This window comes from Streptomyces sp. NPDC052496 (assembly GCF_040679095.1).
Taxonomy (GTDB): domain Bacteria; phylum Actinomycetota; class Actinomycetes; order Streptomycetales; family Streptomycetaceae; genus Streptomyces.
The window spans coordinates 57672-114124 of record NZ_JBFAUH010000020.1; the positions used below are offsets into that span (position 1 = coordinate 57672).

A 56453-nucleotide genomic window follows, 5' to 3' on the forward strand; every position below is an offset into this window, starting at 1 on the left:
GGCGCCGGACCGGTGAGCTGGCGAAGGTGGTGGGGGAGGACGTCAGTGCCGTGCACCCGTTCATCGCCCACGCTCCCGGCGAGCTGGTCTCCGCGTTCGTGGTGCCGCTGGTGTCGCTGGGCTACCTGTTCACCGTCGACTGGCGGCTCACCCTGATCACGCTGATACCGGTCGTCCTGGCGGTGGCGCTGGTCCCGTTGATGATGACCCCGGCCAAACTGCGCGAGCAGGAGGAGTTCGACGCGGCGATGGGCCGCATCTCCAGCTCCGTGGTCGAGTTCGTGCAGGGCATCGCGGTGGTCAAGGCGTTCGGCGGGGCCGGACGCGCCCACCGGAAGTTCCTCACGGCCGCGGACGAGTTCGTCGGCACCTTCAACCGGTGGGTGCACGGCATCTCCCGGATCGCGGCCGGGATGCAGTTGGTGCTGTCACCGCCGTTCGTGCTGCTGGTCGTGCTGACCGGCGGGACGGTCCGGCTCGCCGGCGGTGGCCTGGCCCCGGCCGACCTGCTGCCTTTCCTGCTCCTCGGACTGGGCCTGACCGCCCCGGTGGCGGCCCTGGGGCACGGCTTCGACGACCTCCAGGCCGCCCGGCGCGCGGTCGGCCGCATCCGTGACGTACTGGAGGTTCCGCCGCTGCCGGAACCCGCGCGTCCGCTCGTGCCGCAGGGACACCGGGTGGAGCTGCGCGACGTCCGGTTCGGTTACGAGGCCGGCCGCGAGGTGCTGCGCGGGGTCGACCTGGTGCTCGAACCGGGGACGGTCACCGCGCTCGTCGGACCGTCCGGAAGCGGGAAGTCCACGCTGGTCCAGCTGCTGCCGCGGTTCTTCGACCCGACGCACGGCTCGGTCACCCTGGGCGGTGCCGACCTGCGTGAGGTCGACAGCGGGGAGCTGTACCGGCGGGTCTCCTTCGTCTTCCAGGACGTACGGCTGCTGCGCGCGTCGGTGGCCGACAACATCGCGCTGGCGGTACCGCACGCCGGCCGCGACGACGTGGTGCGCGCCGCCCGCACGGCCGGCATCCACGACCGCGTCCTCCAGCTGCCCCGCGGCTACGACTCGGTGATCGGTGTGGACGCCAACCTGTCGGGCGGTGAGGAACAGCGGATCTCGCTCGCCCGCGCCCTGCTCGCCGACACCCCCGTCCTGGTGCTCGACGAGGCGACCGCCTTCGCCGACCCGCAGACCGAACAGGCCGTACGCCGGGCGCTGGCGGCCCTCAAGGGGGACCGGACCGTTCTGGTCATCGCCCACCGGCCGGAGACGATCTCGGGCGCCGACACCGTCGTCATGCTGGACGACGGGGTGGTCGTCGAACGCGGCGAGCCCGCCGAACTGCTGGCACGGGGCGGGAGGTTCGCCGACTTCTGGCACTCGCACCGGCCGGCGGGCGGCGCCGGGGCCGGACCGGAGCGGAAGGAGCGGCCGTGACGACGCAGGGCCTGGTCGACCCGACCGAGATGTATCTGCGGACCATCTTCGAACTGGAGGAGGAGGGCGTGGTGCCCCTGCGGGCCCGCATCGCCGAACGGGTGCGGCAGAGCAGGCCGACCGTCTCCCAGACCGTGGCCCGGATGCAGCGCGACGGGCTGGTGCGGCTGGCCAGCGACCGGCGGCTGGTGATGACCGGGCCGGGCCGCCGCCGCGCCGTACGGGTCATGCGCAAACACCGCCTGGCCGAGTGCCTCCTGGCGGACGTGATCGGCCTGCGGTGGGAGGACGTCCATGTCGAGGCGTCCCGATGGCAGCACGTGATGTCCGACGCGGTGGAGAGCCGTCTGACGGAGGTCCTCGGCCACCCCGCCATGTGCCCGCACGGCAGCCCGATCCCCACCGGGGAGGAGAGCGGCACCGAGCCTGCCGCCCTCCGCACCCTGACGGACGCGGCCACCACCGAGGAACGCCCGGTGGTGGTCGTCCGGATCGGCGAACTGCCGCAGAACGACCCCCTGACCCTGGCGCACCTGAAGCGCGCCGGGATACGGCCCGACCGGCAGGTCGCTGTCGTGGCCACCGAGAACGGAGTACGAGTGACCGGCGAGAGCGGAGCGGCAGTGACCGGCGAGGACGGCAGGCGGGGGAGGGGCGAGGGCGGCACGCCGGGGACCGGCACCGGGCGGGCGACGCTGCCCCGCGAACTCAGCGACCACATCTTCGTGGACATCCCCGACGGCGCACCGCAAGGAGAAGAGCTCCGATGATCCGCACGCTGCTGCGCGTCCTCGGCCACGAGTACGCCCGTCCGACGCGGCGCACCGTGGCCCTGATGACGGCGACCGCGGTCGCCGAGGGCCTGTCCTACGCCCTGCTGGTTCCCGTACTGCGGGCCCTGTTCGGTGGTACGCCCGCGGACGCCTGGCCCTGGGTGCTCGCGTTCGGGGGCGCGGTCGCGGGCTACGCCGTACTGCGGTACTTCAGTGACCTCTCCGGCTTCCACGTCGGGACCGCGCTGCTGCGCGGCACCTACCACCGGCTCGGCAACCATCTGGCCCGGCTGCCCCTCGGCTGGTACGGCGCCGGCCGCGTCGGGGAGGTGTCCGTGCTGGCCGGCCGCGGAGTCCTGCAGGCGATGAGCGTGATCGCGCACCTGCTGGCACCTCTCATCTCCGCCTGCGTGACCCCGCTGACGATCGTCGTCGTGCTGTTCACCCTCGACTGGCGCATGGGGCTGGCCGCGGCGGCTGCCGCACCGGTCGTGGCCGCGATCCAGATCCGGACGGGGCGTTCGACGGCCGCCGGCGACGCGGAGCGCACCGCCCGCGACCAGGAGGCCACCGCGCGGGTCGTCGAATACCTGCGCGCCCAGCCGGTGCTGCGCGCCGGCGGCCGGACCACCGAACGCTTCCGGCTGCTCGACGACTCGCTGCGGGACGTCCAGCGCGCCGCCCGCAGGTCCACACTGTCGGCGCTGCCCGGCGCACTGGGCCTGACGCTCACGGTGCAAGCGCTGTTCACCGTCCTGCTGGCCCTGGGCGCCTACCTGGCGCTCGGCGGGGAGCTCGGCGTGGCGGAGGTGCTGACGATCCTGGTGCTGGCCGCCCGCAGCGCGGACCCGCTGCTGTCGCTGACGGACCTCGGGGGCAAGCTCGGCGGCGCCCGCTCCGTACTGGCGAGCCTCGATGCGGTCCTGCGCACCGAGCCGCTGCCGGAGCCCGCCGCACCGGTCCGGCCGACGGGCCACGGCCTGGAGTTCGCGTCCGCCACCTTCCGGCACGGCGACCGCACGGTGCTCGACGACGTGTCGCTGTCCGTGCCGCAGGGACAGCGGCTCGCCGTGGTCGGACCGTCGGGCGCGGGCAAGAGCACCCTGCTGCACCTGCTCGCCCGCTTCTACGACGTGGACGCGGGCGCCGTACGCCTGGGAGGCGTGGACGTCCGCGCCATCAGCACGGAGGTGCTGACGGAGCAGATCGCCGTCGTCTTCCAGCACGTCCACCTCTTCGACGGCACGATCGAGGAGAACGTACGGCTCGGCCGGCCCGGCGCCACCGCGGCCGAGGTGCGGGCGGCGGCCGCCGCGGCGCGGCTGGACGAAGTGATCGAGCGGCTGCCCGGCGGCTGGGCGGCGCACGTCGGCGAGGGCGGCGCGCTGCTGTCGGGCGGTGAACGCCAGCGGGTCTCGATCGCGCGGGCGCTGCTGAAGAACGCGCCCGTCGTGCTGCTGGACGAGGTGACCTCCGCACTGGACCCGGTGAACGAGGCGGCCGTCCACGAAGGCATCGAACGCCTGATGGCAGGCCGGACGGTGGTGCTGGTCGCGCACCGGATGCGTACCGTCCAGCGCGCCGACCGCGTCGTCTTCCTGGACGGCGGCCGCATCGTGGAGGAAGGCAGCCACGACGAGCTGCTGCGACGGGGTGGCCGCTACGCCCACTTCTGGAACATCTCCCGCACACCGGCGGCGAGTGCGTGAACCTGCTTCCGCCGCCCGCCCACGGGGGAGGCGGGCGGCGGAAGCCGGTTCCGGGGCCACCGCGCCTCAGCGCTCCGGCACCGCTCCGGCCAGGAAGTCCGCCAGGTCCTCCTGACAGGGGGACGACCCGGGCCCGTACCCGCACCACGGCTCCTCGGCGTACGGGCCGCCGGTGACGGCGTACCCACGGGAGCGTGAGCCGCCGCACACCTCGCGGAACTCGCAGCGGCCGCACCGTCCCTCCAGGCGGCCGGCGTCGCGGAGGCCGGTGAAGCGTTCCGACTCGCTCCTGGTACTGCCGGCGGACCGGACGGGCGCCGGTCACCGGGGGAGGGAGGTGAGGCGGGAAAGGGGAGCGGTGCTGCCGGCCGTCCGCCGGGTGGCGTCGTGCAGGGTCAGGTGCCTCCGATTCGGTCAGTTCCAGCATGCGGTGGAGGCGATGCCCGCCGCCGGGGGCGTACGGCCCTGGCGGCAGGTCGTTGGTCCCGCATGGCCGAAAACATTCGGGGTCCTGTGGCCCAGCGCCGCGGGACGCTTCGCCCACCGTCACCCGTACGAGGGCGATTTAACGTTCGGATTCATGGAGAACGAACAGCTCAGCGGCCCGGCGGCGGCTGATGAAGAACGCGGCTGGCCCCTGGCCGGCCGGCGGCTGCTCAACCGCCACGAGGTGAGCGAGGACGGGCGTGCCGTGTTCGGCACGGGGGATCCGCGGTGGGAGGGCTTCTACCGCGACCGCTGGTCCCACGACAAGGTCGTACGCTCCACCCACGGCGTCAACTGCACCGGGTCCTGCTCCTGGATGGTCTACGTCAAGGACGGGATCATCACCTGGGAGCACCAGGCCACCGATTACCCGTCGATCGGCTCCGACTGCCCCGAGTACGAGCCGCGGGGCTGCCCGCGCGGCGCGTCGTTCTCCTGGTACACGTACTCGCCCAGCCGGGTCCGCTACCCGTACGTCCGCGGCACGCTGCTGAAGATGTGGCGGGAGGCGCGCCGCCGGCTCGGCGACCCGGTGGCCGCCTGGGCCGAGATCACCGGTGATCCGGCCAGGGCCCGCGCCTACAAGAAGGCCCGGGGCAAGGGCGGACTGGTGCGCGCCGACTGGGACGAGGTGGCCGAGCTGGTCGCCGCCGCCCAGGTGCACACCGTCAAGACGTACGGCCCGGACCGGGTGGCCGGGTTCTCGCCCATCCCGGCCATGTCGATGGCGTCGTTCGCCGCGGGGGCGCGCTTCCTGTCGCTGATCGGCGGCACCCTGCTGTCCTTCTACGACTGGTACGCGGACCTGCCCGTCGCCTCGCCGCAGGTCTTCGGCGACCAGACGGACGTACCGGAGGCCGCCGACTGGTGGAACGCCGGGTACCTGATCATGTGGGGCTCCAACATCCCGGTCACCCGGACCCCGGACGCCCACTTCCTGACCGAGACCCGCTACAACGGCACCAAGGTCGTCGCCGTCAGCCCCGACTACGCCGACAACGTCAAGCACGCCGACGAGTGGCTGGCGCCGCACCCGGGGACCGACGGCGCCCTGGCGATGGCGATGGGCCACGTCATCCTCCGGGAATTCCTGGTCGACCGCGGCACGCCCTCCTTCGAGGACTACCTGCGCCGCTTCACCGACGCGCCGTTCCTGGTGACGCTGCGCGAGCGGGACGGCGACCTGGTGCCGGACCGCTTCCTGACCGCGGCCGATCTCGGCGACACCGACGAGAACGCGCGGTTCAAGACCGTCCTCATGGACCGCGGCAGCGGCGGCCCGGTGGTCCCCGACGGATCACTCGGCTTCCGGTGGGGCGAGGCCGGCAAGGGTCGCTGGAACCTGGAACTGGGCGACACCGAGCCCGAGTTGAGCCTGCTGGGGCGGGCGGAGAGCACGGCCACCGTGGCGCTGCCGCGCTTCGACGAAGGCCCCACCGAGGGCGGCGGGGTGATGGTGCGCGGCATCCCGGTCCGCACGGTCGGCGGCCGGCAGGTCACCACCGTCTTCGACCTGATGCTGGCCCAGTACGGCGTGCACCGCCCCGGACTGCCCGGTACGTGGCCCGCCTCGTACGAGGACGCCTCCCAGCCGTACACCCCGGCCTGGCAGGAGACCATCACCTCGGTCCCCGCCGCGCAGGCCGCCCGGATCGCGCGGGAGTTCGCGCGCAACGCCGAGCGGACCGGGGGCCGATCCATGATCGCCATGGGCGCCGGGACCAACCACTGGTTCCACTCCGACACCATCTACCGCGCGTTCCTGGCCCTGACCACCATGACGGGCTGCCAGGGCGTCAACGGCGGCGGCTGGGCGCACTACGTCGGCCAGGAGAAGGTCCGGCCCGTCACCGGCCTCCAGCACCTCGCGTTCGCCTTCGACTGGCAGCGGCCCACCCGCCACATGGCCGGCACCTCGTACTGGTACCTGGCCACCGACCAGTGGCGCTACGAGGCCTTCGGCCCGGACGAACTGGCCTCCCCGCTGGGCGAAGGACGGTTCGCCGGCCGCGCCACCGCCGACTGCCTGGCCCAGGCCGTCCGCCTGGGCTGGACCCCGGGCCACCCCGGCTTCGACCGCAATCCGCTGGACCTGGCCGACGAGGCGGCCGCGGCGGGCCGCCCGGTGGCCGAGCACATCGTGCAGGAGCTGACGTCCGGCGCGCTGCGCTTCGCCGCCGAGGACCCGGACGACCCGGCCAACTTCCCGCGCGTCCTGACCGTGTGGCGGGCCAACCTGCTGGGCTCGTCCGGCAAGGGCAACGAGTACTTCCTGCGCCACCTGCTGGGCGCGGACGCGGCCGTGCGCTCCGCGGAGACACCGCCGGACAAGCGGCCCCGGGACGTCGTCTGGCACGAGGAGGCCCCCGAGGGCAAGCTCGACCTGCTGGTCTCCCTGGACTTCCGGATGACCTCCACCGGTCTGTTCTCCGACGTCGTGCTGCCGGCCGCCACCTGGTACGAGAAGGACGACCTCTCCAGCACCGACATGCACCCCTTCGTGCACGCCTTCACCCCGGCCATCGCGCCGCCCTGGCAGGCACGCACCGATTACGACACCTTCCTGACCATCGCCGACCGCTTCAGCGAACTGGCCGAGGACCATCTCGGCACCCGTACCGACGTCCTGGCCGTCCCACTCCAGCACGACACCCCCGACGAACTGGCCCAGCCCGGCGGCGTCGTCGCCGACTGGAAGGCCGGCGAGTGCACGCCGGTCCCCGGACGCACCATGCCCAAGCTGGTGACCGTCGAGCGGGACTACGCGGCGGTGGCGGACAAGATGCGCGCCGTCGGCCCCCTCCTGGACCGGCTCGGTACCACCACGAAGGGCGTCACCGTCCGCCCGGACCAGGAACTGGAGCGGCTGCGGCGTACGAACGGGGTCCGGCGCGGCGGCGCCGCGGACGGCCGGCCGTCGCTGGCCACCGCGACGGACATGTGCGAGGCGATCCTCGCCCTGTCCGGCACCACCAACGGGCGGCTGGCCACCGAGGGCTTCAAGGCGCTGGAGGAACGTACCGGCACCGAGCTGGCGCACCTGTCCGCCGAGCGGGAGGCGGAACGGATCACCTTCGCCGACACCCGCGTCCAGCCCCGCTCGGTGATCACCTCGTACGAGTGGTCCGGCAGCGAGACCGGCGGGCGCCGCTACTCCCCGTTCGTCATCAACGTCGAGCACCGCAAGCCCTGGCACACCCTCACCGGCCGCCAGCACTTCTTCGTCGACCACGACTGGATGACCGAACTCGGCGAGCAGCTGCCGGTCTTCCGGCCGCCGCTGAACACCGCCCGGCACTACGGCGACGAGCACCTGGGCGAGGACGGCCGCGCCGAGGTGACCGTCCGCTACCTCACCCCGCACTCCAAGTGGTCCATCCACTCCGAATACCAGGACAACGCGCACATGCTCGCGCTGTCCCGGGGCGGCCCGGTCATCTGGATGAGCACCGCCGACGCCGCGAAGATCGGCGTCAAGGACAACGAGTGGATCGAGGCGTACAACCGCAACGGCGTCGTCGCGGCGCGCGCGGTGGTCACCCACCGGATGCCCGAGGGCACGGTGTACATGTACCACGCCAAGGACCGCACGGTGAACGTGCCGAAGACCGAGGTCAGCGGCGCACGCGGCGGGATGCACAACTCCCTGACCCGGCTGCTGCTCAAGCCGACGCACCTGGCGGGCGGCTACGCCCAGTTCACCTATGCCTTCAATTACTACGGCCCCACCGGCAACCAGCGCGACGAGGTCACCGTCATCCGCCGCCGCGGCCAGGACGTGGAGTACTGACATGCGTGTCATGGCCCAAGTGGCGATGGTGATGAACCTCGACAAGTGCATCGGCTGCCACACCTGCTCGGTCACCTGCAAGCAGACGTGGACCCACCGCACCGGCGTGGAGTACGCCTGGTTCAACAACGTCGAGACCAAGCCCGGCGTCGGCTACCCGCGCCGCTACGAGGACCAGCGGCAGTGGAAGGGCGGCTGGGAACTGGACCGGCGCGGCCGCCTCGTCCTGCGCTCCGGCGGCCGCCTCAAGCGCCTGGCCTCCCTGTTCTCCAACCCCGACCTGCCGGCCATCGAGGACTACTACGAGCCGGTCACCTACGACTACGACACCCTCGTCAGCGCCCCGGCCGGCCAGGACGTACCGGTCGCCCGCCCCCGCTCGGTGCTCACCGGCAAGCCGACCGCCATCACCTGGGGCGCCAACTGGGAGGACGGCCTGGGCGGCGCGGCCGAGACGGCGGCCGGCGACCCCAACCTCAGCGGGGACCTGGCCGAGAAGGTGAAGTTCGAGTTCGAGCAGACCTTCCTGTTCCACCTGCCGCGGCTGTGCGAGCACTGCCTCAACCCGGCCTGCGTGTCCGCCTGTCCGTCCGGCGCGATGTACAAGCGGGCCGAGGACGGCATCGTGCTGGTCGACCAGGACCGCTGCCGCGGCTGGCGGATGTGCGTCACCGCCTGCCCGTACAAGAAGGTCTACGTCAACCACGCCACCGGCAAGGCCGAGAAGTGCACCTTCTGCTTCCCGCGCATCGAGGCCGGACAGCCCACCGTCTGCTCCGAGACCTGCGTCGGCCGGCTGCGCTACCTCGGCCTGGTCCTCTACGACGCCGACCGGGTCGGTGAGGTCGCCGCCGTACCGGACGAGCGGGACCTGCTCGACGCCCAGCGGAACGTCTTCCTCGACCCCGCCGACCCCGAAGTCCGCGCGGCTGCCCGGGATTCCGGGATCCCCGAGGACTGGCTCGACGCCGCCCGCCGCTCGCCCGTGTACGCCCTGATCAACGAGCACAAGGTGGCCCTGCCGCTGCACCCGGAGTACCGAACCCTGCCCATGGTCTGGTACGTGCCGCCGCTGTCCCCGGTCCTGGACGCCGTCGGTGAGGCGGGCGGCGACGCGGCGGACCCCGACCACGTCTTCGCCGCCGTCACCCGCCTGCGCATCCCGCTGGACTACCTGGCCAACCTCTTCGCCGCCGGAGACGCCGACGTCGTCGCCGGCGTGCTGATGAAACTGACCGCGCTGCGCAGCCACATGCGGCAGCGCACCCTGGGCGAGCCGGGCGACGTGAGCGCCCTCAAGGCCGTCGGCCTCACCCCCGCGCAGGCCCAGGACCTGCACCGGCTGCTGGCCGTCGCCAAGTACGCCGACCGGTACGTCGTCCCCGCCGCCCACCGGGAGGACGCCGCCGCGCTCAGCGCGACCGAGGGCCGCTGCCCCGTGGAAAGCGCCGAGGCCCCGTCCGGCACCGGACGCAAGGTCATGCTCGGCATCCCCACCCTGCGGCGACGGACCGTCGCCCCGGACCACCTCGCGGGAGACACCGTATGAGCACCCTGCGTACGCGCATCCGTCCGGCGGCCGGACGCCCCGGCCCCGAAGAGACCGCCGAGCGCGGGCTCCTGCTGCGGTTGCTGTCCCTGGTGTTGCAGTATCCGGACGCCGAACTGACGCGGGAGCGGGCCGCGCTGGCCGCCACGGCCGAAGCGCTGCCGCCCTCGCCCGCCGCCCGGGAACTGGTCGCCTTCACCGCCTGGTTCGCCGGCCAGCCGCCCGAGGCGCTGGAGAGCCACTACGTCGAGGTCTTCGACCTGCGCCGCAAGAGCAGCCTCTACCTCACGTACTACCTGCACGGCGACACCCGCCGGCGCGGCATGGCCCTGCTCACCCTCGCCCGGACCTACCGGGCCGCCGGCTGGAGCGCCGGCAGCGGCGAACTCCCCGACCACCTGCCCGTCGTCCTGGAATTCGCCGCACTGGCCGGACCACGCACCGGAGAAGCACCGCTGCGCCGGCACCGGCGCGGCCTGGCACTCATCCACCACGCCCTGTCGGACGTGCAATCCCCGTACGCCGGACTGCTCGCGGCGCTGCTGTCCCTGCTGCCGCCCGCCGGCACCGCCGAGCTGGAGGCGGTCGCCAAGCTGGCCGCCGATGGGCCGCCCGCCGAGGACGTTGGCCTCGACCCGTACAGCGGCAGCGGCTTCGCCCCGCCCGGCACGTTCGTACCGACCCCGCAGGCCCGGCCGACCCTGATGCCCCCGCTGACGGGCCCCATGGAAGCGGAGACCCGCCGATGACCGCCTCCAGCACCCCCCTCACCGCGACGGACGGCACCGACCTGCTGCTGTGGGTCGCCCTCCCCTACATCTGCCTGGCCGTCTTCGTCGTCGGGCACGTCTGGCGCTACCGCAAGCACCAGTTCGGCTGGACCAGCCGCACCAGCCAGCTGCTGGAGCACCGCTGGCTGCGCTGGGGCAGCCCGCTGTTCCACCTCGGCGCGTTCGCCGTGATCGCCGGACACGTCGTGGGACTGGCCGTCCCCGGCTCCTGGACCGCGGCGGTGGGCATCAGTGAGCACACGTACCACACCGTGGCGGTGGCCCTCGGCTCCGTGGCCGGTGCGGCCATGGTGGGGGGACTGGGCATGCTCAGCGCCCGCCGCCTGCTCGCCCCGCGCATCCGTACCCGCACCAGCTCCAGCGACAAACTGCTCTTCCCGCTGCTGGCCGCCACCGTACTGCTGGGCATCGCCGCCACCGTCGTGCACAACATCGCCGGCGGCGGGTACGACTACCGCGCCACCGTCTCGGTCTGGTTCCGCGGCCTGTTCCTGCTGCGACCGCGGCCCGACGCCGTCTCCGGCGCACCGCTGCTGTTCCAGCTGCACGCCCTGACCGCGTGCCTGCTCTTCGCGGCCTGGCCCTTCACCCGCCTCGTCCACGTGTGGAGCGCCCCCGTCGGCTACCTGCGCCGCCCGTACCTGGTCTACCGGCGCACGACGGACCCGACGGCGTACCGCCGGAACGTGGCCGCCCGCACCAGGCGGTTCTCAGAACAATGTGAACGAGAGGTACACCATGAGCGCGCTTGAGGACACCGTCGGCGCCACACCACCGAAGGCCACAGCCCCTGCCGCCGCGACAGGCCGGCCGTGGATGATGCTCACACTGGCCACGCTGGGCTTCGCCGTCAACTTCTGGGCGTGGGCGCTGCTCAGCCCGCTGGGCCCGCGCTTCAAGGACTCCCTGGCGCTCAGCTCCTTCGAGCAGTCCCTGCTGGTGGCGGTGCCGGTGGTGGTGGGATCGCTGGGGCGCATCCCGGTGGGCGCGCTGACCGACCGGTTCGGCGGCCGCGTGATGTTCCCCCTGGTGTCCGCCGCGACCATCGTGCCCGTGCTCTACCTGGGGCAGGCCGGGCACTCCTCGCTGATCGCCCTGCTGGCCGGCGGGTTCTTCCTGGGCATCGGGGGCACGGCCTTCGCGGTCGGCGTGCCGTTCGTCAACGGCTGGTTCCCGCCGCAGCGGCGCGGACTGGCGATCGGCCTCTTCGGCGCCGGCATGGGCGGCACCGCCGTCAGCGCGCTGACCACCGTCAAGCTGGTCGACGCGCACGGCATGGCCACCCCCTTCCTGATCACCGCCGGAGCGCTCGCCCTCTACGCCGTGCTGGCCGCCGTACTGCTGCGGGACGCGCCCGGCCGCACCGTACCGGCCGAACCCCTCACCCGCCGCCTGGCCGACACCGCCCGACTGCCCGTCACCTGGCAGGCCTCCGCCCTGTACGCCGTGACCTTCGGCGGCTATGTCGCCTTCTCGGTCTACCTGCCGACCTACCTGAAGACCGGCTACGGCCTCGGCCAGGCCGACGCCGCCAACCGGATGGCCGGCTTCGTCCTGCTCGCGGTGGCCATGCGCCCGGTCGGCGGCTGGCTGTCGGACCGGATGGACCCGGCCCGCGTCCTGGCCGGAACGCTGGCGGTCGTCGTCGTGGGCGCCGCCGTGCAGTCGGCGACCCCGTCACTGGCCCCGCTGGGCACCGTGGCCTTCCTGGCCATGGCCGCCGCGCTCGGCGCGGGCAGCGGCGCCACCTTCGCGCTGGTGGCCCTGCTGGCCCCGGCGAACAAGGTCGGTTCGGTCGCCGGCGTGGTCGGTGCCGCGGGCGGGCTGGGCGGCTTCGTCCCCCCGCTGGTCATGGGCGCGCTCCACAGCGCCTCGGGCACCTACGCCCTGGGCCTGCTCCTGCTGGCCGTGGTCTCGGCCGCCGCCCTGGCCTTCACCGCCACCCGCGTCCGCCGGGCCACCGCCTCCGAGGGCACCTCGCCGTGACGGCGCGAGCGGCTCGGCGCATCCCAAGGTCCGCCCATGGCGCCCCTGAGACGCCCTCAGAAGGGCAGCGCAGCCCGATGCACGCGACCTGACGCTCCCGCGTACGGACGTGGGGGACGACATCGCCGTCGGACAGTACGTGGCCGCCCGGTTGGGGCGCGAAGTGGTCGACCGGCTCGTCGAACCCCTCCTCGGCGGCGTGTACGCCGGGCACGCCGACCGCGTCTCCCTGCGCGCCGCCCTGCCGCCCACCGTGCTCCACTACGGCAAGGACGGCGCCCTGACCGGCCCCGACAAGGAGCACGCCGAGACCTCGATGCTCGCCCTGCACCTGCTCCGGTCCGCGCTCGTGCACGTCAACACCCTGCTGGTGCAGCAGGCCCTGGCCGAACCGGCCTGGGCATCGAGGCTGAGCGACGAGGACCGGCGCGGCCTGACCGCGCTGTTCCGGTCCAACGTCGACCCCTACGGCACCTTCCGCCTGGACATGGACCAGCGACTCGGCCCGGGGCTCACGGTGCCCCGTGCCCGTGGCGCGACAGACACCGCCGGTCGATCACGTGCGAAGACGCGATGACGCACTTCTGGCAACCCGCCGTCCGGCAGGCAGGGTGGTGTGTCCGGGCAACGGCTGGTCGGCCCGTCACGTCAGACGGCGGTGAAGCCGCCGTCTGCGGGTACCACGGCTCCGGTGATGAAGCTGGAGCGTGGTGAGACGAGGAAGCAGAGAATCTCGGCGATCTCTTCGGGCTGTGCGATGCGGCCCAGGGGCTGGGCGTCGGCGAACGTTGCGAGGTAGGCGCGGCTGTCGGGGCGGATCGTGTCGAGGAAGTCGGTCTCGATGACGCCTGCGGCGACAAGGTTGGCGCGGATGCCCCATGGTCCGCCTTCGACGGCGAGCACCTTGGTCAGTTGGGCCAGGGCGCCTTTGGACGCGCTGTAGGCGGCGCCTTCGGGCAGGGCGACCGTGCCGGCGTAGGACCCGGTGCTGACGATGCTCCCGCCGCCCCGGCTCCGCATGGCCCGGAAGGCTTCTCGGGCGCAGAGGAAGGATCCGCGGGCGTTGACGGCCATCACGGTGTCCCAGTCCTCGGCGGTGGTTTCGGTGACGGGTTTGTTCAGGGTGCGTCCGGCGTTGTTCACCAGGATGTCCAGTCCTCCGAAGGCGTCCAGCGCCGAGCGGACCGCGTGGACGGCGGTCTCCTCCCGCGCAATGTCGCCCCGCATCGCGAGTACGCCGGGGAATTCGTCCCCCAGGGCCGTGACGTCGTGACGCAGGTCGACGGCGACGACGCGGGCGCCACGGGCATGGAGCAGTGCCACGGTCTCCTTGCCCACGCCGCGCGCGGCCCCGGTGACCAGGGCGGTCTTCCCGGCGAACTCGGATGCTTCGGCAGACGCGGCGGTGGGCGTCATGATGAGGTCCTCTCGTAAAGATCAGGGCCGCGCGCAGTTTCCCGCGCCGGCTGTCGGGGCTGCTGTACGGTCACGCACTCACGAGGCAGACGGCACAGGAGATGAGCGCGCTTGCCGTGCGTGCGCACGGGAGGCGTCGTGGACGCCCGGGGGGGCGGGTTGTTCAGTGTGCGGTGAGACCGCCGTCGACGACGAGTTCCGAGCCGGTGACGAAGGAGGAGTCGTCGCCGGCGAGGAAGAGGATCGCAGGGGCGACCTCATCGGCGCGGCCGGCTCGGCGCATGGGGGTGCGCTGGATGTCCGGTTGCTGGTCGCCCTGCTCGTCCAGGAGGTCCTGGATCATCGGTGTGGCGACCACTCCGGGATGTATGGAGTTGACCCGTACGCCCTGCCGTGCGTACTCGACCGCGGCCGTCTTGCTCAGCAGACGCACCGCGCCCTTCGACGCCTGGTAGGCCGCGGCCGCGCCGCTGCCCACCAGGCCGAGCACGGACGAGGTGTTGATCACCGACGCGTTGCCGCTCGCCCGCAGCAGCGGCATCGCCGCCCTCATACCGAGCCAGGTGCCCTTCTGGTTCACGTCGATCACGCGGTCCCACACCTCCTCCCGCGTGGCCTCGATACCCGGCCAGTCCAGGATTCCGGCGAGGTTCACCAGCACGTCCAGCACTCCGAAGCGATCGCGAACGAGGGCCGTCACCTCCTCCCATTCCCGGGCGGAGGAGACATCGAGGAGGGCGGTCGCCACCTCCGCGCCATCCGCCTCGATGCGCCGGGCCAGCTTCTGGAGGGGTTCCCGGGCTACATCGGTGATCACCAGCCGGGCGCCTTCCTGGGCGAAGAGTTCGGCGGTCGCCGCACCGATCCCCCCGGTCGCGCCCGTGATCAGGGCCACCTTGCCCTCAAGACGTCGTCCGGTCATGAATACGGTCCTTCCCTTGCGTTTGATACGTCTGTCAGCGACTGCTGCCTGCCCCGGGCCAGTCGGTCCGCTCCCACGAGGAGTCGGTCTCCCCGACCGGAGCAGCCGCTGCCCGAACCCCGTTGTCCCGCTACGCTCGCCGCCCCGCTACGACGGGCTCGACTCCCGGTACAGCACGAGGTGTTCGTGGTAGAGCACTCCGTCGCGGATGTCCCCTGTGGCGGTGAACCCGGTGTCGTCGACGTAGTCCAGGTGACTACCGGTGACCGTGTAACGGCCGGTGTACGCACGGGCCCGCTCGCCGCGGGCCTCGTCGTAACGGCCGTCCGGCAGCAGCTCCTGCCGGATGTGCCCGTCCTCGGTCACCCACATACCGACCACGTCCACGTGGCCGTCCTCGATCGCGGCCATGGCGGCCTCCTCTCCTCGAACGGTGCGGTCCTTCCCGCTCCACCGAGTCTGCGCAGGTCAGCGATGACCGACCAGGACGCTTGCTGCCTGGGTGCACCGCACCCAGGCAGCACGGCGGCGCGCCGCCTAACCTGAGGACATGGACGACAACCGCCTGGGGGACTTCCTGCGCGCGTGCCGCGCCGCCCTGCGCCCGCACGACGTCGGGATGCCGAGCCACGGAACCCGCAGAGTCGCCGGGCTGCGCCGCGAGGAGGTCGCCGTCCTGGCCGGAGTGAACGCCGACTACTACACCCGCCTGGAACAGGGCCGCGAACGCAACCCCTCGTCCCAGGTGATCGACGCTCTCAGTCATGCGCTGCACCTCGACGAGGACGCCAGGGCGCACCTGTACCGGCTGGCCGGGGCCGCCCCCGCCGACCGGCTGTCGCCTCGCCGTACCGAGCGCGTCAGCCCCGCCCTGCGACAACTGATGGACGGCTACCCCAACACCCCGGCGTTCGTCATGAACAGGACCCTCGACCTCCTCGCGGTCAACGCGCTGGCCCAAGCCCTCTACTCGGCGTTCACCCCGGCGGACAACCTCGCCCGCATGACGTTCCTCGACCCGGCCGGCCCCACCTTCCACACGGACTGGAACCGGGCGGCACAAGCCACCGTCGCCCACCTCCGCGAGGCGACCGGCTTCGAACCGGACAACCCGCGGCTGCGCGAACTCGTCGGCACCCTCACCGAGCACAGCGCGGACTTCGCGCGCCTGTGGCAGTCCCACACCGTGCGAGGCAAGACGCAGGACGCCAAACACTTCCTCCACCCGGACGTCGGCCCGCTCACGCTCACCTACCAGGCGTTCGACGTACGCGCGGCACCCGGCCAGCAGCTCGTCATCTACCACGCCGAACCGGGCAGCCCCAGCGCCCACTCCCTCCACCTGCTCGGCTCCCTCCACGCCACCCGGCGCCAAGACCGCTCCCAGCACACAGCTGGTCAGCCGACACAACCCGGAGACCCGCACCGCTAGGGCGACTTCGCCTCAGCGCGCTTCATAGGTGGTGAGCGCCGGCGCCGAACCGGTCGGACACGTCCGCCTCGGCTACGCCCGCGCCTCGACCGCCCGGCAGTCCCTGGACGCGTAGCTCGGCTCCCTCGCCGCGGCCGGGGCGACCCGCATCTTCTCGGAGAAGATCTCCACCCGCGCCACGAAGCGCCCCGAACTGGAGACCGTCGTGAAGCTCGCCGGGGAGTTCCGCTCCTCCGGCGCCGCCGTGACCCTCGTCGTCCACGAGCACAAGCGGCTCGGCCGCGGTATCGAACTCGCCGTGCTCGCCGAGGAACTGAAGGCCAGTGACGTCGGACTGGAGTTCCACACCGGGGAACTGAAGGGCTCGCACGACCCCTCCGGCATCGTCTTCACCGTGCTGGCGGCCATGTCGGGCATGGAGCGCGAGTACATCCGCGACCGCACCCTCGAAGGCCATGAGTCCGCCCGAAAGCGCGGCAGGACCATCGCCGGCGCGGGCGTCACCGACCCGGACATGCTGTCCATGGCCCTCCACCTGCGCGACCAGGAGATGAGCCTGCGCGACATCGCCAAGCGGCTGGTCATCACCACCGGCACGAAGAAGGGCCGGCGCCCCTCACCCGCCACCGTCATGCGCATGCTCCGCGAGCACGACGAGAAGGCCGCCACGACGGCGAGCGTATGATCACCCGCTACATTGCGGCTGGTGTCTGAGCCAGGACACCAGGGCCTACACCGTCGGCCACGCCGACCGGGTGGCCCGCGCGCGGGAGTACGTCGAAGCGCTCGGCACGCCGGCGGTCTGCGGGGCCGCGTACGACGGGGTCGGCGTCACCGGCTGCGTCGAGGGCGGCCGGCGGGCGGCCGGGGCGATCGCTGCGGTGCTCGGCGCCCGCCGTCGCCGACCGGCCGCCCGCCGCACCGCCGGGGCCGCCTCACCAGCCCGTACGCGGTGGCCCCGGCCGGGACCGTTTCCCGGATGCGGCGCGAAGAAGGGCCGTCCGGCCCTGGCTCTTCGGCCCTGGCGTGCGGCAGGCTGCCCATGGCGCCGCCTGTGGGGGCGGGCCGGATCAGGAACATCGGAGCTGTGTGATGACGGAAAACCCGGCCGACGCCCGGACGCAGGCACCGGTCAGCGTCTTCCTGCTCGACGACCACGAGGTGGTGCGCCGCGGCGTGCACGACCTCCTGGACGCCGAACCGGACCTGACCGTGGTGGGGGAGGCGAACACCGCCGAGCAGGCGCTGGTGCGCATCCCCGCGCTGCGCCCGCGGGTGGCGATCCTCGACGTCCGGCTGCCCGACGGGGACGGGGTCAGCGTCTGCCGTGAGCTGCGCTCGCGCATGCCGGACCTGGTGTGCCTGATGCTGACCTCGTTCGACGACGAGGAGGCGCTGCTGGACGCGATCATGGCCGGGGCGGCCGGTTACGTGCTCAAGCAGATCACCGGGACCGACCTGGTCAACGCCGTACGGACGGTGGCCTCCGGCCAGTCGCTGCTCGACGCCGGCGCCACCGCCCGCGTCATGGCCCGGCTGCGCGGCGAGCACCGGCGCGAGGAACCGCAGCCGGCGGGCCTGCCGGGGCTGAGCGACCGGGAGCGGGAGATCCTGGCGCTGGTGGGCGAGGGGCTGACCAACCGGGAGATCGGCAAGCGGCTCTTCCTCGCGGAGAAGACGGTGAAGAACAACATCTCCCGCCTGCTGGCCAAGCTCGGCGTGGAGCGCCGGGTCCAGGCCGCCGTCATCGCCACCCAGGCGCTCGCGGCCGGCCAGGCCCCCCGGCCCGGCCAGACCTCCGCGGCGCCGCGCGGAAGCGGTCCGCGGCTCTGACGCGGTCATCGGCGCCCGGCGCGTGATCCGACGGGGCCCGGTTCCCCGGCCGTCCGGCACGGCGCCGGGCGTGGCCGGGGTGACCGGGCCGGTCGCGGTGGCCGGGACAGCCGGAACAGCCGGGCCGGCTGGGGCGGTTGGGGCGGCCCCGTCGGGCGGGGCGATCCTGGTGGCCGGGCCGGTCGTGGCGATTCCGGTGGCCGGGGCGGCCGTGGCGATCCTGGTGGCCGGGCCGGCCGGAGCGACCGGTCACCCCCACCTGCGCCTGCGCCGTAAGGACTCGTCGTGCGGCGCGCCGCCGTCACCCGCGCGCGGCACCAGCCGGCTGACCACGCCCACCACGCCGTCCACCCGCCAGGTCAGACCGATCGCGGCCGGGATGTCGTCCTCGTGCGCCAGCGTGCCCCGCAGCGTCACGAGACCGTCCCGTACCGAGACCCGCACCGCGTCCGGCGGCACCTCCAGGGCGCGGCCCAGCACCTCGCCGACCACCTCCGCGCGGATCTGCTCGTCCGGCCGCAGGAAGACCCGCAACAGGTCCCGGCGGGTGGTGATGCCGATCAGACGGTCCTCCTCGTCCACGACGGGCAGCCGGTCGACGTGCCGGCGCTGCATGATGCGCGCGGCGTCCGCGACGCGGTGCTCCGGGTGGACGGTCACCGCCGGCGTCGTCATCACCTCGCCCGCCGTCGTAGCGCAGGCCGCACGCGCGCCGGTGCCGGCCGGACGGCGCGGTACGGGACGCGGCCGGCCACCAGGGGCCGCAGGCCGCCCGGCCGCCCGGCCACCGGGGAGCGCGGGCAGGTCCGTCCGGGACACGACCCCCATGACCTTGTCGTCGCCGTCCACCACCGGCAGGCCGCTGATCCGGTGGACGTCGAGCAGCCGGGCCAGCTCCTTGGCCGGGGTGTCCGGGCGGGCCTGGACGACCTCCCACGTCATCACCTCGGCCACGGTGTGGTTCTGCACGGCGATACCTCCCTCCGTCGGTGCCTCACGGGCCCGCCCTGAGGGCCGGCCGCTTCCTCCCGCCGATCAAGTCTTCCCGAGGCCGGGGCCGGGGAGCAGGGTCCATCCGCCTTCGTACGAGGGCCACTCGCCCCCGGTACGGCACCTCTCCGGTACGGGGCACGCACGGTCCGCACGGGCGCGGACGACCCCGGCGGTCCGGACCCGCTGTTCGAACAGGGATACGCTGACCAGGTACGGCGGGCGACCGAAGAAGGAGGACCGGTGAGCACGCAGGAGCCGTTGTCGCGGATGCCGCAGATGCGACTGGACGAGTTGCTGGAAGAGCTGCAGGCACGCATCGACGCCGCGCGCGGCACCCGGGACCGGGTGCACAGCCTCCTGGAGGCCGTGGTCTCGGTGGGGCGGGAACTGGCCCTGCCCCAAGTGCTCCGGCGCATCGTCGAAGCCGCCGCGCTGCTGGTCGACGCCCAGTACGCGGCCTTGGGCGTGATCGGCCCGGACGGCAAGCGGCTCTCGCAGTTCCTCACCGTCGGCCTCACCCCGGAGGAGGTCGCCGCAATCGGGCCGCTGCCGGCCGGCCACGGCCTGCTGGGCGAACTCATCCGCAACCCCGAGCCGTTGCGCCTCACCGACCTCGGCGCCCACCCGTCGTCGTACGGCTTTCCCGCCCACCACCCGCCGATGCGCACCTTCCTCGGCGTGCCGATCCGGGTACGCGACGAGGTCTTCGGCAACCTGTACCTGACCGACAAGCGCGGCGGGCACGACTTCGACGCGGAGGACGAGTCGGTGATCGCCACCCTGTCGGTCGCCGCCGGCGTGGCCATCGACAACGCCCGGCTCTACGAGGGCTCGCAGCGCCAGCAGCGCTGGCTCAAGGCGGGCGCGGAGATCACCAACAGCCTCTTCTCCGGCATACCGCGCCTGGAGGTCCTGGAGCTGATCGCCCGCCGGGCCCAGGAGATCACCCGCGCCGAACTCGCGGACGTCTGCGTCCCCATGCACGACACCGGCGACCTGGTCGTCGAGCTGGCGCTCGGCGGACACGGCGACAAGCGCCGCGGACTGGTGGTCCCGGTCGACGGCACGCTGTCCGGCGCCGCCCTCACCTCGGGGGGACCGGTCACCACGACCGCCCTGGCCGGCGACGCCCGTTACGCGGCCGGGCCGCGGCGGTTCGACGGCCTGGGGCCGGCGGTGGCCGTGCCGTTGGACAGCGAGGGCGGCAGCGCCCGCGGCGTCCTCCTGCTGGCGCGCGCCGAGGGCGAAGCGGTGTTCACGGAAGGGGAGCTGGAACCGCTGCACGCGTTCGCCGGGCAGGCGGCCCTCGCCCTGGAACTCGCCGAACGCCGGCGCGACGCCGAGCAGCTCGCGCTGCTGGAGGACCGCGACCGGATCGCCCGCGACCTGCACGACCTGGCCATCCAGCGGCTGTTCGCCACCGGCATGACGTTGCAGAGCGCCGCCCGGCTGGTCGAGCACGCCGGCGCGGCGGAACGGGTCACCCGGGCGGTGGGCGACCTGGACGAGACCATCAAGATCATCCGTTCGACGATCTTCGGCCTGCGGATCAGGGAGGAGGACACCGGCCCGAGCCTGCGGGCCCGCGTGGCCCGCGCCGTCGGGGAGGCCGGTACGGCACTGGGCTTCCCGCCCCGCCTGAGCATGGAGGGCCTGCTCGACACGGACGTACCGCCCCAGGTGGCCGACCACGTCGTTGCCGCCCTCACCGAACTCCTGAGCAACGCGGCCCGGCACGCCCACGCCACCCGGGTCGAAGTGGCCCTCCAGGCCACCGGCGACGAGGTCGTCCTGACCGTGACGGACAACGGCAGGGGCATCCCGCAGACCGGCCGGCGCAGCGGCCTGGGCAACCTCGCCGAACGCGCGGCCGGCGTGCACGGCACGATGGACATCCGTACCCCCGCCGACGGCGGCAGCCAGGTGGTGTGGCGGGCTCCGCTGTCGACGGACACCTGACGGATACATGACGGACCAGGCACATGTCGGACCATCCGGCTCGCGGCGCCACCGGCCGGCCCGCCCCCGAAAAGTGATGGGCCGGCAGCTGCCGAGCTGCGATGATGCCTCCGTTGCCCAGACGGAGGACTGTTGTTCGTTTTTGTGTGCGCGGGGTGCGGCGCTGCGCTGACCACTTCGTTGTCCCAGGTCGCCCTGCCGGTCCACGCCCATCAGAAGTACGGGAACGGGTTGCAGCTCCCGGTGCTCATGGAGCCGGGCACGTTCGCCGTGGATCCGGAGCCCTGGGGGCCGCCGTGGCGGACGTGGGACGAGATCCCTCCGGACGAGGCGGCCGCCCGCGGTGTCCACGCGCCGGTCCACACCCTGTCCGACGGCGCGCCCGGCGCGATCGTCATCGCGCCCGGCGACGCCCGCGGCGCCGTGCTGGTCCCGGAGAACCGCGGAGGCGGCTACTGCTGCGGCCTCGACGGGGCCGGCGGTCCCAACATGGCCTGCGCGCAGTGTGCCCTGCCCGTCGCGAGCCGGATCGACGACTGCTCGCTCTGGCAGGCGATATGGCTCGCCCCGAACGCCGTACGCCGTCTCCCCGTCGACGGTGCTGAGGCCGCGCCGTGTTCCTGGACGGAACTGCTGGCGGAAGGCGAGGGCACGCCCCCGTTCGAGCCGATCGCCAGGTGGGGGGCGCGGGCGGGCCACGGGTCGACCGCCTTCTGGTCGTGGAGCCCGCGGTGGGAGGCGGCAGCCGGCCGGGCGCTCGCCCACCTCCTGGTGGCTTCGGAGGGCCGGCCGGTCACCGTCCCGGACGGCCTGGCCCAGGAGGTGTTCCAACGCTCGCTCGACGCCATGCTGCCCCCGGGCGCACAGGCACGGCGCGCCGTCCTGGCCGGACCGGGACAGCCGGCTCCCGGCGGGGACGCCGACATCCTCCTCGTGCCGTCCCATCCGCAGACGGGGGAGACCTGGTCCCCGGCCGGCCCGGCGGCTTACCGGGTGCCGCTGCCGTTCGAGGTGTGGTGGTGGCTGGCCTTCCCCGAGCCGGACCCGCCCGCCCCGCCGTCGGGCCGCCTGCCCGACGGCGTCCTCCACGAGGACTTCGATCCGCCCGCGCCGCACCCCCGCCCCCTGTTCCGCGCCGACCAGGAAGTCTTCCGTCGCACCTTGGTCCGGCTGCCGGCCGCCCGCAGCCCATGGCTGCGTGAGATCCTCGGCAGGTGACGCCCTTTCCGCGCCACCCCCCCCGGCTGACAGCCTCGTCGCGGAGTCGCGGAGTCGCGGAGTCGCGGAGTCGCGGAGTCGCGGAGTCGCGGAGTTACCGAGTTACGGACATGCCCGAGACCACCGAGTCACGGACGCACCCGAGACCGACAGGCGTCGGCAGCGCGCCGAATTCCCGTGAAGCGGCGCGGAGTTCGCTCCGCCCTTGCCGTGCGCACCGCCAGTAAGTGGCGGGTCAGGGCGAGTGCCGCGAGAAGCGCGACGAGGGCGCACACGCCCCGCCAGCCGGCCTGGCTCCATACGTGGACGCCTAGCCAGGAACCCGCGCTGCCGCCCAGGTAGGCGCAGGTCATGTAGGCGGTGTTGAGCCTGTTGCGGGCATCGGCGCGCAGGGCGTAGACGCGGACCTGGTTGGCGACCATGCCGGACTGCATCGTGACGTCGAGGAGCAGGGTGCCGAGGGTGAGGGCGGTGAGGCCGGGCGCGCCGCCCCGGGCGCCGGCGGTGAGGATGGCCGCTGAGGCGAGAACGCCGAGCAGGCAGACGAGGTTGACGGGATCGGGCCCGTAGCGGTCCACCAGGCGGCCGGCGAGCGGAGTGCAGAGCATGGTCGCCGCGCCGCACAGGGCGATCACCCCCACCGCTTGGGCGCCCAGCCCGTAGACCGGTCCGGTGAGCAGGAGGGCCAGGCAGGTCCAGACCGCCGAGAAGCCGGCGAAGACGGTGGCCTGGTAGAAGCACGAGCGGCGCAGCTCCGGCTCGGTGCGCAGCAGGCGCAGTGGCCCGGTCAGGAGGGCCGCGTACCGCCGGCGGGAGGGCGGGGCGGTCGTCGTCGGCAGCGCGAACGCCAGGACGGTGGCGAGGAGCAGGGACAGGACCGCGGCGACCAGGTAGGGAGCCCGCCAGCCCAGCCACTCGCCGAGCGTGCCGCTGAAGGTCCGGGCCAGCAGCATGCCGCCGGTCGATCCGCTCAGCAGGGTGCCGAGCACCGCTCCTCGGCGGTCGGCGGCCACCAGGCCGGCCGCCAGCGGGCCGACGATCTGCGCGCCCACCGTGGTCAGGCCGACCAGGGTGCCGGCGGCGACCAGGGGCGACAGGGCCGGTGCGCAGCCCGCGGCGAGCAGGGCCAGGCCGGTCAGGCTGAGCAGGGAGACCAGGAACGGGCGGTGCGGGAGCCGGTCGCCGAGCGGTACGAGCAGGAGCATCCCGGCCGTGTAGCCGATCTGGGTGGCGGTCACCACCGCGGCGGCCGCGTCGGGCGACACGTGCAGTCCGGCGGCGACCAGCGGACCGATGGCCTGCGGGAAGTAGATGTTGCCGACGGCCACGGCGCAGGTGACGGCCAGGAGCAGGACCGTGCGGCGGTTCATGCTCCGGCCCGCCGGTCTGCCCGGGAGCCGGACCCGGCCGCCGCCGCGTCGATGCCGTACGCCTTCCCGGCGCCGAATGCCCTGCGCCGCTGATGAGTTGTGGGTGTCATGACGGTCATTGCACGGCAGTGCCGCCGCGTCGCCAATCGATGTAGCGTAGGGCTTAATGATCATCTTTGTGCTCGGTGTCGAGGACCTCGCGGACACCCGGTTCGCCCTGTCGCCCCTGCACGAGACCCTGCTCAGCCTGCGGGTGCTGCAGGACCCGGGCCTGTCCGCGCTGCACCTGCCCTGGCGCCGGTCCGTACTGGGCGCGCTGGGCGCGCTCGACACCGGTCTGCTGATGTCCCTGGTCGCACAGCGGCGCACTCTGCCCGACTTCCTGACGCCGAACCCCACGAGCTTCGCGCCGGCCTTCGAGGAAGAACTGGCCGTCGCCCGCCAGGTGCCGCCTGCCCGCGTCCGTCACGACCTGCTGCTCGCGCACGCCCCCGACCCGCTTCCCGAGGCCCTTCGGGACGCCGCTCTCAGCGACGACACGGCTGTCGCCGGACTGCGCGACGCCCTCTGCGATCTCCTGCGGCAGTACTGGAAGGTGGCCATCGAGCCGCTGTGGCCGCAGATGCGGTCGGTACTGGAAGCCGACATGACCTACCGCGCCCGCCGGCTCGCCCTGGGAGGCGCCCGGCTGCTCTTCGCCGACATGCACCCGAACCTGCGCTGGCAGGACGGTGAGCTGCACATCCACAAGATGATCAGCCGGCACCGGGTCGCGGTGTCCGGCCGGGGACTGCTGCTGCTTCCGTCCGTGTTCGCCCACAAGCCCGCGCCCCCTGTCAGCCCGGACGAGGCACCGAGTCTCGTCTATCCCGGCCGGGGCGTCGCCACGTTGTGGAGTTCAGAGGTGCCGGCCGTCGACGCGGCCGCCCTGGTGTCCCTGCTGGGCGCGGCCCGGGCCCGCCTGCTCAGTCTTCTCGAAGAGCCGCTGCCGACCTCGGAGTTGGCCCGCCGTCTCCGGGTCACCCCGAGCGCGGTCTCCCAGCACCTGCGCGTCCTGTACGCCACCGGTCTGGTCACCCGCGCGCGTGACGGACGGCATGTGCTGTACCGGAGGAGCGCGCTCGGCGACCGGCTCACGGCCGGTGCCGGCGAGGCGCCGGCCCGCGGCCGGTGAGCGGCAGCGGCAGCCGCTTCACACGGCCCCGGTGCCCCTCGCCGTAAGAGCCGCGACCCCAGCGTCCCCCGCCGCCCGTGGCGCACCCACGACCGCGGGCCGTGCCACCAGCCGGAAGCCGGTGACCAGGTCCGGCTGGATGCGCAGGACGCCGTTCATGGTCTGTGCCACCCAGGGCCGCAGCAGGTCCTGGTAGCGGGCCACCTGCGCCGGCTCGGCCACCAGGCGGGCGTATCCGGTGACGATGACGCTCCAGCCCAGGTGGGTGAGCGGGTCGATGGCGTCGGCCTCGTACGCGACCACGAGACCCGCCTCGCCCGCGGGCGGCGCGATCGAGGTGAGGGTCGCGCCGTCGTTGAGCCGGACGACGATGTCCTCCCCGTCGAGGAGGTGGTTGACGGGACGGATGGCCGGCAGGGCGTTCTGGGTGAACACGAGCCGGCCGAGCGGGACGCTGCCCAGCAGCCGCAGCGCCTCGTCCCGGGGCAGCTGCTGCATCTCCCGCGGGGCCACCGGCTCACGGCGTTCCTCGACCTGCTGTGCGTCTTCGTGGTTCATGCTGCACACTCTCTGCTCCGGCGGCGCTCGTCCGGGCACTCGTTGCCTGACTGCCAGCCTCTCCGACGCGGCCTTGCGGGGACAGGGCCGAACGGACCCTGCTGAGGGTCAGGTCGGCGACGTCCGGGGCCGCTGGGTCCGCTGTGCCCGGAGCCCGGGCGTCCGGCCGGGGTGCCGGCGCGCGGGTTGTCACGCGTGGGGCACCACGGCCACCGGGCACGGCGCGTGGTGCAGCGCGGCGTGCGCGACCGCGCCGATCCTCCGCAGGTCGTGGCGGCCCGGGCTGCGCCGGCCCACGACCAGCAGCCGGGCCCGGGCGCTGCCGGCCAGCAGGACCTGTCCCGCGCCGCCCATCTCGACGTGTTCGACGACCTTCACCTGCGGGAAGCGCTCCCGCCACGGCCGTACCGCGTCGGCCAGCCGCTTGCGCTCCAGCGGCTCCAGGCCGCCCGCGTCGTCGGCCGCCCGCATCGCCTCGCCGCCCCACACCAGGACCGGCGGGATGTTCCACGCCCGTACCGCCCGCAGCCCCACTCCCTGTGCCGCGGCCGCCGCGAAGGCGAACGCCAGGACCGGGTCGCTCTCCAGCGCGTCCTGCACGCCGACCACCACCTCGTCGCGCGGCTGTTCCGCCGCGTCGGGACGCGGGCTGCGGACGAGGACCACGGGCGTGCCCGTCTGCCGCAGCACCTGAAGCCCCACGGAGCCGAGCAGGTAGCCGAGCAGCGTGCCGTGTCCGCGCGAGCCCAGGACCAGCAGGTCCGCCGCGGCGGCCGCGGAGAGCAGGGCCGGAACGGTCTCCGCCGCCAGAATCTCCCGGGTGACGGACAGTCCGGGGAAGCCCGCGGTCACCCGGTCCGCGGCCTCCCGCAGCACCTCGGCGGCCCAGCGCCGCTGCACCGCCTCGTCCGCCGCGACCGGCACGTCCAGCGGACGCCATATCCACGCGTGCACCAGCCGCAGGCGCGCTCCACGGCGTACGGCCTCGGCGGCCGCCCAGTCGGCGGCGGCGAGGCTGTGGTCGGTTCCGTCCAGGCCGACGGTGATGATGCCGGGCATGCGGGCCTCCAGAGGCAGGAACGGGAGTACGTCCGACCCCCACTCTCCGGGCGCGGCGGGCACCGTGGGGACGGTCCCAAGGTCCCGAGCCGGGGGACCAACGGCCTTCCGGAACACGGTCCGCCATCCGCCGAGGCCCTTCGGTCTCCGGGTCGGGACCAACGCCGACCTCGGCAAACGTCCCGCGGCAGGGCAATGGGGGTGAGCACAGCACAGTGACCGGAAGGTGCGCACCATGACCGCTGCACCCGTGGAGAAGAGGACCGGCGGCGCGGCTCGGGAAGGATTCGGCGGCGGACGGTGGCGGGACGCCGTCGACGTACGCGACGTCGTCCAGCGCCACCGCGTCCCGTACGAGGGCGACGGCTCCTTCCTCGCGGGCCCGACCGAGCGCACCACCGAGGTGTGGCACAAGCTGCTCGGCATGTTCCCGCAAGAGCGGACGCGCGCGGCATCCATGACGTCGATCCGCACACCCCGTCGCGGACCGACGCGTTCGCGCCCGGCTACCTCGACGAGGAGCGGGAGCTGATCGTCGGCCTCCAGACCGACGCCCCGCTCAAGCGCCATCATGCCCAACGGCGGCTGGCGGATCGGGGTGACGGCCCAGGAGGCCGCGACGTCGGCCGCCGCGGTCGGGCACCGCCCGGTCGCCGGGTCGGTGCACTCCTGGGACCTGTCCACCGGCGTGGACGGGCCCGGCACCCGCTTCGTGACGTTCCTGGCGGGCTGCCCCCTGGCTGTCTCTACTGCCACAACCCCGACACCTGGAAGATGCGCGACGGCAGGCGCGTCCTGGCCGACGCGGTGGTCGCCGAGGCGGCGAAGTACCAGGCGTTCATCCGGACCGCGGGCGGCGGCGCACCCCTCCACCAGCCCGTCTTCGCCGGCGAACTCCTGCACCGTTTCAAGCACGAACTCGGCCTGCACACCGCCCTGGACACCTCCGGCCACCTCGGCGCCCGGGCCACCGGCGCACTGCTGCGGGACACCGCCCTCGTCCTGCTGGACATCAAGGCTTGGCAGCCCGCCCTCTACCAGCGCCTCACCGGTCGGCCGCTGCGCCCCGCCCTGGACTCCGCCCGGCGGCCGGCCCGGCTGGACAAGGGGGTGTGGGTACGCTTCGTGCTCGTCCCCGGGCTGACCGACGACCCGGCCGACGTCGGGGGCGGGGCGTCCTTCGCCGCCTCGCTCGGCAACGTCACCCGGGTCGACGTACTGCCCTTCCACAAGCTCGGCGCCGCCAAGTGGGACCGCCTCGGCCTGGACTTCACGCTACGGGACACGCCGGTCCCCGTCGCGTCGCAGCTGGCGGCGGTGCGCGCGGTCTTCCAGGAGGCCGGCCTGCGGGCGGTGTGAGGGCGGCGCTCCGTCAGCCGAACCGCACGCTGGAGAACGTCGCGCTGCTCGGCGCCTTCTTGCCCGGGGCCAGCGGAGTGGCCCGCCCCTTGCACTTCTTGCCCGAGAAAAGGACGGCCGGCGTCTTCGTCGCATTGTGCCCGCCCCGCGCGTGCTGGCCCATCGTCAGGCACCGGCCGTTCGGCGGATTCTCGACAAGATACGACCGGCCCTTGGGCCCCAGCCAGATGAATGACCCCTTCGCGGCGGTTGCCTCACCCATGAAGAGGGTCGAGGCGAAAGTGAGCCCCGCGAGAGCCACGACGACTGGACGGAAGACACGCATCGTTCATCCTTTTCTGGAAACGGCTGACCGGCCGGACCGGTCTTTGCCCGGTCAACGATGCGCAGCGGTGTCCGACACGCCTCATACGCCTTGTCGGATCACTCAGCACCGGCCCGATTCTCCGCCGTGGCGAGAACGCATTCATCGAAACGCGCGAGAACGAGACGGGCCACGGCCGATTGGGCCCCGAGCGGGCGGGCGATACCCATGCACCCCGCGCGGTCGGCTTCCGCGGCGAGGCGGTCGGAGAAACGGCCGGCGGCCATCAAGTAGGGGAGAACCGCGATACGGGTACGGCCCTCGGCGCGCAAGGCCTGCGCCGTACGGGCCGGTGACCGGTCGTCGCCGGAGCCGCCGCACAGCAGGGCCGGCCGTACCGGAACGGGGACCTCGCGCCGGGCGTACAGGCTCGTGCTCAGGGCCCGGGCAGCGGCGTAGCAGCTGTCGTTGCCGCCCGGCCGGCGTGAGCCCGCGGCGGCCAGGACCACGGCGTCCGCCGGGAAACCGGCGCGCGCCTCGGCCTCCTGGAGGCGGTGCGTCAGCGCTTCGGTCAGCAGCGGATGCGGGGCCAGCGGTTTCGCGGCGCGGGCGGGCCCGAGCAGTGCGGGCAGATCCACGGTGGCATGGAATCCCGCCCCGAGCAGCAAGGGCACCACGACGGCCGGTGTGCCGTGCAGCGCGGCCACGGATTCGTCGACCGTGGGGTGGTGAAGGTCGAAGAAGGCGATTTCCACGCGCAATGCGGGGCGCAGGGCACGTACGTGTGCCAGCAGGCGGCGCGTTTCCGTTTGTGCCCGGGCCTCGCGACTGCCGTGCGCGGCGACAATCAGTACAGGAGACAGGGCGGCCATGCCGTCACGGTAATGACGGCCGCCAGGCGGGATAAGGCACTGCCGGCCCCGTACCCACCGGGACGACCGGCCCTGATCAAGAGGCCGTTCGGCGCGCGGTACGGGCTCGGCGCGGGCATAGCCTGAAATCGCCGCGGCCCGGGAAGGCGCGGGCTCCGGGCGGCAGTCGTGAAAAGCGGACCTACGCGTCCCGTCGCCAAGCAGCTGGCAGGAGTGCTCTCATGGTGTCATCCACCGACCGGCCCACCCTTGTTCTCGTCGGTCACGGAATGGTCGGGCAACGGCTGCTGGAAGAGCTGGCCGCACGGGACGCGCTCGCCGGCCCGGCCGGCACCGGTGGAGCGGAGAGCCCGGCCGGCACCGGTGGAGCCGCCGGCCCGGACGGCCCCGGCGACGGCAGGCGATGGCGCGTCGTGGTCCTCGCCGAGGAGGAGCGCCGCGCCTACGACCGCGTCCACCTGTCCTCGCTGTTCACCGGGACCACCCCGGAAGAGCTGAACCTCGCCGAGGCCGACTTCTTCGAAGACCACGACATCACCCTGCGCCTCGGCGACCCCGCCACCGCGATCGACACCGCCACCCGCACCGTGACCACGCGCCGCGGCGCGACATGGCCCTACGACGCGCTGGTGCTGGCCACCGGCTCGTACGCCTTCGTCCCCCCGGTTCCCGGCCGGGACGCCCCCGGCTGCTTCGTCTACCGCACCGTCGAGGACGTCCGCGCCATCCAGGAGGCGGCGCGCGGCGCCCGCACCGCGGCCGTCGTCGGCGGCGGACTGCTGGGCCTGGAGGCGGTCGGCGCGCTGCGCTCACTCGGCCTGGAGACCAGTGTCGTGGAGGCCGCGCCCCGGCTGATGCCCGGTCAGGTGGACACCGGCGGCGCCGACGTCCTGGCGCACACCGTCGAAGCGATGGGCGTGCACGTGCACACCGACGCGGCGATCACCGAGGTGTGGACCGGCGTGGACGGCCGCGTGCGCGGCCTGTCGCTGTCGGACGGCGGCAGCGTCCAGGCCGACCTCATCGTCTTCTCCGTGGGCGTACGGCCCCGTGACGAACTCGCCAGGACGGCCGGCCTGGTCGTCGCGGAGCGCGGCGGCATCGTGATCGACACCCACTGCCGCACCTCCGTACCGGAGGTCTACGCGCTGGGCGAGTGCGCCCGCGCCGCCGACGGCAACGTCTACGGGCTGGTCGCGCCCGGCTACCGGATGGCGGAAGCCCTGGCCGACACCCTGACCGGCGGGGAAGGCAGCTTCACCGGCGCCGACACCTCCACCAAACTGAAGCTGCTGGGCGCGGACGTGGCGTCCTTCGGCGACCCCTTCGCGCCGGACGCCGGCGGATCGGTGCTCTGGGCGGACTCCGGTTCCGGCGTCTACAAGAAGCTGGTGCTCGGCCCGGACGGCACGTTGATGGGCGGCATCCTGGTCGGGGACGCGGACGCGTACGGCACCCTGCGGCCCCTCGTGGGAGCCCAGCTGCCCGGCCCCGCCGCCTCCTTCCTGCTGCCCGCCGACGCGGCGGGCCCGGCGGACACTACCGCGGTGCTGCCCGACGACGCGGTGATCTGCTCGTGCAACGGCGTCACCAAGAAGGCGCTGCGCGACGCCGTCCGCGGCGGCGCGCACGACCTGACGGCACTCAAGAAGTGCACCGGTGCCGGCACCCAGTGCGGCGGCTGCGTCGGCGCCGTGACCTCGATCATGGAAGCGCAGCTGGCGGCCGAGGGCGTCGAGACGGGCCCGGGCGGGCTGTGCCCGGACTTCACGCGGACCCGCCGCGAACTGTACGAGATCATCCGGGTGACCGGCACCGACAGCTTCACCCGCCTGGCGAAGGAGTACGGCGTACCCGGCCCGGACGGCAAGCCCCCGCACGGCTGCGCGGTCTGCCGCCCCACCGTCGCCTCGCTCCTGGCCACCCTCGGCCCGGAACTCGGCCTGCACCACATCCTCGACGGGGAACAGGCCGCCCTCCAGGACACCAACGACCTCTTCCTCGCCAACCTCCAGAAGGACGGCACCTACTCCGTGGTGCCCCGCCTGCCGGCCGGCGAGATCAGCCCGGAACACCTCATCGTGCTCGGCGAGGTCGCCCGCGCATTCGGTCTCTACACCAAGCTCACCGGCGGCCAGCGCATCGACCTGTTCGGCGCCACCGTGGACCAGCTCCCGGACATCTGGCGCAGGCTGGTCGACGCCGGCCTCGAATCGGGCCACGCGTACGGCAAGTCCCTGCGCACCGCGAAGTCCTGCGCCGGTTCCCGCTGGTGCCGTTTCGGACAGCGCGATTCCGTCGGCATGGCCGTGGAGCTGGAACTGCGCTACCGCGGTCTGCGGTCCCCGCACAAGCTGAAGCTGGCGGCCTCCGGCTGCGTCCGCGAGTGCGCCGAGGCGCAGAGCAAGGACGTCGGGGTCATCGCCACCGCGAAGGGCTGGAACCTCTACGTCGGCGGCAACGGCGGCGTCAAGCCCCGCCACGCGGACCTGCTCGCCCAGGACCTCGAAGACGAGGACCTGATCCGCGTCATCGACCGCTTCCTGATGTTCTACATCCGCACCGCGGACCGCCTGGAGCGCACCGCGGCCTGGCTGGAACGCATCGACGGCGGCATCGCCCACGTCCGGGACGTGGTCCTGCACGACTCCCTGGGGCTGGCCGACGAACTGGAATCCCAGATGCAGCGGCACGTCGACGCCTACCGCGACGAATGGCGGGCCGTCCTGGAGGACCCGGCGAAACTGCGCCGCTTCACCAGCTCCGTCCCGGCCCCGGCCGGCCCGGCCGCCCCCGGACACGTCCAGGTCCGTACGGACGAGGGCGACTGGCGGTCGGTCTGCCTGCTGGAGGAACTCGAACCGGGGCGCGGTGTGCCGGTCCGCGTCGGCGACGAGGGCGAAACGGTCGCGCTCTTCCGCTCCCCGGACGGCGAGGTCTTCGCCGTCTCCGACACCGACCCCGTCTCGCACGCCGGTGTCATCTCCCGCGGCATCTACGGCGCGGTCGACGGAGCGCCGGTGGTGACCTCGCCCATGTACAAGCAGCGCTTCGACCTGCGCACCGGCGCCTGCCTGGACGACGACGAGCAGCACCTTTCCGTGCGGGCGGTGCGGGTGCTCTGACCGGCGGGGCGCCCTGCACACCGGGCGCCCCGGCGGGGCGGACCGGCTCGCAGCCCAGGAGCCCGGTCACCCGCCCCCGCGGGGCCGGGCCTGCCGCTCCACGATCTCGTACGCGAAGGACAGGTCCGGTGCGCGCAGCAGCCCCGTCTCCGGGTGACGGCCGCCCGGGGCAGCCGCGCCGAAACGCTCGTGCGGCAGGTGGGTGGTGCGGAAGATGCCGATGCTCTGGCCGGTCGTCCTGGACAGCAGCTCGGTGGCGGCGTTCAAGAGGGCGGCGACGGCTCCCACCGTGTCGCCCGCCGGCGTGCTGCCGTCCGCCGCGGCGAGCAGGGCGACGGCCCGGCCGGCCTCACCCGCTCCGGTCTCCGCGGCCAGGAGCCGGTCGAGCGGCGGCTCGTCCCCGTCGTCCGGTGAGATCCAGACGGCCAGGTCGAGGGAGCCGCCGACCGGGCCCTCGTACAGCGGGAAGCGGTCCACCGGCAACCGCTCCCCGTCGCGAGCACCGGCCACGCGGTGGGTGGCCGCCCGGTACGGCAGCTGCCCCGCGCCGGACCGGGTGACGACGAGGGAGTCGATCCGTACGGAGGCCGTACCGAGCGTGTGGCCGCTGTGCAGCGCCAGGTCCCGCAGGGCGACGGTGACACGGGCCGGCGGCGGGGCGGCGCTGCGCGGCGCCACCAGCCGGAAGGACAGGTCGGGCCGCTCGTCGACGGCGAACGGCGGTTCCTCGGCCGGCCGGACCCCGGGATGCAGGTGGAAGTCGAAGCGCCGCACCGCGTAGCGCACCTGCTCCCGCCAGACCGGCGGACGGCCGTCGCGCACACCGCCGGCGATGCCCTCCACCAGGCTCTCCAGCTCCGAGCCGCACGGTCCGGTGCGTGGCGTGAGCACACCGGGCTGGGCGAGCGGGGACAGGTTCTGCGGCCGGTCGGTGACGATGCCGACGAACGTCTCGGGGCGGGGCGGACCGGCCGGGAGGTCGTCCGGCCAGTACAGTTCGACGCCCGCGAGCAGGTGCGAGGCCGGCAACCGGAACAGTTCGTGGCGTCCGTCCGGTTCGATGCCGATGCCCGAGGGCTCGGCGGTGGAGAGCAGGGTCACGGCCCCGCGCAGCCCGATGTCGAACACGGAGACATAGCGCTGGGCGCTGCTCCGGTTGTGCAGGCGGACGACCACTTCGTCGCCGTTGAAGAGGTGCGCGCCGCTGCGGGCGAGCGGTACCTCGCCGCCGTCCGCGAGCAGCCGTACGCAGTCGAACGCCACGTCGCCGTCGAGCCGCGCGGTGCCCGTCCCGGAGCCGAGGGTACGCAGATGGGTGGCGCGGGCGAGCTGCTGGAGGCCGGCGGCCAGCAGGCCCGTGGCGCCGTCGGCGAAGGCGTACGGCTGGGGGAGCAGCGGTTCGCCGTACGGATCCAGCAGGTGCAGGCCGTCGGCCAGCGCCACCGTGGCCATGACGGGCTCGCCGCCGCGGCTGACCCGCAGGAAGGGGGAGCGGCCGAGCTCCCGCGTCACCTGCCGGTGCTCGGGGTGGTCCGGCGGCACGACGGCGACCGGCCGGCGGCCGAGCGCCACCCGCACCGGATGCGCCTCCAGCCCGGCGAGCAGCCGGACGGGGACCGTGGTGTCCGGCCGCAGCCGGGCCCGCCCGTCGGCGATCAGGTCCACGGTGGCGGTGGCCGGCGCCGCCGCGCGCTCGCTGCCCGGGGCCACGATCGCGTAGCGGTCGCCCTCGCCGATGCCGAAGAGTTCCGCACCGTCCAGGAACAGCGCCCCGCCCTCCGGACGGACCGGCAGCGCCCCGGCGGTGTCCTCTTCCCGCAGCTCGAACAGGAACCGGCGCGTCGGCCCCTCCGCCTCCGGCCGCTGCCCCGGCGCGATCTCGGTGACGGCGGGGCGCAGCAGACCGATCAGCCGGTCCCAGGTCAGCGCCGCGCTGCCGGGCCGGCGCAACAGGCGGGCGAGCGTGCCCGTCAGTGCGCCGTGCCATCCGTCGAACCCCTCCGCCACCAGCTCGAACGCCGTCTCCTCGGGCGCGCAGGCCACGAGCCGTACCACCGAGGGGTGCGACTCGGCGTGCGCGGCGCGCGTCGCGGGGGCGGCACGGGTGGCCGTGCGCCACGCGGCCGCCACGGCTTCCCAGCCGAAGGTGCCGGGCCGGGGGTCGGCCTTCGGGAGCAGCGCCGGGTCTCTCGACATCCGGGCCGCGTGACAGCAGTCGAGAATGACCGTGACGTTGCGCGTCTTCTCGCCCAGCTCTGACTGGAGAAGGCTGAGTTCCTCGGCCAGCAGTCCGCGGAAGGCGTCGCCGGGCTGGTGGATGTCCGTCGGGCAGAGGTACTGCAGCCGGTCCGGCAGGTCCGTGTCCCGCGCCCACCCCGGTTTGCGCAGGCGGGCACCGTGCCCCGTGTAGTACACCACCGCCGTGTCACCCGCGGTGGTGACGGCGGTGAGCGCCCGGTAGGCGTCGATGATGCCCTGGCGCGTCGCCGCCTCCTCGACGAGGACGGTCGTCTCGAAGCCGAGCGGAGCCAGGAGGCCGGCCATGAGACGGACGTCCGCGTCCACGCCGCGCAGCACTCCGGTGCGGCAGCCGATGAGCAGGGCTCGCTCAGTCATGGAGGTCTCCCAGGGACGCGTCGTGAACATCGGCACGGCCGTGCGTGCGGCCGTCGTCGGCGCGGAGACCGTCCGCGCCGCCGATGTGGAGGAACGGGGCCCAGTGGTACGGGCCTTCGGGCCGCGCCGCGCGGGTGACGGCAGCGGGCACCCGGCCGTCCCGCGGGCCGGGTGCCGCGGCCCCGGTGCCCGCCCGGTCCCGCAGGCGCGCGTACGCCCGCTGCCGTCCCGCCGCGTCCAGGGGCCGGATCCGCCGCTGGGCCGCGGCCAGCGCGTCGGACACCCCGAGGCCGGACACCAGCCCCTCGTACAGGGCGGCCATCAGGAGACAGCCGGTCTCGTCGTCCACCGGCCACAGTGACACCACGACGTGCCGGGCGCCCGACGCGACCGCCGCCCGGGCCAGCCCGACCAGATCACCGCCGGCCGTCGCGGTGCCGCGCCCGGTGTGGCACGCGGACATGACCACGAGATCGGCGTTGAGGTCGAGCCCCAGGACGTCACCGACCGCCAGCCGGTCGTGCCCCGCGAGGGCCACGAAGCTCCGGTTCGGGCCCTGTTCGTACAGCACCCCGTGGGTCGCCAGGTGCAGGACGGGACGCCCGGGAGCGGCTGCGGCCACCGCCTCCGCCGTCGCCGCCGACCGCATCAGCGGCTCCGTGCCCAGCAGCCGCGCCACGGTCGCGGCCTCCGTCGCCGTCCCCGGCAGGCGCGGCAGGCCCCGGTCAGGGGCGTACTCCGGGTCGCCGACGACCAGCGCCGTACCGTCGAGCCGGGGCCGCCCACCGGCGCCCGCGCGGGTGAGCAGCCCGGCGGACGGCAGGTACGAGACGGTGAACCGCTCGCCCAGGAGCCCGCCGCGCACGGGCAGGGCGTGGAACGGCAGGAGCGACAGCGCGCCGTGCGGGACGACGAACAGCCGCCCGCACGCGTCGAGCCGGGGTAGGGCGGGGGCGAGGAGCAGCGCGCTCAGTGCGGCGGCGCCGCGTTCGTCGTGGCGGCCGGCGGCGCAGGCGGTGTGGAAGTGCCGGACGTCGCAGGCCAGGTCGCGGGCGCGGACGGGAGCGCGGTGACAGCGGATGGTCCTGGGCCCGACGGTCCAGACGATCAGTTCGTCGTCGAGCGTCTGGTACAGGAGCAGTGCGCTGTCCGCCGGCAGCGCCCGCTGGATCTCCGCCACGCCGGCGTCCGGCTGCGCGAGCCGCCGGTGCGCGAGCAGTTGCGGGGCCAGCCGCGCCACCTCGGATTCCGCGCGGTCCAGGGTGTCTTCGGCGGCGAGCACCCGGCGCCGCAGGGCGGCCGAGGACGGCGTACGCTCCGGGTCGGCCGACACCTCGTCGACCAGTCCCTCGTACGTGGCCGACCAGGCCGAACCCGCGCGCAGCCAGCGCCGGGCCGCTGCCGTCGGCGCCCCGGCGGGCAGGGTGTCGAGGGAGCGTACGACGCCCGCGGCGATGCCACGGCACCGGTCGGCCAGTTCGAACGCGGCGGCCAGTTCGGCGCGGGCCCGGTAGCCGCTGGTCCGCGCCGCCAGACCGAGGTGGGCCAGGACGGCCGTGTGGTACATCCCGGCGACGAGCGGGTGGTCGGTGGCGGAGGAGCGCAGCGCGTCCCGTACGAGCTGCGCCGTCCGGTGCTCGAATAACTCCACCGCGCGCTCGGCCGTCCGCGCCGCGGCGGCGTGCTCTCCCAGCGCCTCGTACAGCTCGGCACGGCGCGCCGGGTCCTCCCACGGCCGCTCGGTCTCCCGGGGCGGGCCGGGAGCGTCCGGACCGGAGGCGTCCAGGGCGGACTGCGCCCGCTGCGCCGCCCGCGGATCCCGCACCGCGAGGAAGAGGCTCACCGCGTGGTCCGGGTGGAGCCCGCCCGTGTCGAAGAGCTCCCCGGCCAGGGCACGGGCCTCGGGCCGCCGTCCGAGTTCGCTGAGCAGGACCGCGCGGAGCATGGCGTCCCCCTGCTCCTCGGCCAGGGCCAGCGCACGGAGCAGCAGGAGCCGGGCCTCGTCGCGGAAACCGGCCGACTCGGCACGCCGGCCGCGATAGCGCAGGAGCAGGGTCCGGGCCCGCCGGGCGCTCTCGCGTACCGCCTCGGCCACCTGTCCCACAGCGTCCTGGGCACGGTCCGTGAGGGTATCGCCGACGGCCTCGATCTCGGAGAGCCGCGCGGCGGCGATCGCCTTCAGCTCGGGATCGGCGAGCGTTTCGGCGGCCTGGTCGAACCGCATCGCGAGCAGGGCGGCGCGCGTCCAGTCGAGCACGCCGGCCGGGGCCCGGCGCAGCTCCGCGACCGCGTGGGCGGTGTCGGCGGCGAGCAGTACCGCCGGGGCACGGCCGTAGTTCGCCCCTCCGACGATGTCGACGTGGGCGGCGTCCAGGATGCCGCTCTCCGCGGGCGCGTCCGTCCCGGCCGCGATCCGGCGCGCCAGGCGCAGCGCCCGGAGCGCGGGCAGCGTCGCGCCCTCCTCCCGCCACGCCCGGCACCGGGCTGCCACCAGCCTGAGCAGTCCGCGCGTGAAACTGGTGCTCCCGTCCCGCACCGTCCAGCCGGTGACGGCGTCCAGTGTGCTGTCCGGGACCTGCTCGCCGTCCCCGAGACGGTCGAGCGCGTGCTGGAACCCGACGAGCCAGAACAGGGCGCCGCCACCGACGAGTCCGGCCCAGCGCCGCGCCTCCTCGGTGAACCGGTCGCGGGCCACCGCATCTCCGCGGCGACGCGCCACGTGCGCGCGCCGCAGTGCGATCTCCGCGCCGCCCAGTTCGCCACCGGCGCGTACGTACAGCGCCTCGGCCCGTGCGTAGTGCGCCTCGGCGGCCGCGGGATCGCCTGCCGGGGCCGACGCGGGAAGGCCGGGAGCTTCCGCCAGCCGCAGCCCGAGCAGCTCCGGGTGGGACTCGGGCTCCAGGGCGAGATCCCCCTCGGCGAGGGAGAGATGGGCACCGGCCAGAGCATCGCCGCGGACCAGCGGCCGGCACGATGCCAGCAGCCTCGCCGCCTCTTCCGTACGGCCTGCCCGGCGGGCCACGTCGGCCGTCGCCGTCCGGTGGTACGCCGACAGCGCCGGCGACCCCGACGCCTCGATGTCTTCGCTCAGCTGCCGCAGCAACTCCATTGCTTGCCCGGCGGCTTGCGGGTCGCCCGCGACGCGGGAGTTGCCGGCGATGTCACGGGCCGACTGCAGCACGGGCACGAGACGACCCGCCGCCAGGACGACCAGCGCCGCCTCAGGGGTGCTCGGTTCCGGTACCGGCCCGGCGGCGCTGCGCATCTCCTCCCACGACATGACGGCCCCGCCCTGCCCCGGGTACCGGTTGAGGTCGAGCGTGTGCGCCGCGCGGCGCAGGGCCGCCGCCGCTGCCCCGTCCTCCGGTTGCCCGCCGGCGCCGTCGAGCAGCCGCAGCGCCCGCTTCGGCTCGCCCACCGCGAGCGCGGCGGCCGCCGCCACCAGCGGCGACCCGGCGGCCGGACCCCGGGGCAGGGGTGGGCCGGTGGCCAGCAGCAGCGCGATGATCTCGTTCGCCGGTATCACGAAAGACCTCCCACCAGGGATGTGCGACGGCTGCCACGGGGCCCGGGCGCCCCGTGGCGACGCGTACGGGACAGCCGTACGCCACGGCCGCTCACGTACACGGGGCGCCGAAGTGCCCGGCGCGGCACCTGAGAAGCAGCGCGATCAGCGCACAGACCGATGCGAGCGCGAGCACGCAGACGCCGACGACGACCGGCCGTTCACGGACGACGCGAGCCGGGCCGCCGACGCGTCGGCGGAGTCGAGCGCCTGCTCCCCGGCCGCGATCAGCGTCGGCCCCAGCAGCCGCAGCACCCGTACGGCTGTCACCTGGCCGGCGCGCCGTAACCCGTTCTCGCGCGGTGCCGACGCGTACGCCGTCGTGTCCGACGCTCCATGAGGTGGCGGGCGGATGGCGGCGGCCCTGAAGGGCCGCCTGCACATTCCTCGCCGAGCGATAGGCGGGCTCCTCCTCGACACGCAACGGCGAACCGTCGCCGGGCACCGCATCGACCGGCTCACTGGGATGCACGGGATACGTTCCGGAGTCCGAGGTGAAGAAGAGCCGCAGCGGTTCGGCACAGACCCGCCGGACCGTCCCGAAGAGTTCACCGGTGGCGCCGGACGGACGGTTCCTGCACACCACGCCCTCGACGAGCGGGGTCCGCCGGGAACCGTGCAGAGCGAATTCACCGCCCTGGCCGACGTCCGCGCCCCGCAGGTACACGACGCGGTAGAGCAGCCACAGCGAAAGCGTTCCCTGATCCCGGTATTCGCGGAGATAGACGTGGTCGTCCGACACATCGCCGCCCGTCACATCAGCCAGCAGATGATGCTGGTCGTACCGGACGAGGAATCCCGGCGCGACGACGATACGGAAACCGGTGTGGACCGAGCGCGTGATCGCGAACGGCCAGAACTCCTGTGTAGGGCCGGGAGTTCCGGTGCCGGTCATCACGAAGCCTCTTCCAGGACGTGCGAGCCCGGGTGGGCCGCGTCGAATTCCGCCAGCGTCGTTTCGAACATGTCGACCATCCTGACCATCGCCTCCCGTTCCGAACGCGCCCGCAGCACCCGGCCCCGGGCCTCGGACACGTCGTGTTCGGCCTGCTGCCCGTACGCCGAGAGCCGTTCGTCCACATAGGCCACCACGGTGTCCCCCAGGTACTCCTGGACCGCCGCCATGACCGGCGACTCGGCGGCGCGGGCGGCCAGCAACGCGCGCACCATGGGAACCTTGCGCTGCACCGCCTGGAGCCACCGCAGCTTGCGCGCCCTGACCCGCAGCATCTCGTCGTCCGACGCCAGCTGCGTGGCCACCGACCGCACCGCACGGTCGAACAGGTCCACCAGCACGGCCATCAGCGGCACTTCCACGTTCAGCGGCCGCGGCGACGTGCCCTGCTTGACCATCGTGCGGCCGTCGGCGGCCGGCACGGCGAACCCCCTGCCCAGCGAGCTGACGGGAATGAACCGCAGCGCCCCGGCCTCCTGCTGCCGCAGCCGGTTCAGGTAGAAGGCGCTGAAGTCGCGGTCCTTCAGCAGACAGTCGAGCACGGTACGGACCGAATGCCCGGCCGCCTCCAGCAGGTCCCACTTGGTGACCACGAAGTGCACCACGTTGCCGCTCGACTCGATCGTGTTGAACACCGAGATGAGTTCGTGGACCAGGAGGAAGTCGCCCTCGAAGCAGCGCAGTACCTTCACCCCGTCCAGCAGCACCAGGAGGAATTCCGACTCCTTGACCCGCTGCCAGAACGAGGCCCCGTGTTCGGTCTCGGCAGCCGTCGCGCGGGTCAGGTGCTCACCCGCGTAGTCCAGGTAATTGATGGTGAACGGGCTGAACACCCGCCCGTCCTCGGTCCGTACGGAACAGGTGAACCGCCATTCCGAGGTGTGCGCGAGAAGATTGGGGTTCGGCCAGCCGTCCGGGCTGATGATCTGGCCGAAGATCTGGTTCAGTTTCGTGGCTTCCTCGGACGGCAGCCCGACGAAGAAACCCACATCGTCCCGCTGGATCGACAGCCGCCGGAAGAGGCTGGCGAGATACACGGTCTTCCCGGACTCCTGCGGCCCGAGAACCGTGACGGGAATGGCCGGCATACAGTGCCCCCGCTCTGTGAGGTTCGGTGCGTCGGGAGCCTCAGGACGGCCCGCCGGACGACGGACCGCCCCGCCCCCGATGGGCGCCAGTACAGCGCTCCGGGAGCCGGCGCATCCCGTCTCAGTGCGGGTTCGGGGAACCGTTTCCGGCACCGGGGGCCTCCGTCCCGGCGGGCGCGGGGCGCTCGCCGCTCAGCGGGCGGGCCCGCAGTTCGATCCACGCCCCGGCCGTGAAACCCTTCTCGGGCAGCTCGACGTGGACCTGGCGGAAGGCACCCGCGTCCAGCCCGGGGTAGGCGTGCGGCACCAGGTCGCGGTACAGACTGTCGGACCAGGCCACCGCCAGGTCGGCGTGCGCACTCTCGCGCAGCGCCGCGCGCAGCGGCCCCGCGTCCAGGACGCGGAACAGCTCCACGACCGCCGTACCGAGGAAACCGCTCGCCCCCTCGCACGTCAGCCCCTGGTGCAGGCTGGCGCGCATCCGGGTCGGGCCGATGCCCGCCGGGCGCTCCGGGTCGGTGTTGACGGCGTGCAGCGCCAGCGTGACGCCCTTGAGCAGCCCCGCGACGGCCGTCGGCTCGCTGATGCCGGTGGGCAGCACGAGCAGGTATCCGTCGCCGCTGACCTGGCGCCCGCACGCGTGCCAGTCGACCGAGGCGTGGGCGCAGGCGGCCCGCGCGGTACGCCACAGGTCGCGCTGGACCCGCGCCATGTGGGTGTTGTGCCGGCGGCTGTACCGCTCCACGTCCAGGGCGAAGAAGAGGCGCCGCAGCCACGGCGCGTCCCCGGCGGCGCCCTCTTCGTGAACGCCTTCCGGCCCCCGGACGCGCGGCGCCGGACCGTCGGGGGCCGCCATCGGGTACGGGAGACCGGGCAGCGGCAGGCGGGCCGCCCAGGCGTCCTCGACGCGCACACGGAGTCCGAGGTTCCCCCGCGTACCGGCCTTGCTGCCCACGACCCGGCCCAGGAGCGTACGCCGTACGACGACATGACAGGTGAGGTGGCAGTACACGCCGGAGCGGCCGGGCGGCAGCCGCAGCAGCACCTGGCACCAGTGGCCGTCCGGGCGCAGCCCCGCGGGCGGCGGGCGGAACTCCCAGCGCAGCCGGTGATGGCCGCGCCCGAAGACCGCCACCCGGGTGCCGTCGGGCTGCACACTGCCGGGCGCGGGCTGCACCGCCAGCGCCTGCGCCCCGCTGTCCCCGAAGTCGATGCCCACCCGCACGTCCCCGTAGGCACGGCCGCCGGTGAGCGGCGCCAGGTCGTACGGGAAGCAGAGCAGCAGGTCCACCGGCCCGGCGGTGCCGGACGCGCCGGACAGGCGGTAGACGAGCGGGCGGTAGAACCTGACGGAGCTCTCCAGGTCCTCACTCTCGGACGACTTGGTGCCCGGGGCCGGCGACTCCGTGTACAGGCCCGCTGCCGCGGCCACGTCGTCGGGCAGGACGAACCTGGTGTCGGGATCCATGGCCCTCTCCTTCCGGTTCGCTGCTGACCGGTCGCGCGGCGCGCCCCGGCCCGCTCACGGGGTGTCCCAGCCGGTCGCGGCGATCTCCCGCAGCGCGGGAAGGGACCGTACAACGATCCGCCGCCGTCCGAACGCCAGGACACCGAGGCGGGCGAGCTCGTGCAGCATGTGGTGCACCCGCCGTTCCTGGGCGCCGATCAGCTCGCCCCACTCCGCCTGGGTGAGCCCCGGCCTGACCAGCAGCCCGTCCGGTACGGCGGCTCCGTACTGCTCCGCCAGGTCCAGGACGGCGCTGGCCAGGCGGGCGATGACCGGACCGTGCGCGAACCGGGTGTGCCGGCGCACCGCGGTACGGCTGCGATGGGCCAGGCTGCGGCTGACCGCCAGCCCCGCCACCGGGCTGTGACTGATCCACCGCAGCCACTCGTCCTGCGCGATCCGCCGGACCAGCAGTTGCTGAGCCGCGGTGACGGTCGCCGACCGGGGCCGGCCGTCGAACGCGGCGGACTCGCCGACCACGTCACCGGCGGCCCTGATGTCCATCAGCGCGGTCACGCCGGAGCGTTCGGTCGTGGCGACCTTGGCGAAGCCGTCGAGCAGCAGCAGGACGAAGGTGTCCGCGCCACCGGCCATGATCATGATCTCGCCGCGGGTGTGCACCCGTGCGGTTCCGGCCCGCTCCAGGGCCAGGTGCGCGGGGCCGGGCGCCCCGGGTTCGAGCTTGCGCAGTTCGGCCAGGAGTGTGCCGTCGGCCCAGCCGCCCGCCGGCGCGGTGCGCGCCCGCCGCCCGCGGTGTCCCGTGTGTACCGCCGCCTCGTGATCCAGCATCCGTCCCCCCGCGGCGCCCCGAGGGCGCCCGCCGTACCTGTGCTGCCCACAGCATGTGCCTGTCCGCGGGGCGGGCGACAGGTGTTCCGGGACGGTGACCGCTATGGGCCTCGAATGGAGTGCCGGGCACTCGTATCACCGTCGTACGGGCGTCGAACGGCACCGATTTCTTACGGCGGCCCCTCCGGCCCCGGCTGTCGTCACACGGCCGCCGCGGAACGGCGCTTGGCCCGCAACTGCCGCATCAGCTCCATCAGGACCAGGAAGGCGGTCAGCGGCGGCGTGGCGGCGAACAGCATGCCCACCGCGTCCTTGCCCTGACTGTCCACGGCCCACAGGCTCCAGGCCAGCGCGGCGACGGTGCCGGCCAGCGCGATCACCCACGACGGGGTCTCCCGGCGCCCGTCGACGACGGCCGCCGCCACGCCCAGGCCGCCGCAGATGATCAGTCCCAGCACCAGCGCCGCGTAGGTCCACTCCGGGGCGTTCAGGACGCCGATCGCCGGTGTCTGCGACCGTAACTGACGGTAGGTCAGGAAGATGCCGCCCGCGTACAGGATGATCAGTACCAGCAGGCTCAGCCCTCTCACGAGCTGTCCGAGTACGCCGCGTTCCTTGTCTGCCATGACGCCCCCCCGAGGCAGCGGCCCGAACCGGGCCGGACACCCAGCATGCCCGAGCGACACCGGTCCCGGAACCGGAGCGGACCGGCATTCGGCGGCGCGCGCGGAACCCCGGGCGCCGGTCTGCCGGACGTGCGGGGGTCCGGGACAGCGCCACGGGAGTGGGTCTGGCCCCACCCGGCAGTACGTCCAGGCCCGTACCCCGCCGCTCACGTGCTCCGTAGCGTCGGCATCACGACACGACGGAGGACAGCATGACGAACATCAGCGACACCACAACCACCCCGGCACACCTCGGCCAGGCCGGCGCCCGGCGGGCCTTCGACACGGTGGGCACGTGCGTCAAGCTCTACGGGGCGCTCTGCGCCGTCGCGCTGCTGACGGTGGCCGCGGTGGCGGTCGTCGGCCATCCGGTGACCACGTTCATGTGGGTACGGGGCGCCATTCTGCTCGCGCTCACCCCGGTGCTCCACCGGCTGACCGTCCGCGCCGCACAAGGATCGCGGCGGCACTACGAGCGGGTGTGCACCCTCACCGGCGTCATGCCGGTCGCGATCATCGGCGTCGACGCGATCCCCGGCGTCTGTCCGCTGTGGTACGCCGTGCTGCAAGGCGTGTGCTCCGTGCCCCTGATCTGGGCCGCCTTCCGCGTCCGGGGAGCCGCGGTGCGCGCCGTGTTCCCGAAGCGGCGCCGGGGCGGCGGCAGCTGACCACGACCGTGATCCGGTGCGGGATCCGTGCTGCGGTTCAGAAATCGCCGGCCATGATCTGGATCAGGCTGCCGCAGGTGTCGTCCAGTACGGCGGTGGTGACATCGCCGGCCTCGCCCATGGGGATGTCGTACTTCTTCCGGAACCCCAGCACGTCGGTGCAGAAGCGCAGGGCCTTCTTCTGGTCGTCGACGAAGACGCTGGTCAGGTGGATTCTCATGGGGTGCTCTCCGGGGGGTCGGGCCGGCGCCGTCGCGTCATGGCGCGCTCAAAGGGCTCGGTGTTCAGGTCGTGGCATTTGTAGCGGCCTGGCGCCGTGGACGGACCAGGCCCGCGGATCCGAGTACGGCCAGAGGCCGGCTGATCGCCTGGCGGGACAGCCCCTGGCCGTGCTTGGTCACCAGCAGGCATGACCGGGGCGGCGGGGGAGAGCTAATCTGCGGCGTGTGACCAGGGTGCACCAGCTCGCCGGCGCCGCCGGTTCGGCCGTGGCGGAGGAGACGTCCGCGGCGTACTACGCCTCGATCGCCCAGGCCGAGGAGGGCCACGACGGCACCGTGCGGCACCGGCTGCGCCCGGAGGTGGGGGACGGCACGATCGAGGTGACCCCGCTGCGGAGCGGGTTCCACCTCGTCCGGTACGACGTCGCCTTCGCCGGCGGGCACCAGGTCGCGTTCACGTTCCCGGGCGGCCACTTCGAGCTGGAGCACTGCGTGGACGGGCGCCTGCACATCAGCGAGACCGGCGCCGGCGCCGGAGACCTGCGCGCCCGCTCGGTGGCGCTCAGCCCCCGGGGAGCCACCGACGGCGTGGTCACGCACCCGGACGGCGAGCGCTACCGGGCGGTGTCCATCACCGGGACCTGGACCGGGCTGGAGTCCTACCTCGGCGGTCTCGGCGCGGGCGGCCTGCCGCCCACCGGACCGGAGAGCGTCGCACGCGAGCGGTACCTGGGCCGGTCCGCCGCGTTGCGTCCGGTGGCCGGGCCGCTGGAGGAGATCTATCTGCACCGGCGCTCGTCGCCGGGACGCCTGCTGTTCCTGGAATCGCGGCTCGTGGCGGCGCTGGCCGCGCTGACCGACGGGCTCACGGCCCCCGAGGCGCCCGCGGACGGCCGGGAGCCCGCCGGCCTGTCCCTGGCCGACCACGAGGTGGCCGCCCTGCGCCGCGTGCCCGGCCTGCTCTGGCAGGAACGGCACGCACCGCCGACGCTGGCCGCTCTGGCCCGCGCCTCGTCGATGTCCGTACGGCGCCTGACCACCGGCTTCCGCGCGCTGTACGGGATGTCGGTGGGGGAGTACCACCGCGGCCAGTGCCTCGACCGGGCCGCGGCCCTGCTCGTCGAGACCGACTGGCCGGTGGCCCGGATCGCGCACGAGGTCGGCTACGCCTCGGCCGGCAACTTCGGCTACGCCTTCCGGCGCGACCGGGGCACGTCCCCCGCCCGGTTCCGGCGGGCGCACTCCTGACGGGACACCGCCGGCCGGCCCCGCGCTCCACATTCCCGGGCCCGGCGCTCCACACCGCGGCGCGTCCGCCACGCTGACGATGAGGCCGGTAAGCAGGCAGCTCCCGGAGGGAGAACGATGACCGTCAGCACCGATCGCGCACCCGCCCGGACCGCCGGCACCGGACTACTGATCATGGTTTTGGGCGGGCTGTCGGCGGTGTCACCGTTCGCCATCGACATGTACGCACCCGGCTTCCCGGAGATCGTCGCATCGTTCGACACCTCGAAGACGGCCGTCCAGCTCTCCCTGACGGCCTGTCTCGTCGGGCTCGCCGTCGGCCAGGTCGTCCTGGGCCCGGTGAGCGACGCCTTGGGGCGGCGCCGGCTGCTGCTGGCCGGTTCGGGCCTGTTCAGCGTGTTCTCCCTGGTCTGCGCGTGCGCCCCGGCCATCGCCGTCTTCGACGTGGCCCGGCTGTTGCAGGGGATCGCCGGCGGCGCGGGCATCGTCATCGGCAGGGCGGTCGTCAGCGACCGGTTCAGCGGTACGGACGCGGCCCGCCGGCTCACCACGCTGAGCGTGATCGGGTCGACCGCGCCGGTCCTGGCGCCGGTGGCCGGCGGCCTCCTCCTCGGCGTCGGCTCGTGGCGGCTGGTGTTCGTGGCGCTGGCCGTGACCGGGCTGCTGTTGTTCGCCGCGATCCGGTCGTGGGTGCCCGAGTCGCTGCCCGCCGGGCGGCGCCGGACCGGCGGCCTGCCGGCCGTACTGGCAGCGATGGGCGGTCTGCTCCGGCGCCGGGAGATGATCGGCCACCTCCTGGTCATGGGCTGCGGACTGGCCGCCCTGTTCGCCTACATCACCGGCTCGCCCTTCGTCTTCGAGAACGTCTACGGCCTGTCGCCCACCGCCTACAGCCTCGTCTTCGCCACGAACGCCGTCGGTACCGTGGCGGCCGGGACGGTCTTCGGCCGGCTGGCCGGGCGGGTACGCCTGAACTCCCTGCTCACCGCCGGCGTGGCCGTCACCGTGCTCGCCCTGGTCACACTGGTGACGCTGCTCGCCGCCGGTGTCAGCACCTTCCCCACCACCTGGGCCTGCCTCTTCGGCCTGACGACCGGGTTCGGGCTGCTGCTGCCCGCGGCGACCACCATCGTCCTCGCGGTCGGCGGCGACGCCCCCGGAGCCGCCTCCGGCCTGCTCGGAGGTGCCCAGTTCGTCCTCGGCGCCGCGGCCGCGCCGCTGCCCGGCGTACTGGGGAACACCACCGCCATGTCGACGGCCGGTGTGGTCCTGGGCTGTGTCCTGCTGTCCGCGACAGCCCTGGTCACCCTCGCCCGCCCCTGGCAGGGCCACGGCGAGCCGGCCGGCCGCCCGTGAGCGGACGCGCCGGCCGAAGCGGTACCGGAACGTACCCGCGAACTGTCACGGCCGCCACTCCTCCCGCCAGTGCCGGTGCAGTTCGTACGGCAGAGCGAGCACCTTCAGCCGCAACAGGGCGATCACTTCGCTGTGCGGCCAGTCGCGCGCGTCGTGATCGGCTTCGAGGATCGCCTCCTCGCTGTCCCGGGCGGTGGCGTGACGGATGGCGATCTCACGGCGCACCTGCTCCGGCACGGGGCAACGGCACATCGTCCCCGTGCCCCCCGGACAGCCCGCTTCGTGGAACAGCTCCGCCGTGGCCGCCTCCTCGTCCAGACGAGCGTGCACGAACGCGGCCAGGAGCGTGAGCTGTGTCGTGCGGGCGGCGGGACGGGACGGCGGCGTGAGAATGTTGCGGCGACCCGCTGTGGCCGGAAATGGCCGCTCGGCTGCGACGGCCGACCGGTGCGCGGACAGTGTGCGCCGCAGGTCGTAGCGCATTTGCGCCGCTCTGAGCCGGGCTTCCGCCGCCTCGGACTGCATACGGAGGGCTCTGTCGGTCACCTGCCGGGCGGAACGGCACAGCCGCTCGCACCTCTCGAACGTGCTGGTGACTTCGGGTGAGCCGATGGTCCGGTGCATGATGCCTCCGCGGCGACCTACGAGCAGCAGCCTGGATGCTTATGACAGTGCCCGAGGTAGGCCGATACGGGCAGCAGGATTCCGGCCACTCGCCACTCGCCACTCGCTGCTCGGTACTTGGTGTGCGGCCGTCATGAGGCGGCTGACACTGGACCCCATGGACCAGAGACAGCAGATCGTGGAATCGCTCGACCGTATCCTCGGCCCGGACGCCCTCGGCGTCCACCTCCACGGCTCCTCCGTGCTCGGCGGCCTCCGGCCGGCTAGTGACCTGGACATCCTCGTCGTCTCCCGGCGGCGCATGAGCGACCGGCAGCGGCAAGCCCTCGTCGACAGTATGGGTGCCCTCTCCGGCTTCACCGGTGGAGCACGCCCGGTCGAACTCACCGTCGTCGTACAGGACGAGGTACGTCCGTGGCGCTTTCCGCCGACGGGTGACTTCCTCTACGGCGAATGGCTGCGCGACACGTTCACGGCCGGTGCCGTCCCGCAGCCGGCACCGATGCCGGAGCTGGCCCTGCTCGTCACCATGACGCTGGCCGGCGATCACCCGTTGGCCGGCCCGCCCCCGGCGCGGCTTCTCGATCCTGTCCCGTGGGCGGACGTGGTACGGGCGAGTGTGGACGGCATCCCCGGCCTGCTGGCGGAGGTGGACAGCGACACCCGCAACGTCCTGCTCACCCTCGCGCGCATCTGGACCACCCTCGCCACCGGCGACATCAGGCCGAAGGACGCCGCCGCCGACTGGGCCCGCGGCCGGCTCCCGCCCCGGCACCGCCCGGTCCTGCAGCATGCCAAAGAGCTGTACCTCAACTGCCGTTACGAGGAGGAGAACTGGAGCGAGGAGCTGAAGGCCCGGGTTCGTCCGCATGTGGACCACGTACTCGCCGAGATCGAACGGCTGACACCCGGTTGAGGCCCGGCGAGCCGGTTCGCTGCGCGGACTCTCGCTAGGTGCCGTCCACGGTCCCCTGAAGCCGCTCACCGATATGACGGATCAGGTGCTCCAGATCCGCGCAGTACACCGAAGGATGGTCGAAACCCGATCCGTGCAGGTAGCGGTCGGTGTACCTGCCGCCCCCGCAGACACGCACGACGGGGCAGCGCCGGCAGCTTCCGCAGAGCGTGTCGAGCCCGCGCGCCTGCGCGGCCACGGTGTGCGGGTGGCGCGCAGCCGCCTCGAAGTCGTGCCGGAACACGTCCATCCCCAGGTCGGGCGCGCCCGCGTAGGCGGTCTTGAGGGAGTCGAGGCGCTGGATGGTGCCGTCGGTGTCGATCACCACCACGGCCAGCGGTGACAGCCCCACCGACTCGGACCTGCTCGCCGCGCCGAGCAGCAACGCCACGATCTCCGTGAACAGACGGACCGGTACGGGCCGGTGGCCCGGCGGCGTGTCCCACCACAGGTCGAAGACGCGGACCAGCCATTCCCCGTACGGAACCGGGCGCTCCGCGCGGCCCGCGGACCCGGCGAACGGTCCCAGACCAGGCGGTGGTCGGCTCCAGTTCCCGTACGGCAGCAGGAAGTCGAGGCTGGTGGGGCCCAGCGCGACCAGCGACCGGTAGACCTCCGCCGGGTCGGTGGCCACGTCGATGGTGCACAGGATGCCCCCGTACGCGGCGGGCGCACCCGCCAGCAGAGCGGCCGCCCGCCGCACCGCGGGCCAGGAGGACCGGCCCGCGTGGTCGACCCGCCGGTGGTTGAGCCGGGCGCTGCCGCCGTCGAGACTCAGGCCGACGGTGAGGCCGGCGGCGCTGAGCTGCCGCAGGGTGTCCGCGGTGAGCAGGGTGCCGTTGGTCTGGACGGAGACGGCGACGGCGCAGTCCGCGGGCACGGCGTCCCGGACGGCCCGCGCGTGGCCGATCAGCGGGGCGGGGCCCGCGAGCAGCGGCTCCCCGCCGTGCAGGTCGACACGTATCGACCGCAGCCCGTGCGTGGTGACGTGCTGGGCGATCCGTTCCGCTGTGCGGCGTACGGTGGTCTCGGCCATCCGGACCGGGCGCCCGCGCCAGCTCTGGTCGGGGCCCTCGTACACGTAGCAGTAGGTGCAGGCGAGGTTGCACCTGCTGTGCACCTTCAGCACGTACTGCCGGAAGGGCACGCACTGCCGGGAGGCCGGGCTGTCCGGGGAAGCCGGGTGATCCGGAGGAGCCGCGTGCTCCCGGGCGGGAACGGGGCGGCCGCCCGCTTCACTCATGCACGGCGGGGGGCGGCCCGTCGTCGTAGAACGCGACGACGTCCGGGCTGCCCAGGCGTTCGCGTACGCCGGGCAGCAGCGTGCTCAGCACCGGGTGCTCCGTACGAGCTGACAGCTCGCCGAGCGGCAGGGCGGTGAGATCGGGGAGCGGTGCCTCACTCGGCGGTACGGGCAGGCAGGTCTTGGTCATGCCAGGGCCTCTCTCGCTCGTCGGTCCTCCCCAGGTTTCCACGGGCCCGCGGCGAATTCAGCGCACCGTTCCGGCCATCCCCTGACAGGGGAGTGACCCGGCAATGCCATCATGGCGCCCGATGCACACGGACGAAGACGTGAACCCGGAGGCCGGCCTGGTCGACAGCGAGCCCACGGACGCCGGTTGGGGCGACATACCAGGCGATACCGCCCTCACGATCACGGTTCCCGAAGCCGACCCGCTGGTCCGGGCGGGCTTCCCCGCCCATGTGACCGTGCTGTACCCCTTCGTCCACGAGAGCCGTATCGACGCCACGACACACCGCGAACTGGCCGCCCTCTTCGCCGCACACGACGCCTTCACCCTGACCTTCGAGGCGTTCGGCCGCTACCCCGGCGTGCTCTACCTCGACCCGTGGCCCCACGACCCCGTGACCGCGCTGACCAAGGACCTCACCCGGCGCTGGCCGGAAGCCGTGCCCTACCGCGGGATATTCGGCGCGGGACTCGCCCCGCACCTGACGATCGCGAACCACGAAGGCCCGGCGACCCAGGAGGCCGCGTACGACGCGTTGCAGGCCGAACTGGCTCCCGCGCTGCCGCTCAGCCGTCCCGTCGACACGGTCCGGCTCATCGCCTGGGACGGCCGGCGCTGGCAGGACCGGGCGGCGTACCGGCTGGGCGCGCGCTCCTGAACGACGGGCCCGGCGGACACACCGCCGTACCGCCGCGGCCGCGCCCGCACCGTGTCGCTTGACCTTGTCGCAGCGACAACGTTTCTACTGAAGGCATGCGTATCGGAGAGCTGGCCGGCATCGTCGGCATCACCACGCGTGCCGTACGGCACTACCACCGCACCGGGCTGCTGCCCGAACCGCCCCGGCAGCCCAACGGTTACCGTGAGTACTCGCTGCGCGACGCCATCGAGCTGGCCCGGATCCGGCGGCTGACCGAGCTGGGTCTGAGCCTGGACGAGGTCAAGGACGTCCTGGCGGACGACGCGGGCAAGGACCTGATCGAGATCCTCACCGAGCTGGACGCCGACCTGGCGCGCCAGGAGGAGGCCATCCGGCAGCGCCGCGCCCGCCTGGCCCGGCTCTTCGAACAGGCCGAGCGGACCGGCCGGCTCCCGGACGAGGCCCCCGTCTCACCCGAGCTGGCGGCGATCTTCGACGACATGGACCGCGCCTCGGCGCTGCTGCCCGGTCCCGAGTCGGCGATGGCGGCCAAGGAGCGGCAGCTCCTCGCCCTGCTGGAGACCGGCTCGCCGGACGGCGACCGCGGCTGGCTCGACGCCATGATGCTGAGCTTCAGGGCCGACCCGGCGGCCATGCGGCGCGCGTACGCGGTGTACGCCCGGATGGACGAGCTGGCCGAGGCCGCCGAGGACGACCCGCGCGTGGAGCGGACCGCCCGGGCCATCGTCGACAGCATCCCGGACGAGGCGCTGCGGGCGATGACCATCCCGGACGACGATGACGCGCGGGACGGCGACGGCTTCGCCGGCGCCTTCTTCGAGGACTTCGCCCCCGCCCAGGCCGCCGCCGTGCTCCGCGCCATCGAACTGCTCAAGGAGCGTGCCGGGTGAAAGCCCTGAGAAAGACCGTGCGCCGGTCGGTCGCCGCACTCGTACCCGGCGAGCTGATCCTCGTCCTGTGCGTGGCCGGTGGCGTACGCATCCCCCCGGCCGTAAGGCTGGTCACCGAACTGGCCATGCTCGCGCTCGTGGCGGCTGCCGCCACCCTGGTCCTCCTCGACCACCGCCGCCACCGCCGCGACGGTCTCGACCGCCGCTCCGCCTTCCTGGCCGCGACCGCCGACACCGTCCCGGCCTCGGTACGCAAACTGGCCGCCCACGAGGTCTTCCTCTCCACCAGCTTCCTGCGCTGGGTGACACGCCGCGGCCCGCACGGGATACGCGACGGTGACACACCCGTCCCGTACGCGTCGGGACAGACCGCGACCATGTACGGCTTCCTCTTCGTGTGCGTCGTCGAGACCGTGGGCCTGGCCTTCCTGATCCCGTGGCCGGTGATGCACGCCGTGACGCTCGTCCTCGACATCTGGGGCTGCTACTTCGTCATCGCCCTGCACGCCTCCTGCGTGGTACGCCCGCACGTCATCGGCGCCGACGGCTCGCTGCGCCTGCGGTACGGCGCCCTCCTCGACATCCGCATCCCCGCCGACCGGATAGCCTCCGTCCGCCAGGACCGGAAGTTCCCGGACGGCAAGCTGGCCGTCGTGGACAAGAACGGCATCGCCGACATGGCCGTGGCCGGCCAGACGACGGTCGTCGTCGAGCTGACCCAGCCGGTGGGCTTCGTCCGGGCCCTGGGCAGCTCCGCCGAGGCCCGCGGCTTCCGCTTCTACGCCGAGGACCCCGCGACCGTCGTCGCCGCGCTGAAGCCCGAGGCCGTGTCCGCACGGCGATGACCTCGGCAGGTCCCGGGCCCCGGTTTCCGAGGGCCCCGGACCGGCCTGCGCCCCTACTTGGACTCGACCCGCCCGAGCGGCTCCGGCCCGGACGCCAGCGCGTCACGTGCCGCCTGCCAGGCGGTGTCCCCGGCGTACAGCTCGGAACGGAGATAGGCCCAGGTGAGCCGCTGTACCGCGGACACCCGCCCGGGGTTCTCGTCCGTAGTCTCGGCCACGTCGTATCCGGAGACCCCGCCGAGCCCGTGTTCCGCGCCGAACAGGGTGAGCAACGACTTGGGGCCGGGGGAGAGGACGTACGGATCGGCGTGCCACTCCGGGCCCCGGACCGTCAGGTGGGCGGAATCGTCCTGGTCGCCGGCGACGACCAGCGTGGGCGTCGTCATCGTGGAGAAGTCCGTCGTCGAGAAGAACGGATAGGCCTCGGCCGTGGCGGGGGTGAGGGCGTCGCCGCCCCGGCCGGGCGCGGCGAGCAGGACGCCCGCCTTGATCCGCGGCTCGGCCAGGTCCACCTCCGTGCCGTCATCCGGGTCGGTGAGCCGGGCGCCCAGCAGCAGGCTCGCGGTGTGACCGCCCATCGAGTGCCCCGCCACGGCGACCCTGTTGCGGTCCAGGCGGCCGGGGAGCTGCGGGACGGCGGCCTCGATCGCGTCGAACCGGTCGATGATGTGCCGCATGTCCTCGGCCCGCGAACGCCAGTACAGCGGTGCCCCGGGGGTGGCGGGGTCCAGGTCCAGCGTCCGCGAACTGAGGTGGGTGGGCTGGATCACCACGAAACCGTGCGCGGCCCAGAAGTCGGCGAGGGGGGCGTAACCGTTCAGTGAGGAGAGGTGGTTCGAGGGGCCCTGGCCGTGCGAGAGGAGGATGACGGGAAGATCGCTCCCGGTCACGGGTGCGGAGACCCGTATCCGGAGGTCCACGGCCCGGCCCGGTACGGACAGCACCACCGGACTGACCGAGAGGACGGGAGCGGGCGAGCCGGGGAAGCCGGAGGCGGCAGGGGAAGTCGGTGCGTTCACGAGGGGTGAATCCCTTCAAAAGCCCCTGCCCGCGGCCTGGTTCGGCCGCCGTCGGGAGGGGTGGGTGGAATCGTCCGGCCTCGGCAGAACGAAGCGGAACGCTGTTCCGGTTACGATATGGAACAGCGTTCCGCTTTGTCAACGGGTACTCACAGGCCCAGATCCAGGGCCAGGCACGAGAAGTGGTGCCACGCCCCTTCGGGGCGGTACGCGTCGCCCGCGCGGATCCCCGGGGCGGCCTTCTCCGTGACCATGTCCTCGTACGGGACGCGCTCGGGCAGTTTGCCGAACTTCGCCTGCCGGGTCGCCGCCGTGCTGTCCGCCGTGTTCTCGGTGCTCATCGTCTTCCTCTGCTCCTTCGTGCCGGGGCGTGTCAGTGTCTGTTGTCGGTGCGCCGTCGCTGTGGGGTCGGGCGCCCTGCGATCGGGCGCTGTCCGGTCGGGCGCCGTGCGATCGGGTCAGAGGCGGCCCGCGTCCAGCACGGCCTGGGCGAAGGCCCGGGGCGCTTCCTGCGGCAGGTTGTGGCCGGTGCCGGGCAGTGTGCGGTGGTCGTACGGACCGGTGAAGCGGTCGCGGTACGACGAGCCGTTGCCGGGTGGGGTGAACGGGTCGCGCTCGGCGTCCAGGGTGATGGTCGGCACCGTGATGACCGGCCGGGTCGCGAGCTGCTTCTCGTAACGGTCGTAACGCCGCTCGCCGTCGGCGAGGCCCAGCCGCCAGCGGTAATTGTGGATCACGATGGCGGCGTAATCGGGGTTCTCGAAGGCGGCGGCGGTGCGCGCGAACGTGGCGTCGTCGAAGTCCCAGGTCGGCGAGACGGTGTCCCAGACCAGGCGGCACAGTTCGGGCCGCTTGCGCTCGTCCTCCAGGGCGCGCCGGCCGCGCTCGGTGGCGAAGTAGTACTGGTACCACCAGGTGTGCTCGGCCCGCGGGGGCAACGGCTCCTGCTGCGCCTCGACGTTCGTGATCAGGTAGCCGCTCACCGACACCAGCGCCGTGACGCGCTCGGGCCACAGGGCCGCGATGATGTCCGCCGTGCGGGATCCCCAGTCGAAGCCGGCCAGTACGGCCCGGTCGATCCCCAAGGCGTCCATCAGGGCGATGATGTCCAGGGCGACCGCGGACTGCTGGGCGTTCCGGAACGTTCTGGCGGAGCGGAAGCGGGTCGTGCCGTGGCCGCGCAGATACGGGACGATCACGCGGTAGCCCCGTGCCGCCAGCAGGGGCGCGACATCGACGAAGCTGTGGATGTCGTACGGCCAGCCGTGCAGGCAGATGACCACGGGCCCGTGAGCGGGACCTGCCTCCGCGTGACCGACGTCGAGCAGCCCCGCCTTGACCTGCCGGATCCGGTCGAAGGACGCGGAGGGGTGCCCGCTCGCACGGGCGGGATGCGAGGCCGGTAAGCCGGCCAGTGACACGGCGGCCACGCCGGTGCCCAGGCTCGCGGCCTTGCCGAAGGTGCGTCTGTCGATCATGTGAAGTCCTCCGTGCGCTGGTCTGACCGCACTTGGAAGCCACGGCCGCGGAGAAGCCGGTGCGGTGACGGCTCGTCAGGTCGCCACGGGCCGAGTGTGGGACGACTCTGGCAGGCGATGCGTCACCGGTCAAGGTGGTGACGAAATCTGGGGTGCGGTGGTGGGAGGGGGTGGCGGGTGTGTCGGGTGAGGAGGTGGTTGGGGGGAGGGCCGGGCGTCAACTGCTCTGAGGAAGAGGGCCGTTCATCACGGGCTTCACGCGCGGCATGCGTAGACGATGCGTACGCGCCAGCCCGGTCTGCCGCGGCCGGTGCCCAGCTCCAGAACTGCGGAGTCCGCCCGGGGGGCAGCGTTTCACGCCGCCCCCAGCCGTCGTTGCGGCGTGAACGGTCAGCGCGCGGTCGTGGCGGGCGTGCTCTTCTTGCGTGCGCGGTACGCGGCGGCCTTGATCTTGTTGCCGCAGGACTCCATGCCGCACCAGTGCCGCCGCGCGCCCCGGGAGCGGTCGACGTAGATACGCGTGCACTCGGGGTTGCCGCACTCCTTGAGCAGCGGCACGTCCGGCCCGCTCAGCAGCTCCACCGCCTGGCGGGCCACGGCGGACAGCGCCTCCTCCGGGGTGGCGTCGGTGCGCCGCCCGGTGTGCGTGAGCTGCGGAGCGGCGGACGGCTTGCGGGCCGCCTTGTTGAGCACCTCCAGGGCCCGGTCCCCGAAGGGCTCGCCGAGGCGGCGCGCGGTGACCAGCTCGTAGACCGCTTCCCGCACCGCCTTCGCGCGCTCGACGTCGGCCGGCCTGGCGGGCGTCACGGAATCCACGAGTCCGGACTCCAGGAACCACGCGTCCAGCCGCTGCGGCGCCGCGAACATCTCGAAGCGCGTGGTGCGCCGGGCGCGGAGCGTCGCGGCGAAGTCCAGGGCGGGATGCCCGCAGACGAAGACGTGGTCGAGGTTCACAGTCACCATTCTGGCGGGTGACTGAAGGTGCGGCAAGGCACGTCAAGTCATCGCTCCTCAGCGTGGGTCGCGGCCTCCCGTCAGCTCCGTACGGCAGTCGAAGGCACCTGGCCGGGACGCAGTTGCAGCCGGCGGCCGCTCCAGCGCCGGCGCAGCCACCGGTCGTGACTGGCCACGACGATCGCGCCCGGCCCGGCGCCCAGGGCGTCCTCCAACTCGTCGCACAGGCGCGGGGACAGGTGGTTCGTGGGCTCGTCGAGCAACAGGAGCTGCGGTGGGCGCGCCACCAGGAGGGCCAGCGCGAGGCGGCGGCGCTGGCCGACCGACAGCTGCCCTACGGGCTTGCCGAGATCCGCCGCGTTCAGCAGCCCCAGCGAGCTCAGCGGCACCGTCTCCGCCCGCTCGGCACCCAGTACGTACGTGTACGTGTCGTGCACCGAACGGTCCGGCCGCTCGAACACGGTGTCCTGTGCCAGCAGCCCCACGGTCAGGCCGGGCCGCCTGCGTACCTCACCCGCCGCGTGCAGCCGCCCGGCCAGCAGGGACAGCAGCGTCGACTTCCCGGCCCCGTTGCCCCCCGTGACCAGGAGCCGGTCCCCGTCCAGGACGTCCAGGCGCGCGATGCCCAGCCGCCCGGGCACCCACGCGTCGCGCAGCGCGACGAGCGGAACGTCCACCGGATCGCCGTCCACCGCATTGCCGTCCACCGCATTGCCGTCTCCCGGGCCGCTGTCCGCTGTCCCGGCCGTCAACGCGACGACATGCA

Annotated in this window: 48 protein-coding genes and 4 pseudogenes (2 of these 52 cut by a window edge); 26 read left to right on the forward strand and 26 right to left on the reverse strand. The window is 73.4% G+C overall.

Translation table 11 applies throughout. The features are described from left to right. The 10 genes and pseudogenes from AB0L45_RS25470 to AB0L45_RS25515 all read left to right on the forward strand — a co-directional run. Positions 1-1433, forward strand: partial view of an ABC transporter ATP-binding protein gene (locus AB0L45_RS25470; protein ID WP_365843702.1) — the 3' portion only. It extends 394 nt beyond the left edge of the window; the window shows 1433 of its 1827 coding nt (coding positions 395-1827); its start codon lies beyond the left edge, outside the window; its stop codon occupies positions 1431-1433. Beyond that, positions 1430-2203: a metal-dependent transcriptional regulator gene (locus AB0L45_RS25475; RefSeq protein ID WP_365843704.1), complete on the forward strand. Its 774-nt coding sequence runs from the start codon at positions 1430-1432 to the stop codon at positions 2201-2203. Before AB0L45_RS25470 ends, AB0L45_RS25475 begins: the two co-directional genes overlap by 4 nt. Then, positions 2200-3915, forward strand: coding sequence for an ABC transporter ATP-binding protein (locus tag AB0L45_RS25480; RefSeq protein WP_365843706.1), 1716 nt, complete (start codon positions 2200-2202; stop codon positions 3913-3915). The genes AB0L45_RS25475 and AB0L45_RS25480 overlap by 4 nt, the downstream gene beginning before the upstream one ends. Positions 3916-4495: 580 nt before the next feature. Then, positions 4496-8191 carry a nitrate reductase subunit alpha gene (locus AB0L45_RS25485; RefSeq protein ID WP_365843708.1) on the forward strand — a complete coding sequence of 1232 codons (3696 nt, stop codon included), beginning with the start codon at positions 4496-4498 and terminating at the stop codon, positions 8189-8191. Between the two features lies 1 nt (position 8192). Further along, positions 8193-9740, forward strand: a complete 1548-nt coding sequence (gene narH, locus AB0L45_RS25490) for a nitrate reductase subunit beta (RefSeq protein WP_365843710.1) — start codon at positions 8193-8195, stop codon at positions 9738-9740. Next, the gene (narJ, locus tag AB0L45_RS25495) at positions 9737-10489 is read left to right on the forward strand and encodes a nitrate reductase molybdenum cofactor assembly chaperone (protein ID WP_365843712.1); all 753 of its coding nucleotides are present in this window, start codon (positions 9737-9739) and stop codon (positions 10487-10489) included. The genes narH and narJ overlap by 4 nt, the downstream gene beginning before the upstream one ends. Then, positions 10486-11283, forward strand: a complete 798-nt coding sequence (gene narI / locus AB0L45_RS25500) for a respiratory nitrate reductase subunit gamma (protein WP_365843714.1) — start codon at positions 10486-10488, stop codon at positions 11281-11283. The genes narJ and narI overlap by 4 nt, the downstream gene beginning before the upstream one ends. 64 nt (positions 11284-11347) lie before the next feature. Next, on the forward strand, positions 11348-12517 hold the full coding sequence (locus AB0L45_RS25505; RefSeq protein ID WP_365843889.1) for an MFS transporter: 1170 nt from the start codon (positions 11348-11350) through the stop codon (positions 12515-12517). Positions 12518-12611: 94 nt separating this feature from the next. Then, positions 12612-12764 (forward strand): annotated as a pseudogene (locus AB0L45_RS25510) (protoporphyrinogen oxidase); the annotation flags it as partial. A 6-nt stretch (positions 12765-12770) separates the two neighbouring features. Continuing rightward, positions 12771-13094 carry a Tn3 family transposase gene (locus AB0L45_RS25515; protein ID WP_365843891.1) on the forward strand — a complete coding sequence of 108 codons (324 nt, stop codon included), beginning with the start codon at positions 12771-12773 and terminating at the stop codon, positions 13092-13094. A 71-nt stretch (positions 13095-13165) separates the two neighbouring features. On the opposite strand, the gene AB0L45_RS25520 is transcribed toward AB0L45_RS25515, so the two are convergent. From AB0L45_RS25520 to AB0L45_RS25530, 3 genes are all read right to left on the reverse strand, one after another. Continuing rightward, the gene (locus AB0L45_RS25520) at positions 13166-13933 is read right to left on the reverse strand and encodes an SDR family oxidoreductase (protein WP_365843716.1); all 768 of its coding nucleotides are present in this window, start codon (positions 13931-13933) and stop codon (positions 13166-13168) included. Between the two features lie 163 nt (positions 13934-14096). Further along, the gene (locus AB0L45_RS25525) at positions 14097-14855 is read right to left on the reverse strand and encodes a glucose 1-dehydrogenase (protein ID WP_365843718.1); all 759 of its coding nucleotides are present in this window, start codon (positions 14853-14855) and stop codon (positions 14097-14099) included. Between the two features lie 147 nt (positions 14856-15002). Further along, positions 15003-15266, reverse strand: a complete 264-nt coding sequence (locus tag AB0L45_RS25530) for an Atu4866 domain-containing protein (protein ID WP_365843720.1) — start codon at positions 15264-15266, stop codon at positions 15003-15005. A 139-nt stretch (positions 15267-15405) separates the two neighbouring features. On the opposite strand from AB0L45_RS25530, the gene AB0L45_RS25535 reads away from it, so the two are divergent. The 3 genes from AB0L45_RS25535 (at position 15406) to AB0L45_RS25545 (ending at position 18120) form a co-directional block, all read left to right on the forward strand. Beyond that, positions 15406-16287, forward strand: coding sequence for a helix-turn-helix transcriptional regulator (locus tag AB0L45_RS25535; protein ID WP_365843722.1), 882 nt, complete (start codon positions 15406-15408; stop codon positions 16285-16287). A gap of 148 nt (positions 16288-16435) precedes the next feature. Continuing rightward, positions 16436-16972: a recombinase family protein gene (locus AB0L45_RS25540; RefSeq protein ID WP_365843893.1), complete on the forward strand. Its 537-nt coding sequence runs from the start codon at positions 16436-16438 to the stop codon at positions 16970-16972. A gap of 407 nt (positions 16973-17379) precedes the next feature. Next, on the forward strand, positions 17380-18120 hold the full coding sequence (locus tag AB0L45_RS25545) for a response regulator transcription factor (protein WP_365843724.1): 741 nt from the start codon (positions 17380-17382) through the stop codon (positions 18118-18120). A 249-nt stretch (positions 18121-18369) separates the two neighbouring features. Here the strand turns inward: AB0L45_RS25545 and AB0L45_RS25550 are convergent, their stop codons facing one another. Continuing rightward, on the reverse strand, positions 18370-19089 hold the full coding sequence (locus AB0L45_RS25550) for a CBS domain-containing protein (RefSeq protein ID WP_365843726.1): 720 nt from the start codon (positions 19087-19089) through the stop codon (positions 18370-18372). A gap of 300 nt (positions 19090-19389) precedes the next feature. On the opposite strand from AB0L45_RS25550, the gene AB0L45_RS25555 reads away from it, so the two are divergent. Both AB0L45_RS25555 and AB0L45_RS25560 read left to right on the forward strand, forming a co-directional pair. After that, positions 19390-21072 carry a GAF domain-containing protein gene (locus AB0L45_RS25555; protein WP_365843895.1) on the forward strand — a complete coding sequence of 561 codons (1683 nt, stop codon included), beginning with the start codon at positions 19390-19392 and terminating at the stop codon, positions 21070-21072. Positions 21073-21204: 132 nt separating this feature from the next. After that, positions 21205-22290 (forward strand): hypothetical protein, encoded by a 1086-nt coding sequence (locus tag AB0L45_RS25560; RefSeq protein ID WP_365843728.1) that lies wholly within the window; start codon positions 21205-21207, stop codon positions 22288-22290. 128 nt (positions 22291-22418) lie between these two features. On the opposite strand, the gene AB0L45_RS25565 is transcribed toward AB0L45_RS25560, so the two are convergent. Further along, complete coding sequence (locus tag AB0L45_RS25565) at positions 22419-23660, reverse strand: MFS transporter (RefSeq protein WP_365843730.1); 1242 nt, start codon at positions 23658-23660, stop codon at positions 22419-22421. A gap of 166 nt (positions 23661-23826) precedes the next feature. On the opposite strand from AB0L45_RS25565, the gene AB0L45_RS25570 reads away from it, so the two are divergent. Beyond that, on the forward strand, positions 23827-24834 hold the full coding sequence (locus AB0L45_RS25570) for a helix-turn-helix domain-containing protein (protein WP_365843732.1): 1008 nt from the start codon (positions 23827-23829) through the stop codon (positions 24832-24834). Positions 24835-24852: 18 nt separating this feature from the next. On the opposite strand, the gene AB0L45_RS25575 is transcribed toward AB0L45_RS25570, so the two are convergent. Then, entirely contained in the window at positions 24853-25392 is a 540-nt protein-coding gene (locus AB0L45_RS25575; protein ID WP_365843734.1) for a pyridoxamine 5'-phosphate oxidase family protein, read from the reverse strand. A gap of 189 nt (positions 25393-25581) precedes the next feature. Then, positions 25582-26451, reverse strand: a complete 870-nt coding sequence (locus AB0L45_RS25580; protein ID WP_365843736.1) for a universal stress protein — start codon at positions 26449-26451, stop codon at positions 25582-25584. Between the two features lie 235 nt (positions 26452-26686). Between AB0L45_RS25580 and AB0L45_RS25585 the strand changes: the two are divergent. Both AB0L45_RS25585 and pflA read left to right on the forward strand, forming a co-directional pair. Further along, positions 26687-27046: pseudogene (locus AB0L45_RS25585) on the forward strand (pyruvate formate lyase family protein); the annotation flags it as partial. After that, a pseudogene (pflA, locus tag AB0L45_RS25590) lies at positions 27023-27810 on the forward strand (pyruvate formate-lyase-activating protein). The pseudogenes AB0L45_RS25585 and pflA, both read left to right, overlap by 24 nt. A 13-nt stretch (positions 27811-27823) precedes the next feature. On the opposite strand, the gene AB0L45_RS25595 reads toward pflA, so the two are convergent. Further along, positions 27824-28135 (reverse strand): hypothetical protein, encoded by a 312-nt coding sequence (locus AB0L45_RS25595; RefSeq protein WP_365843738.1) that lies wholly within the window; start codon positions 28133-28135, stop codon positions 27824-27826. 98 nt (positions 28136-28233) lie between these two features. Then, positions 28234-28986 carry a sirohydrochlorin chelatase gene (locus AB0L45_RS25600; protein WP_365843740.1) on the reverse strand — a complete coding sequence of 251 codons (753 nt, stop codon included), beginning with the start codon at positions 28984-28986 and terminating at the stop codon, positions 28234-28236. A gap of 221 nt (positions 28987-29207) precedes the next feature. Between AB0L45_RS25600 and nirB the strand changes: the two genes are divergently transcribed. Beyond that, positions 29208-32111, forward strand: a complete 2904-nt coding sequence (nirB, locus tag AB0L45_RS25605) for a nitrite reductase large subunit NirB (RefSeq protein ID WP_365843742.1) — start codon at positions 29208-29210, stop codon at positions 32109-32111. A 66-nt stretch (positions 32112-32177) separates the two neighbouring features. Here the strand turns inward: nirB and AB0L45_RS25610 are convergent, their stop codons facing one another. The 7 genes from AB0L45_RS25610 to AB0L45_RS25640 form a co-directional block, all read right to left on the reverse strand. Then, positions 32178-34727 (reverse strand): caspase family protein, encoded by a 2550-nt coding sequence (locus AB0L45_RS25610; RefSeq protein ID WP_365843744.1) that lies wholly within the window; start codon positions 34725-34727, stop codon positions 32178-32180. After that, positions 34720-38253 carry a CHAT domain-containing protein gene (locus AB0L45_RS25615; RefSeq protein WP_365843746.1) on the reverse strand — a complete coding sequence of 1178 codons (3534 nt, stop codon included), beginning with the start codon at positions 38251-38253 and terminating at the stop codon, positions 34720-34722. Before AB0L45_RS25615 ends, AB0L45_RS25610 begins: the two co-directional genes overlap by 8 nt. Before the next feature lie 91 nt (positions 38254-38344). Then, positions 38345-39190 carry a hypothetical protein gene (locus AB0L45_RS25620; protein ID WP_365843748.1) on the reverse strand — a complete coding sequence of 282 codons (846 nt, stop codon included), beginning with the start codon at positions 39188-39190 and terminating at the stop codon, positions 38345-38347. After that, positions 39187-40284 carry a hypothetical protein gene (locus AB0L45_RS25625; RefSeq protein WP_365843750.1) on the reverse strand — a complete coding sequence of 366 codons (1098 nt, stop codon included), beginning with the start codon at positions 40282-40284 and terminating at the stop codon, positions 39187-39189. Before AB0L45_RS25625 ends, AB0L45_RS25620 begins: the two co-directional genes overlap by 4 nt. Positions 40285-40456: 172 nt before the next feature. Then, the gene (locus AB0L45_RS25630; protein ID WP_365843752.1) at positions 40457-41803 is read right to left on the reverse strand and encodes a hypothetical protein; all 1347 of its coding nucleotides are present in this window, start codon (positions 41801-41803) and stop codon (positions 40457-40459) included. 54 nt (positions 41804-41857) lie between these two features. Continuing rightward, entirely contained in the window at positions 41858-42631 is a 774-nt protein-coding gene (locus tag AB0L45_RS25635; RefSeq protein WP_365843754.1) for a Crp/Fnr family transcriptional regulator, read from the reverse strand. A gap of 200 nt (positions 42632-42831) precedes the next feature. After that, positions 42832-43257, reverse strand: a complete 426-nt coding sequence (locus AB0L45_RS25640) for a hypothetical protein (RefSeq protein ID WP_365843756.1) — start codon at positions 43255-43257, stop codon at positions 42832-42834. Positions 43258-43508: 251 nt separating this feature from the next. On the opposite strand from AB0L45_RS25640, the gene AB0L45_RS25645 reads away from it, so the two are divergent. Further along, positions 43509-43964: a hypothetical protein gene (locus tag AB0L45_RS25645; RefSeq protein ID WP_365843758.1), complete on the forward strand. Its 456-nt coding sequence runs from the start codon at positions 43509-43511 to the stop codon at positions 43962-43964. Positions 43965-44001: 37 nt separating this feature from the next. Here the strand turns inward: AB0L45_RS25645 and AB0L45_RS25650 are convergent, their stop codons facing one another. Both AB0L45_RS25650 and AB0L45_RS25655 read right to left on the reverse strand, forming a co-directional pair. Beyond that, positions 44002-44184 (reverse strand): VOC family protein, encoded by a 183-nt coding sequence (locus tag AB0L45_RS25650; RefSeq protein WP_365843760.1) that lies wholly within the window; start codon positions 44182-44184, stop codon positions 44002-44004. After that, positions 44181-44368 (reverse strand): annotated as a pseudogene (locus AB0L45_RS25655) (helix-turn-helix domain-containing protein); the annotation flags it as partial. The gene AB0L45_RS25650 and the pseudogene AB0L45_RS25655, both read right to left, overlap by 4 nt. A gap of 42 nt (positions 44369-44410) precedes the next feature. Here AB0L45_RS25655 and AB0L45_RS25660 point away from each other — a divergent pair. After that, positions 44411-45433, forward strand: a complete 1023-nt coding sequence (locus AB0L45_RS25660) for an AraC family transcriptional regulator (protein WP_365843762.1) — start codon at positions 44411-44413, stop codon at positions 45431-45433. A 117-nt stretch (positions 45434-45550) separates the two neighbouring features. Beyond that, positions 45551-46789 carry a multidrug effflux MFS transporter gene (locus AB0L45_RS25665; RefSeq protein WP_365843764.1) on the forward strand — a complete coding sequence of 413 codons (1239 nt, stop codon included), beginning with the start codon at positions 45551-45553 and terminating at the stop codon, positions 46787-46789. 45 nt (positions 46790-46834) lie between these two features. Here the strand turns inward: AB0L45_RS25665 and AB0L45_RS25670 are convergent, their stop codons facing one another. Beyond that, positions 46835-47413 carry a DUF6221 family protein gene (locus AB0L45_RS25670; protein ID WP_365843766.1) on the reverse strand — a complete coding sequence of 193 codons (579 nt, stop codon included), beginning with the start codon at positions 47411-47413 and terminating at the stop codon, positions 46835-46837. A gap of 157 nt (positions 47414-47570) precedes the next feature. On the opposite strand from AB0L45_RS25670, the gene AB0L45_RS25675 reads away from it, so the two are divergent. Further along, a complete protein-coding gene (locus tag AB0L45_RS25675; RefSeq protein ID WP_365843767.1) occupies positions 47571-48329 on the forward strand; it encodes an aminoglycoside adenylyltransferase family protein in 759 nt (252 codons plus the stop codon). A 34-nt stretch (positions 48330-48363) separates the two neighbouring features. Here AB0L45_RS25675 and AB0L45_RS25680 read toward each other — a convergent pair whose 3' ends face one another. Then, entirely contained in the window at positions 48364-49611 is a 1248-nt protein-coding gene (locus tag AB0L45_RS25680; RefSeq protein WP_365843769.1) for an FxsB family cyclophane-forming radical SAM/SPASM peptide maturase, read from the reverse strand. Beyond that, positions 49604-49801, reverse strand: a complete 198-nt coding sequence (locus AB0L45_RS25685; protein WP_365843771.1) for a YxD-tail cyclophane-containing RiPP peptide — start codon at positions 49799-49801, stop codon at positions 49604-49606. Before AB0L45_RS25685 ends, AB0L45_RS25680 begins: the two co-directional genes overlap by 8 nt. Before the next feature lie 121 nt (positions 49802-49922). On the opposite strand from AB0L45_RS25685, the gene AB0L45_RS25690 reads away from it, so the two are divergent. The 3 genes from AB0L45_RS25690 to AB0L45_RS25700 all read left to right on the forward strand — a co-directional run bounded on the left by AB0L45_RS25690 (position 49923) and on the right by AB0L45_RS25700 (position 52236). Then, positions 49923-50498: a 2'-5' RNA ligase family protein gene (locus AB0L45_RS25690; protein WP_365843773.1), complete on the forward strand. Its 576-nt coding sequence runs from the start codon at positions 49923-49925 to the stop codon at positions 50496-50498. A 95-nt stretch (positions 50499-50593) separates the two neighbouring features. Continuing rightward, complete coding sequence (locus AB0L45_RS25695; RefSeq protein WP_365843775.1) at positions 50594-51391, forward strand: MerR family transcriptional regulator; 798 nt, start codon at positions 50594-50596, stop codon at positions 51389-51391. Next, a complete protein-coding gene (locus AB0L45_RS25700; RefSeq protein WP_365843777.1) occupies positions 51388-52236 on the forward strand; it encodes a hypothetical protein in 849 nt (282 codons plus the stop codon). The genes AB0L45_RS25695 and AB0L45_RS25700 overlap by 4 nt, the downstream gene beginning before the upstream one ends. Before the next feature lie 53 nt (positions 52237-52289). Here AB0L45_RS25700 and AB0L45_RS25705 read toward each other — a convergent pair whose 3' ends face one another. From AB0L45_RS25705 to AB0L45_RS25725, 5 genes are all read right to left on the reverse strand, one after another. Then, positions 52290-53255: a chlorophyllase gene (locus AB0L45_RS25705; protein WP_365843779.1), complete on the reverse strand. Its 966-nt coding sequence runs from the start codon at positions 53253-53255 to the stop codon at positions 52290-52292. Between the two features lie 149 nt (positions 53256-53404). After that, positions 53405-53596 carry a hypothetical protein gene (locus tag AB0L45_RS25710; RefSeq protein WP_365843781.1) on the reverse strand — a complete coding sequence of 64 codons (192 nt, stop codon included), beginning with the start codon at positions 53594-53596 and terminating at the stop codon, positions 53405-53407. Between the two features lie 117 nt (positions 53597-53713). Next, the gene (locus AB0L45_RS25715) at positions 53714-54733 is read right to left on the reverse strand and encodes an alpha/beta hydrolase (RefSeq protein WP_365843783.1); all 1020 of its coding nucleotides are present in this window, start codon (positions 54731-54733) and stop codon (positions 53714-53716) included. A 390-nt stretch (positions 54734-55123) separates the two neighbouring features. Next, positions 55124-55687, reverse strand: coding sequence for a CGNR zinc finger domain-containing protein (locus tag AB0L45_RS25720; RefSeq protein WP_365843785.1), 564 nt, complete (start codon positions 55685-55687; stop codon positions 55124-55126). 80 nt (positions 55688-55767) lie between these two features. Then, positions 55768-56453 carry the end of an ABC-F family ATP-binding cassette domain-containing protein gene (locus tag AB0L45_RS25725; RefSeq protein ID WP_365843787.1) on the reverse strand. It continues 1018 nt past the right edge of the window, so 686 of the gene's 1704 nt are visible here — the last part of the coding sequence; its start codon lies beyond the right edge, outside the window; the stop codon is at positions 55768-55770.

Excerpts from the sequence above, each read along its gene's own strand:
- AB0L45_RS25480 (WP_365843706.1), top strand. The coding sequence starts at position 2,200 with ATGATCCGCACGCTGCTGCGCGTCCTCGGCCACGAGTACGCCCGTCCG.
- AB0L45_RS25485 (WP_365843708.1), top strand. The coding sequence starts at position 4,496 with ATGGAGAACGAACAGCTCAGCGGCCCGGCGGCGGCTGATGAAGAACGC.
- narH (WP_365843710.1), top strand. The coding sequence starts at position 8,193 with ATGCGTGTCATGGCCCAAGTGGCGATGGTGATGAACCTCGACAAGTGC.
- narJ (WP_365843712.1), top strand. The coding sequence starts at position 9,737 with ATGAGCACCCTGCGTACGCGCATCCGTCCGGCGGCCGGACGCCCCGGC.
- narI (WP_365843714.1), top strand. The coding sequence starts at position 10,486 with ATGACCGCCTCCAGCACCCCCCTCACCGCGACGGACGGCACCGACCTG.
- AB0L45_RS25505 (WP_365843889.1), top strand. The coding sequence starts at position 11,348 with ATGATGCTCACACTGGCCACGCTGGGCTTCGCCGTCAACTTCTGGGCG.
- AB0L45_RS25520 (WP_365843716.1), bottom strand. The coding sequence starts at position 13,933 with ATGACGCCCACCGCCGCGTCTGCCGAAGCATCCGAGTTCGCCGGGAAG.
- AB0L45_RS25525 (WP_365843718.1), bottom strand. The coding sequence starts at position 14,855 with ATGACCGGACGACGTCTTGAGGGCAAGGTGGCCCTGATCACGGGCGCG.
- AB0L45_RS25530 (WP_365843720.1), bottom strand. The coding sequence starts at position 15,266 with ATGGCCGCGATCGAGGACGGCCACGTGGACGTGGTCGGTATGTGGGTG.
- AB0L45_RS25535 (WP_365843722.1), top strand. The coding sequence starts at position 15,406 with ATGGACGACAACCGCCTGGGGGACTTCCTGCGCGCGTGCCGCGCCGCC.
- AB0L45_RS25545 (WP_365843724.1), top strand. The coding sequence starts at position 17,380 with ATGACGGAAAACCCGGCCGACGCCCGGACGCAGGCACCGGTCAGCGTC.
- AB0L45_RS25555 (WP_365843895.1), top strand. The coding sequence starts at position 19,390 with ATGCGACTGGACGAGTTGCTGGAAGAGCTGCAGGCACGCATCGACGCC.
- AB0L45_RS25565 (WP_365843730.1), bottom strand. The coding sequence starts at position 23,660 with ATGAACCGCCGCACGGTCCTGCTCCTGGCCGTCACCTGCGCCGTGGCC.
- AB0L45_RS25570 (WP_365843732.1), top strand. The coding sequence starts at position 23,827 with ATGATCATCTTTGTGCTCGGTGTCGAGGACCTCGCGGACACCCGGTTC.
- AB0L45_RS25575 (WP_365843734.1), bottom strand. The coding sequence starts at position 25,392 with ATGAACCACGAAGACGCACAGCAGGTCGAGGAACGCCGTGAGCCGGTG.
- AB0L45_RS25580 (WP_365843736.1), bottom strand. The coding sequence starts at position 26,451 with ATGCCCGGCATCATCACCGTCGGCCTGGACGGAACCGACCACAGCCTC.
- AB0L45_RS25595 (WP_365843738.1), bottom strand. The coding sequence starts at position 28,135 with ATGCGTGTCTTCCGTCCAGTCGTCGTGGCTCTCGCGGGGCTCACTTTC.
- AB0L45_RS25600 (WP_365843740.1), bottom strand. The coding sequence starts at position 28,986 with ATGGCCGCCCTGTCTCCTGTACTGATTGTCGCCGCGCACGGCAGTCGC.
- nirB (WP_365843742.1), top strand. The coding sequence starts at position 29,208 with ATGGTGTCATCCACCGACCGGCCCACCCTTGTTCTCGTCGGTCACGGA.
- AB0L45_RS25610 (WP_365843744.1), bottom strand. The coding sequence starts at position 34,727 with ATGACTGAGCGAGCCCTGCTCATCGGCTGCCGCACCGGAGTGCTGCGC.
- AB0L45_RS25630 (WP_365843752.1), bottom strand. The coding sequence starts at position 41,803 with ATGGATCCCGACACCAGGTTCGTCCTGCCCGACGACGTGGCCGCGGCA.
- AB0L45_RS25635 (WP_365843754.1), bottom strand. The coding sequence starts at position 42,631 with ATGCTGGATCACGAGGCGGCGGTACACACGGGACACCGCGGGCGGCGG.
- AB0L45_RS25640 (WP_365843756.1), bottom strand. The coding sequence starts at position 43,257 with ATGGCAGACAAGGAACGCGGCGTACTCGGACAGCTCGTGAGAGGGCTG.
- AB0L45_RS25645 (WP_365843758.1), top strand. The coding sequence starts at position 43,509 with ATGACGAACATCAGCGACACCACAACCACCCCGGCACACCTCGGCCAG.
- AB0L45_RS25650 (WP_365843760.1), bottom strand. The coding sequence starts at position 44,184 with ATGAGAATCCACCTGACCAGCGTCTTCGTCGACGACCAGAAGAAGGCC.
- AB0L45_RS25665 (WP_365843764.1), top strand. The coding sequence starts at position 45,551 with ATGACCGTCAGCACCGATCGCGCACCCGCCCGGACCGCCGGCACCGGA.
- AB0L45_RS25670 (WP_365843766.1), bottom strand. The coding sequence starts at position 47,413 with ATGCACCGGACCATCGGCTCACCCGAAGTCACCAGCACGTTCGAGAGG.
- AB0L45_RS25675 (WP_365843767.1), top strand. The coding sequence starts at position 47,571 with ATGGACCAGAGACAGCAGATCGTGGAATCGCTCGACCGTATCCTCGGC.
- AB0L45_RS25680 (WP_365843769.1), bottom strand. The coding sequence starts at position 49,611 with ATGAGTGAAGCGGGCGGCCGCCCCGTTCCCGCCCGGGAGCACGCGGCT.
- AB0L45_RS25685 (WP_365843771.1), bottom strand. The coding sequence starts at position 49,801 with ATGACCAAGACCTGCCTGCCCGTACCGCCGAGTGAGGCACCGCTCCCC.
- AB0L45_RS25690 (WP_365843773.1), top strand. The coding sequence starts at position 49,923 with ATGCACACGGACGAAGACGTGAACCCGGAGGCCGGCCTGGTCGACAGC.
- AB0L45_RS25695 (WP_365843775.1), top strand. The coding sequence starts at position 50,594 with ATGCGTATCGGAGAGCTGGCCGGCATCGTCGGCATCACCACGCGTGCC.
- AB0L45_RS25710 (WP_365843781.1), bottom strand. The coding sequence starts at position 53,596 with ATGAGCACCGAGAACACGGCGGACAGCACGGCGGCGACCCGGCAGGCG.
- AB0L45_RS25715 (WP_365843783.1), bottom strand. The coding sequence starts at position 54,733 with ATGATCGACAGACGCACCTTCGGCAAGGCCGCGAGCCTGGGCACCGGC.